Annotated in this window: 47 protein-coding genes and 3 pseudogenes (2 of these 50 running past the window's edge); 34 read left to right on the forward strand and 16 right to left on the reverse strand. The window is 66.9% G+C overall.

The window, feature by feature from the left end:
• Positions 1-1,318, forward strand: the 3' portion of a protein-coding gene (locus tag V0R62_RS02410; RefSeq protein WP_330102571.1) for a methyl-accepting chemotaxis protein. Its footprint begins 290 nt before the window's first position; 1,318 of the gene's 1,608 nt are visible here — the last part of the coding sequence; its start codon lies beyond the left edge, outside the window; the stop codon is at positions 1,316-1,318.
• Positions 1,319-1,357: 39 nt separating this feature from the next.
• On the opposite strand, the gene V0R62_RS02415 is transcribed toward V0R62_RS02410, so the two are convergent.
• On the reverse strand, positions 1,358-2,689 hold the full coding sequence (locus V0R62_RS02415; protein ID WP_330102572.1) for a serine hydrolase domain-containing protein: 1,332 nt from the start codon (positions 2,687-2,689) through the stop codon (positions 1,358-1,360).
• 121 nt (positions 2,690-2,810) lie between these two features.
• Between V0R62_RS02415 and V0R62_RS02420 the strand changes: the two genes are divergently transcribed.
• The gene (locus V0R62_RS02420; protein WP_330102573.1) at positions 2,811-3,707 is read left to right on the forward strand and encodes a LysR substrate-binding domain-containing protein; all 897 of its coding nucleotides are present in this window, start codon (positions 2,811-2,813) and stop codon (positions 3,705-3,707) included.
• Between the two features lie 92 nt (positions 3,708-3,799).
• Here V0R62_RS02420 and V0R62_RS02425 read toward each other — a convergent pair.
• The 9 genes and pseudogenes from V0R62_RS02425 to V0R62_RS02465 form a co-directional block, all read right to left on the reverse strand.
• Positions 3,800-3,940 (reverse strand): annotated as a pseudogene (locus V0R62_RS02425) (CopG family transcriptional regulator); the annotation flags it as partial.
• Positions 3,941-4,196: 256 nt separating this feature from the next.
• On the reverse strand, positions 4,197-6,434 hold the full coding sequence (locus V0R62_RS02430; protein ID WP_330102575.1) for a TonB-dependent receptor: 2,238 nt from the start codon (positions 6,432-6,434) through the stop codon (positions 4,197-4,199).
• Between the two features lie 251 nt (positions 6,435-6,685).
• On the reverse strand, positions 6,686-7,648 hold the full coding sequence (locus tag V0R62_RS02435; RefSeq protein WP_330102576.1) for a siderophore ABC transporter substrate-binding protein: 963 nt from the start codon (positions 7,646-7,648) through the stop codon (positions 6,686-6,688).
• Positions 7,645-8,427 carry an iron ABC transporter ATP-binding protein gene (locus V0R62_RS02440; RefSeq protein WP_330102577.1) on the reverse strand — a complete coding sequence of 261 codons (783 nt, stop codon included), beginning with the start codon at positions 8,425-8,427 and terminating at the stop codon, positions 7,645-7,647. Before V0R62_RS02440 ends, V0R62_RS02435 begins: the two co-directional genes overlap by 4 nt.
• The gene (locus V0R62_RS02445; RefSeq protein WP_330102619.1) at positions 8,424-9,359 is read right to left on the reverse strand and encodes an iron chelate uptake ABC transporter family permease subunit; all 936 of its coding nucleotides are present in this window, start codon (positions 9,357-9,359) and stop codon (positions 8,424-8,426) included. Before V0R62_RS02445 ends, V0R62_RS02440 begins: the two co-directional genes overlap by 4 nt.
• Entirely contained in the window at positions 9,359-10,303 is a 945-nt protein-coding gene (locus V0R62_RS02450; protein WP_408005617.1) for an ABC transporter permease, read from the reverse strand. Before V0R62_RS02450 ends, V0R62_RS02445 begins: the two co-directional genes overlap by 1 nt.
• Positions 10,300-12,069 carry an ABC transporter ATP-binding protein gene (locus V0R62_RS02455; RefSeq protein WP_330102578.1) on the reverse strand — a complete coding sequence of 590 codons (1,770 nt, stop codon included), beginning with the start codon at positions 12,067-12,069 and terminating at the stop codon, positions 10,300-10,302. Before V0R62_RS02455 ends, V0R62_RS02450 begins: the two co-directional genes overlap by 4 nt.
• 2 nt (positions 12,070-12,071) lie before the next feature.
• On the reverse strand, positions 12,072-13,856 hold the full coding sequence (locus V0R62_RS02460; RefSeq protein WP_330102579.1) for an ABC transporter ATP-binding protein: 1,785 nt from the start codon (positions 13,854-13,856) through the stop codon (positions 12,072-12,074).
• Between the two features lie 120 nt (positions 13,857-13,976).
• Positions 13,977-14,492 carry a sigma-70 family RNA polymerase sigma factor gene (locus V0R62_RS02465; protein WP_330102580.1) on the reverse strand — a complete coding sequence of 172 codons (516 nt, stop codon included), beginning with the start codon at positions 14,490-14,492 and terminating at the stop codon, positions 13,977-13,979.
• 218 nt (positions 14,493-14,710) lie between these two features.
• Here V0R62_RS02465 and V0R62_RS02470 point away from each other — a divergent pair, with 218 nt between their 5' ends.
• The gene (locus V0R62_RS02470; protein WP_330102581.1) at positions 14,711-16,810 is read left to right on the forward strand and encodes a condensation domain-containing protein; all 2,100 of its coding nucleotides are present in this window, start codon (positions 14,711-14,713) and stop codon (positions 16,808-16,810) included.
• A gap of 117 nt (positions 16,811-16,927) precedes the next feature.
• On the opposite strand, the gene basC is transcribed toward V0R62_RS02470, so the two are convergent.
• A complete protein-coding gene (gene basC / locus V0R62_RS02475; RefSeq protein WP_330102582.1) occupies positions 16,928-18,247 on the reverse strand; it encodes a putative histamine N-monooxygenase in 1,320 nt (439 codons plus the stop codon).
• Positions 18,248-18,308: 61 nt separating this feature from the next.
• On the reverse strand, positions 18,309-22,595 hold the full coding sequence (locus V0R62_RS02480; RefSeq protein ID WP_330102583.1) for an amino acid adenylation domain-containing protein: 4,287 nt from the start codon (positions 22,593-22,595) through the stop codon (positions 18,309-18,311).
• A gap of 129 nt (positions 22,596-22,724) precedes the next feature.
• Here V0R62_RS02480 and V0R62_RS02485 point away from each other — a divergent pair, with 129 nt between their 5' ends.
• The 9 genes from V0R62_RS02485 (at position 22,725) to V0R62_RS02525 (ending at position 33,723) form a co-directional block, all read left to right on the forward strand.
• A complete protein-coding gene (locus V0R62_RS02485; RefSeq protein WP_330102584.1) occupies positions 22,725-23,897 on the forward strand; it encodes an isochorismate synthase in 1,173 nt (390 codons plus the stop codon).
• A gap of 26 nt (positions 23,898-23,923) precedes the next feature.
• Positions 23,924-25,525, forward strand: coding sequence for a (2,3-dihydroxybenzoyl)adenylate synthase (locus V0R62_RS02490; RefSeq protein WP_330102585.1), 1,602 nt, complete (start codon positions 23,924-23,926; stop codon positions 25,523-25,525).
• Between the two features lie 17 nt (positions 25,526-25,542).
• Entirely contained in the window at positions 25,543-26,409 is an 867-nt protein-coding gene (locus tag V0R62_RS02495; protein WP_330102586.1) for an isochorismatase family protein, read from the forward strand.
• Positions 26,409-27,158 (forward strand): 2,3-dihydro-2,3-dihydroxybenzoate dehydrogenase, encoded by a 750-nt coding sequence (dhbA, locus tag V0R62_RS02500; protein WP_330102587.1) that lies wholly within the window; start codon positions 26,409-26,411, stop codon positions 27,156-27,158. Before V0R62_RS02495 ends, dhbA begins: the two co-directional genes overlap by 1 nt.
• Before the next feature lie 80 nt (positions 27,159-27,238).
• Complete coding sequence (locus V0R62_RS02505) at positions 27,239-28,534, forward strand: histidine decarboxylase (RefSeq protein ID WP_330102588.1); 1,296 nt, start codon at positions 27,239-27,241, stop codon at positions 28,532-28,534.
• A 421-nt stretch (positions 28,535-28,955) separates the two neighbouring features.
• The gene (locus tag V0R62_RS02510; RefSeq protein ID WP_330102589.1) at positions 28,956-30,023 is read left to right on the forward strand and encodes a GNAT family N-acetyltransferase; all 1,068 of its coding nucleotides are present in this window, start codon (positions 28,956-28,958) and stop codon (positions 30,021-30,023) included.
• Between the two features lie 19 nt (positions 30,024-30,042).
• A complete protein-coding gene (locus V0R62_RS02515; RefSeq protein WP_330102590.1) occupies positions 30,043-31,026 on the forward strand; it encodes a fatty acid desaturase family protein in 984 nt (327 codons plus the stop codon).
• Positions 31,027-31,540: 514 nt separating this feature from the next.
• Positions 31,541-32,143, forward strand: coding sequence for a cysteine dioxygenase family protein (locus V0R62_RS02520; protein ID WP_330102591.1), 603 nt, complete (start codon positions 31,541-31,543; stop codon positions 32,141-32,143).
• Positions 32,140-33,723 carry a rhodanese-related sulfurtransferase gene (locus V0R62_RS02525; RefSeq protein WP_330102592.1) on the forward strand — a complete coding sequence of 528 codons (1,584 nt, stop codon included), beginning with the start codon at positions 32,140-32,142 and terminating at the stop codon, positions 33,721-33,723. The genes V0R62_RS02520 and V0R62_RS02525 overlap by 4 nt, the downstream gene beginning before the upstream one ends.
• A 174-nt stretch (positions 33,724-33,897) precedes the next feature.
• On the opposite strand, the gene paaX is transcribed toward V0R62_RS02525, so the two are convergent.
• Both paaX and paaY read right to left on the reverse strand, forming a co-directional pair.
• Entirely contained in the window at positions 33,898-34,821 is a 924-nt protein-coding gene (gene paaX, locus V0R62_RS02530) for a phenylacetic acid degradation operon negative regulatory protein PaaX (protein ID WP_330102593.1), read from the reverse strand.
• A 59-nt stretch (positions 34,822-34,880) separates the two neighbouring features.
• Positions 34,881-35,480: a phenylacetic acid degradation protein PaaY gene (paaY, locus tag V0R62_RS02535; RefSeq protein WP_330102594.1), complete on the reverse strand. Its 600-nt coding sequence runs from the start codon at positions 35,478-35,480 to the stop codon at positions 34,881-34,883.
• Between the two features lie 341 nt (positions 35,481-35,821).
• On the opposite strand from paaY, the gene paaF reads away from it, so the two are divergent.
• The 15 genes and pseudogenes from paaF to paaZ all read left to right on the forward strand — a co-directional run bounded on the left by paaF (position 35,822) and on the right by paaZ (position 51,313).
• On the forward strand, positions 35,822-36,595 hold the full coding sequence (paaF, locus tag V0R62_RS02540) for a 2,3-dehydroadipyl-CoA hydratase PaaF (RefSeq protein WP_330102595.1): 774 nt from the start codon (positions 35,822-35,824) through the stop codon (positions 36,593-36,595).
• A 31-nt stretch (positions 36,596-36,626) separates the two neighbouring features.
• Positions 36,627-37,421, forward strand: coding sequence for a 2-(1,2-epoxy-1,2-dihydrophenyl)acetyl-CoA isomerase PaaG (gene paaG / locus V0R62_RS02545; RefSeq protein WP_330102596.1), 795 nt, complete (start codon positions 36,627-36,629; stop codon positions 37,419-37,421).
• 2 nt (positions 37,422-37,423) lie between these two features.
• A complete protein-coding gene (paaH, locus tag V0R62_RS02550; protein ID WP_330102597.1) occupies positions 37,424-38,941 on the forward strand; it encodes a 3-hydroxyacyl-CoA dehydrogenase PaaH in 1,518 nt (505 codons plus the stop codon).
• Positions 38,934-39,383 (forward strand): hydroxyphenylacetyl-CoA thioesterase PaaI, encoded by a 450-nt coding sequence (gene paaI / locus V0R62_RS02555; RefSeq protein WP_203646647.1) that lies wholly within the window; start codon positions 38,934-38,936, stop codon positions 39,381-39,383. The genes paaH and paaI overlap by 8 nt, the downstream gene beginning before the upstream one ends.
• The gene (gene pcaF, locus V0R62_RS02560; protein WP_330102598.1) at positions 39,376-40,596 is read left to right on the forward strand and encodes a 3-oxoadipyl-CoA thiolase; all 1,221 of its coding nucleotides are present in this window, start codon (positions 39,376-39,378) and stop codon (positions 40,594-40,596) included. Before paaI ends, pcaF begins: the two co-directional genes overlap by 8 nt.
• A 94-nt stretch (positions 40,597-40,690) precedes the next feature.
• Positions 40,691-42,010 (forward strand): phenylacetate--CoA ligase PaaK, encoded by a 1,320-nt coding sequence (gene paaK, locus V0R62_RS02565; protein WP_330102599.1) that lies wholly within the window; start codon positions 40,691-40,693, stop codon positions 42,008-42,010.
• 253 nt (positions 42,011-42,263) lie between these two features.
• Positions 42,264-43,253, forward strand: a complete 990-nt coding sequence (paaA, locus tag V0R62_RS02570; protein ID WP_232856184.1) for a 1,2-phenylacetyl-CoA epoxidase subunit PaaA — start codon at positions 42,264-42,266, stop codon at positions 43,251-43,253.
• Between the two features lie 27 nt (positions 43,254-43,280).
• Positions 43,281-43,562, forward strand: a complete 282-nt coding sequence (paaB, locus tag V0R62_RS02575) for a 1,2-phenylacetyl-CoA epoxidase subunit PaaB (RefSeq protein WP_011533969.1) — start codon at positions 43,281-43,283, stop codon at positions 43,560-43,562.
• Positions 43,563-43,570: 8 nt separating this feature from the next.
• On the forward strand, positions 43,571-44,329 hold the full coding sequence (paaC, locus tag V0R62_RS02580) for a 1,2-phenylacetyl-CoA epoxidase subunit PaaC (protein WP_330102600.1): 759 nt from the start codon (positions 43,571-43,573) through the stop codon (positions 44,327-44,329).
• Positions 44,316-44,840, forward strand: coding sequence for a 1,2-phenylacetyl-CoA epoxidase subunit PaaD (gene paaD / locus V0R62_RS02585; protein WP_330102601.1), 525 nt, complete (start codon positions 44,316-44,318; stop codon positions 44,838-44,840). Before paaC ends, paaD begins: the two co-directional genes overlap by 14 nt.
• A 15-nt stretch (positions 44,841-44,855) precedes the next feature.
• Positions 44,856-45,932, forward strand: coding sequence for a 1,2-phenylacetyl-CoA epoxidase subunit PaaE (gene paaE / locus V0R62_RS02590; protein ID WP_050705729.1), 1,077 nt, complete (start codon positions 44,856-44,858; stop codon positions 45,930-45,932).
• A gap of 171 nt (positions 45,933-46,103) precedes the next feature.
• A complete protein-coding gene (locus V0R62_RS02595; RefSeq protein ID WP_084942259.1) occupies positions 46,104-46,412 on the forward strand; it encodes a DUF485 domain-containing protein in 309 nt (102 codons plus the stop codon).
• Positions 46,403-47,971: pseudogene (locus V0R62_RS02600) on the forward strand (cation acetate symporter); the annotation flags it as partial. The gene V0R62_RS02595 and the pseudogene V0R62_RS02600, both read left to right, overlap by 10 nt.
• Positions 47,972-48,006: 35 nt before the next feature.
• Complete coding sequence (locus V0R62_RS02605) at positions 48,007-49,239, forward strand: OprD family porin (protein ID WP_330102603.1); 1,233 nt, start codon at positions 48,007-48,009, stop codon at positions 49,237-49,239.
• A 25-nt stretch (positions 49,240-49,264) separates the two neighbouring features.
• Positions 49,265-51,313 carry a phenylacetic acid degradation bifunctional protein PaaZ gene (paaZ, locus tag V0R62_RS02610; protein WP_330102604.1) on the forward strand — a complete coding sequence of 683 codons (2,049 nt, stop codon included), beginning with the start codon at positions 49,265-49,267 and terminating at the stop codon, positions 51,311-51,313.
• A 60-nt stretch (positions 51,314-51,373) separates the two neighbouring features.
• On the opposite strand, the gene V0R62_RS02615 is transcribed toward paaZ, so the two are convergent.
• Positions 51,374-51,790 carry a DUF1294 domain-containing protein gene (locus V0R62_RS02615; RefSeq protein ID WP_330102605.1) on the reverse strand — a complete coding sequence of 139 codons (417 nt, stop codon included), beginning with the start codon at positions 51,788-51,790 and terminating at the stop codon, positions 51,374-51,376.
• 1 nt (position 51,791) lies between these two features.
• Positions 51,792-52,622 carry an undecaprenyl-diphosphate phosphatase gene (locus V0R62_RS02620; RefSeq protein ID WP_330102606.1) on the reverse strand — a complete coding sequence of 277 codons (831 nt, stop codon included), beginning with the start codon at positions 52,620-52,622 and terminating at the stop codon, positions 51,792-51,794.
• Between the two features lie 390 nt (positions 52,623-53,012).
• Here V0R62_RS02620 and V0R62_RS26710 point away from each other — a divergent pair.
• The 7 genes and pseudogenes from V0R62_RS26710 to V0R62_RS02650 form a co-directional block, all read left to right on the forward strand.
• Positions 53,013-53,684: pseudogene (locus tag V0R62_RS26710) on the forward strand (cache domain-containing protein); the annotation flags it as partial.
• Positions 53,685-53,822: 138 nt separating this feature from the next.
• Positions 53,823-54,557 (forward strand): methyl-accepting chemotaxis protein, encoded by a 735-nt coding sequence (locus V0R62_RS26715; RefSeq protein ID WP_371877800.1) that lies wholly within the window; start codon positions 53,823-53,825, stop codon positions 54,555-54,557.
• 98 nt (positions 54,558-54,655) lie between these two features.
• Complete coding sequence (pnuC, locus tag V0R62_RS02630) at positions 54,656-55,222, forward strand: nicotinamide riboside transporter PnuC (RefSeq protein ID WP_028691553.1); 567 nt, start codon at positions 54,656-54,658, stop codon at positions 55,220-55,222.
• Positions 55,219-55,770, forward strand: a complete 552-nt coding sequence (locus V0R62_RS02635) for an AAA family ATPase (protein WP_330102608.1) — start codon at positions 55,219-55,221, stop codon at positions 55,768-55,770. Before pnuC ends, V0R62_RS02635 begins: the two co-directional genes overlap by 4 nt.
• A 298-nt stretch (positions 55,771-56,068) precedes the next feature.
• Positions 56,069-56,512 carry a hypothetical protein gene (locus V0R62_RS02640; RefSeq protein WP_330102609.1) on the forward strand — a complete coding sequence of 148 codons (444 nt, stop codon included), beginning with the start codon at positions 56,069-56,071 and terminating at the stop codon, positions 56,510-56,512.
• A gap of 1 nt (position 56,513) precedes the next feature.
• Entirely contained in the window at positions 56,514-57,086 is a 573-nt protein-coding gene (locus V0R62_RS02645) for an adhesin (protein WP_330102610.1), read from the forward strand.
• 52 nt (positions 57,087-57,138) lie between these two features.
• On the forward strand, positions 57,139-57,671 hold the start of the coding sequence (locus V0R62_RS02650; protein WP_330102611.1) for a heme utilization protein. It continues 781 nt past the right edge of the window; the window shows 533 of its 1,314 coding nt (coding positions 1-533); the start codon lies at positions 57,139-57,141; its stop codon lies off the right edge, out of view.

Raw genomic sequence — 57,671 nt, forward strand, 5'->3', positions numbered from 1 at the left:
CAACCTCGAACTGCCTCTTGATAGCGACCTGCACCAGGCTATCAGCGAGCTGGGCCCCCTCCTCGACCACTACATCGCCAGCGCCACCTCGATCATCCAGCTGGCATTGAAATCCCCCGAGCAGGCCCAGACGCAGTTGCCGGCCTTCGTCGCGGCGTTCAAGGAGCTGGAGCAGCGCAACAGCACCCTCAGCGACCTGATCGCCGGCAACGCCGACAAGAGCCGCGAGCAGAGCACCGCCACCCTGCACCAAGGCATCGCCGTGCTGGTGGGCGGGATGATCCTGGCCACCCTGGTCCTGGCGCTGTGCACTTTCCTGTTGCTGCGCTCGATCCTGCGTCCCCTGAGCCAGACCATGGCGGTGGCCGAACGCATCGCCCAGGGAGACCTGACTACTCAGATCCAGGTCCATGACCGCGACGAGACCGGGCACCTGCTGCGCTCGCTGGCCGACATGCGCGACAGCCTGGGCAACATGATCAAGGCGATCCACGAAGAGAACCTGCTGCTGCGCGAGGTGGCCGACGAACTGGGCCAGGCCTCCAGCAGCCTGGTGGAACGTACCAGCCAGCAGTCCGACAGCGCCGTGAGCATGGCTTCGGCCACCGAGCAGATGATCGCCAACCTGGCGCAGATCGCCGAGCACGCCCGGGATGCGCAATCCATCTCCGGTCAGTCCGAGCGCCTGGCCAGCGACGGCGGCGAGGTCATCCTCAGCGTGGTCGGCGGCATGCAGGGGATCGACGAGGCGGTCAACCGCTCCTCCGAGACCATCACCGTGCTGGGGCAAAGCTCCGAGGAGATCTATTCGATCATCCAGGTGATCAACACCATCGCCGAGCAGACCAACCTGCTGGCCCTCAACGCGGCCATCGAGGCGGCCCGCGCCGGCGACGCCGGGCGCGGCTTCGCGGTGGTGGCCGACGAGGTGCGCGGCCTGGCCGGGCGCACGGCGCAGTCGACCCGGGAAATCGCCGACATGATCGAACGCATCCGCCACAGCACCGGCAATGCCGTGGACAGCATGCAGACTGGCGTCACCCGGGTACGCGCCGGGGTGGAGCTGGCTACCCAGGCCGGCGCGTCAATCCAGCAGATTCGTGAAGGGGCGCGGCGCGCCGCCTCGGTGGTCGAGGAGATCTCGCAGACCATCGGCGAGCAGACCCGGGCCAGCCAGGATGTCGCGCAGCAGGTCGAGCTGATCGCCCGCATGTCCAGGGACAGTACCGACACCACGCGGCAGCTGGCCTCGGCGGCGCAGCGCCTGGGCGAAATCGCCCAGGGCATGCAGGCGAGCGTGTCGCGGTTTCGCGTGTGACTGGGCAGGCGCTTGCCGGCGCCCTGCCCTCGCCCGGTGCTACTGGCTCAGCGCCTTGGCCACTGCGTTGACGAACACCGCCTGCTCGTCATACAGCGAGCCGGGGCTCTCGGCGTTCTTCCAGGTCGACCACTGCACCACCACCAGATGCTCCGCCGGGTTGATGGCGATGCTCTGGCCGAAGATACCCAGCGCCCAAAAGGTCTTGTCGCTGTTGGCGGTGCGCTTGGGCTCGGCATCGCTGTCCGCGGCCGGGGCGTTGTACCACCACTGGTAGCCGTACTGGCCGTTGGGCGCTGCGGCCGTCACCGATCCCTTGGCTTGGGTCCAGTGGGTCGAACGTGCGATCCAGTCGTCCGGGAGCAGCTTTTCGCCATTCGGCAGCTGGCCGCCGCTCTGCACAAACTGGCCGAAGCGCCCCCAGTCGCGCAGCGTGGCATTGAAACCGTGGCCGCCCATGTCCACCTTGCCCGGCACCAGGGCGTGCCAGACGCCGGCCTGTTGCATGCCATAGCGGCTCCACACCCGACTTTGCAGATACTCGGCGATGGTCATGCCGGTGGCATTCTCCAGCACCCGACCGACCAGCCAGGCGCCACCGGTGTTGTACGACCAGACTTCACCCGGCTTGACCCCGGGCTTGCGCTTGACCGACCTTACCAGTTCGAGCACGCAGTGATAGGGATCAGCGGTGGCCTCACACTGGGTCATGTGCGAAAAGTCCGAATCCTTGGAGGCGTAGTTCTCGTCCCAGATTACGCCTGAGGTGTGTTGCAACAGCTGGTGCAAGGTCACGTCCTGCCATTCGGAACCCTCCAGTTCCGGAACGTAGTGGCTGATTCTGTCGTCTAGCGACTGGATCTTGCCCTCCTTGACGGCGATGCCGACCAGCACGCTGACCACCGACTTGGCCACCGAGCGGGACGTCCACAAGGTCTGTGGCGTGTTGCCCTTGCCGTAGTATTCGTAGGCGATCTTGCCGTCCTTGAGCACCAGCAGGCCGGTCACGCTCTGGTTGGCCAGGTACTGCGCCAGGTTGTGCGTCTTGCCGCCCAACTGATACTGCACGTCGGTCAGCACGTGGCTGGCCTGCGACAAGGGAAATGGTGTGGCGCCGTTCGGGGCGAAGACATCGCCGCCGTAGAGGCGGTAAGTGTTGCGAAAACCCACGACCCGGGTGGCCTGGTCCCAGGTGAGCATATCCCTGGCAGCCGGCAGTACCTTGTCGAAGGGCTGCGGGCAGGGTTCAAGCCCTGGCACGCCGCAGGCCCCCTTGTTGTCGGCCGCCTGCGCCGCACCAGCCAGGGCGGCGAGCGCCAGGGCCAGGATGGAAAGACCGTTGAACGACTTCTTTATTGTTGTTGGCCGCATCGGAGGGCTCCTCGTAAAGCGCGGAAATACGCCGCCCCGAGTGTCGGTAACTTGAACGGGCGGGAAAAGCACAATAAATTTGCCTTCACTATTAAAAAAACTAACAGCCAGGAGCGTGCCCATGGCCGAAGACCGCCTGCCTCCGCTCAACGCCGTGCGTGCTTTCGAGGCCGCCGCCCGCCTGGGTAGCTATGTCGCGGCCTCCCAGGCGTTGCACGTGACCCAGCCGGCGATCGGTCGGCATGTAAAGAACCTCGAGGCCTGGTTGGGCGTGCGCCTGCTCGAACGCTCCCCCCGCGGCGTGAGCCTCACCCTGCCCGGCGCCCATTACTACAAGGCCGCAGCCGAAGCACTGCAGATCCTCGCCGATGCCGGTGCGCGCCTGGCACAACGGGGAGACGAGCGCTGGCTGCGGATCCTCTGCGTGCCGGCGTTCGCCTCGCGCTGGCTGACACCGCGCATCGACGCCCTGCGCAGCCTGCGCCCGGACCTGAGGATCGCCATCGAGCCTAACGCCACCTTTACCAGCGTGGATGCGCGCCAGGCGGACCTGGGCATCGCCTTCGGTCTGCCGGGTGAGCTGAGCGGGGTACGTGAGGTGTTGATCCGTCCGAAGGTGTTCGCCGTCTGCGCGCCGAGCTATCTCGCGCAGTTGCCTGTGGGGCTGAGCGCTGCGGACTTGCCCGCCTGCAGGCTGATCCATGTCGATGACGGCACCTGGTGGAACAGCTGGTTCGCCGCCAATGGCCTGAGGGTGCGGGTCAAGGCCGACACTTCGCATATCAGCAACGATATCGTGCTGAACCTGGCCCAGCGCGGTCACGGCATTGCCCTGGCCACCGAGGTACTGGTGGGGCGTGAGCTGAGCGAAGGCAGCCTGGTGCGCTGCGTGGAACAAGCCGTGGCGCTGGAAAGCTACCAGTTGCTGACGCCAGCGCAGCCGCCGAGTGCCGATGCGTTGTGGTTCATGGGTTGGTTGGGGGAAAGCCTGCGTGAGGCATATCCGGACGCGGTGTGAATCTGGCACCGGCTGTGCCGGTGATCGCGGGCCAAGCCCGCTCCCACGCTGATACTGATAACGCTTGGCAGCTTCATACCCTGCATGAGCGGTTACGCGAAAGCATACGGCGCTGGTAATGGTGCATCCGTGCCGAGGCTATCGACCCAGGCCTCAACGGCCTGATGGTCAATCACACAGTCAGTGTCAACATCCGCCAGCGCTTCCAATGTCAACCGTATTTGTTCTTTCTGATGAGCCAAGATAGAGCAGGCTTTGACAATAGTTGCCATGCTCGGATCTCCTCAGTAGTCGGGCTGAAACTGACGGCTCGCTCATGAGTACCTTCACCGGTGCTCTGTTTTGCTAGACCGTTGAGCAGTTTGATGCAAAAACAGCGAATGGTCATCCTGCGTCCAGGGCTTGGATAACTTGGCACCGGCTACGCGGTGATCGCGGGGCAACTCGCATCGGCGCACCGTCCCTCCCACGCAGCCAGCGCTGGTTTGGCTAGAAGTCCACCGAGGTAGAGAACAACAACGACCGCGGCGTGCCCAGCCCGCCGGACAGGCCACTACCATCGCCGCCGTTCCACGAACCGATCCAGTAGGCCTTGTTGGCCACGTTCTGCACGGTGGCGCGGAAGGTCACCGGCTTGTCCGAGATCTTCAGGCTGTAGCGGGCGCCCAGGTCGAAGATCGTGTAGGACGGCAGCGACAGGTTATTGGCATCGGTGGCGTAGCGCCGGCCGGCATAGTTGGCGTTGCCGGTCAGGGTCAGGCCGGGAAGCTCACGCAGGTCGTACTCGACGCCGAGCTTGGCCAGCACCTTGGGCACGCCGGTGGCCTGGTTGCCTTCGTTCTCCTTGCGGATCGATTTCGTCAGCTCGGCCTTGGTGTAGGACGCACCGCCCAGCAGGCGCAGGCCCGGCTCGAGCTCACCGAAGAACGACCATTCCAGGCCACGGTTGCGCTGTTCGCCGTACACGCCGTAGACCCGCGTGACCGGGTCGGTGTAGGCGCTGGGTTTCTTCACCTGGTAGACACTGACCGTGTGCGCGAATGTGCCCAGGTCGAGCTTGGCGCCCAGTTCGTACTGCTTGGTCTGGTACGGCGCCATGATCGCGCCCGCGTTGAGCGCGTTGTCCGGGGCGATGCCGCCCTGGCTCAGGCCTTCGATGTAGTTGCCGTACAGCGACAGCTCGTCGGTGACCTTGACCAGCAAGGCGGTGGCCGGCGATACCCGGCTTTCATCGTAGGGCTTGGAGGTGCGCTGGTGGTTGCCGTTGTAGTTCGACGCGCGCACGTTCTGGTGGCGTGCACCCACGGTCCATTGCACCTTGTCATCGAGGAACGACAGGGTGTCGAGCAAGGCTTCGCTGCTCAGCCGGGCGCGCATGCGCGAGGTAACGTTGCCGTACTCGCCGATCTCCGGGCGCGGGCCGTAGTCCAGGTTGTAGTAGTTGGTGCGGATGGTCGACGACAGGCGCTTGTCCTTGAAGCTGTTCTCGGAGTCGTAGCGGGTGGCCGCCAGCGACCAGGCGTGATCCACGGGCCCGGTGGCGAAACGCCCGCGCAGGCCGACTTCGCCGGACTTCTGCTCGCCGTCGCGGGCCGAGCGGATCGGTGTGGCGTCGATGTCGCCGGCATCATTGAGCAATACGCCGCTGGTCATCAGCGCGTTGTAGCCCCCTTCCCGATGGCCCCAGCCGGCGAATGCGGTGAGCGAGTCGTTGAGGTCGTACTCGCCGCGCAGCACCACGGTGTCTGTGTCGTTGACGGTGTAGCCCCACTCCGGAGCCAGCGAGTGATCGCCCTTCTTGGCCTTGGGCAGGTGGGTCACTCCGGGGCTGATCGAAGAGATGCCGAAATAGTTGACCCCGTCCATGCGCTCGCGCTGGTGGTAGTAGTCCAGCGACGCCCTCGCCCGCTCGCCGCGCCAGTCCAGAGCCAGCGACGACAGCTGCATGCGGTGCTGCTGGTCGTCCACCGGCGTGTCGCCGTCGCGGTAGACGCCGTTGAAGCGCACGCCGAACTGCTTCTGGTCGCCAAAGCGGCGGCCGATATCGGCATGCATGCCGGCCAGGCCATCGGACTCATAGGAGGCGGTCAGCCGGGCCAGGGGCTCGTCGCCGGCACGCTTGGGCACGATGTTGATGCTGCCGCCGACGCTGCCGTCAGGCGGCATGCCGTTGAGCAGCGCCGACGGGCCCTTGAGCACTTCGATGCGCTCGGCAAGCTCGGTGGAGCCGCGCATGTTCGGCGCCATGCTCGGCAAGCCGTTGAAGGTGATGTCGTTGCCTGTGCTGTAGAGGCCACGGATGAAGAAGGTCTCGAAGATGCCGCGCTTGCTCGGCACATAGACCGAAGGATCGGTGGCGCCGATCACCGAGCCGATGTCCTGGGCCTGGCGGTTCTCGATGTATTCCTTGGTGTAGCTGATGGCGTTGAACGGCGTTTCGTTGAAGTCCTTGTTACCCATCAGTCCGAGCCGGCTGCCCGAGCCGACCTGGCCACCGGCATATTCCGGCGGCGGAGCGCCCAGGGAGTCGCGGGTATCCTGTACCAGGGTTTCCGGCAGGGTCAGGCCCTCTTCCTTCACATCGGGGGTCTGTTGCTGCGCCGAGGAAGTCGGGCGTGGCGGTTGCGCGAAGGCGTTGCCGGCGATGGCGGCCATGCCCAGCAGCACGGCCATGCGCAAGACCCTGCGGGGCAGGTTCGGGGCCAAGGGATGTTGCAGTGGAGACATGAGGGATTCCTTTCGGGACGCAATGGTAATGTTTCTCATTAGTCATTCCGTACGAGTCGGCGAATCCCTCAACAGAAATTACAGTCATTTGGCCACTATCGGTGTAGGAGCGGCCTTGCCGAGGCGTCGGACCGGCCGGAAAGGGCTGCGTAGCAGCCCCAGGATTTCAGCGTTGCCGCAAAGATCGTCGGGGCCGCTTTGCGGCCCTTTCGCGGCACAAGGCCGCTCCTACAGGGGGGCAAATAGCAGGCTCAGCCCTGATACCCCTTCACCACCTCGTCCGCCACCCGCTCCAGGCAGGTCACGCTGGCCGTGCACAGGTACCAGGTCTGCGGGTCGACGAACACCACATGGCCGTTCTTCCACGCCTTGGTCTGGCGCAGCAGCGGGTTGTCCAGGGTCTCGCGGTCCAGCGCGGCCCGGCGCTCCATCACCGCAGTGCGGTCGATCACGTAGAGGATGTCCGGGTCGGCTTGGTGAATGAACTCGTTGGAGATCGGCTGCCCGTGCAGGCCGGCCTGCATGTCGTCACTAGCCGGCTTGACCCCGAGGGTGTCGAAGATGAAACCGTAGCGCGAGCGCACGCCATAGGCGGTGAACGCGCCGTTGTTGTGCAGCACCACCAGCGCCTTCTCCGGGCGCCCGTCGGTCACCTGGCGCACCTGGGCCACCTTGGCGTCGATGCGCGCGGCGGCTTCCCGGGCCTGGTCTTCCTTGCCGAGGATCCGTCCGACGGTCAGCAGGTGCTGCTTGGCGGTGTCGATGACGTTGCCCTGGCGGTTGTCCATGTCGATGTCGTAGTGCACCGTCGGGGCGATCTGGCTCAGCTCCTGGTAGCTCTGCGCCTGTAGCGGCGAGATCAGGATCAGGTCGGGCTTGAGCGCATGCAGGCGCTCGAGGTTGGGCTGGATGGTGGTGCCAACATCGGCCACCTTGGGGTCGTCACGGTACTTGGCCAGGAAGCCCGCCACATAGTCCTTGGCGATGCCGACCACCGGCGCGCCGAGCTGGTCGAGGGTGTCCAGCTCGCTCATGTCGAAGGCCACCACGCGCTGCGGCTGCTGTTCGACCAGCGTGGTGCCCAGGGCGTGCTCGACCTTCACCGGGGCGTAGTCGGCGCTGGCAGCGCGTGCCTGTGCCGGCGGGGCCTGGTCGCAGCCGGGCAACGCGGCCGCCACGGCGGCGGCCAGCAGTATCTTGCAGATTCCGTTCATACCAGCTCTCTCGATAGTGATGGGTTGAAGTAGTTGCAGACGAAACCGTGCGCGCTGGGCAGGATCTCGAAGGCCAGGCCGAACAGCGCACGCAGGTTGGACTGGGTGACCACCTCGGCGACCGGCCCGTGGCTGTGCACGGCGCCGCCCTTCATGGCGACGATGTGGTCGGAATAGTTGGCGGCGAAGTTGATGTCGTGCACCACCAGGATCACCGTGCGCCCCTGCTCGTCGCAGAGCCTGCGGATCGCCTGCATGATCTGCACCGCGTGCTTCATGTCGAGGTTGTTCAGCGGCTCGTCGAGCAGCAGCAGGTCGGTGCGCTGGGCGATGGTCATGGCCAGGAAGGCCATTTGCCGCTGGCCGCCGCTGAGCTCGTCGAGGTAAGCCCCGCGCAGAGGCTGCAGCCCCAGGAAATCCAGCGACTCGTCGATCACCTGCTGGTCGTCGGCGGTCAGCAGGCCGCGGCTGTAGGGGAAGCGGCCGAAGGCGACCAGTTCCTCGACGGTCAGGCGCAGGTTGAAGTCCAGCACCTGGCGCAGGGTAGCCACGCGGCGGGCGTAGTCGGCGATGGCGATGCGGCCGATGTCCTGGCCGTCGAGCAGGATCCGCCCGCGATTGGCTGGCAGCAGCCGGGCGATGCACATCAGCAGCGTGCTCTTGCCGGCGCCGTTGGGGCCGATCAGCGAGGTGACCTGGCCTGCGGGAAACGCCAGGCTCACGTCGTCGAGCACTGTCTTCTCGCCGTAGGCCTTGTGCAGGTGTTCGAGGGTGATCATGGGGTGCCTCGGGTTCGGACCATCAGCGCGAGGAAGTACGCGCCGCACACCAGGTTGACGAGGATGCTGACGCTGGTCCGGTAGTTGAACAGGTGCTCGACCAGCAACTGGGCGAGCAGGAACATGCCGATGGCCACGGCGCAGGCCAGTGGCAGGGTGACCTGGTGCCGGGCGCTGCGCGCCAGGGCGTAGGCGATGTTGGCGACGAACACACCCATGAACGCGGTCGGCCCCACCAGGCTGGTGGACACCGCCACCAGCACGGCGATCAGCGCCATCTGCAGGCGCAGGCAGCGGCCATGGTCCAGGCCCAGGGCGATGGCCTGGTCGCGCCCCAGCGCCAGCACGTCGAGCACCCGCGTGCCGCGCGCCACCAGCACTGCCACCGCCGCGACCAGCAGGCCCGAGTACAGCACCTGGGTCGGCTGGGCGCGGTTGAAACTGGTGTAGCCCAGGCTCTGCAGGATGGAGAACTCCCCCGGGCTGGTCTTGAGCTGGATGAACTGGGTGAAGGTGCCCAGCACCATGGTCAGTACCAGGCCCAGCAGTAGCAGGCGGTAGACATCACCCCGCCCCTCGCGCAGCAGCCAGCGCTGCAGCAGCCATGAGTAGCCGAGCATCAGCGCGATCGACAGCAGCGCGTTGCCCTGGGCGCCCAGCAGCGCCACGCTGGCGGTGCCCAGCCACAGCACCAGCAGTGCCTGGAACAGCAGGTAGATGCCTTCGTAACCCATGATCGCCGGGGTCAGCACGCGGTTGCCGGCCAGGGTCTGGAAGATCACCGAGGACAAGGCGATGCACACCCCGGCCACGACGATCGCGCCCAGGCGCACCAGGCGCTTGGGGATCACGTAGCTGAAGTCCAGGCCCGAGCCCAGCAACAGGAACGCCAGCGCCAGGGCCGGCAGCAACAACCAGGCGGCGCGGCGCATCATTTGCACTTCCACAGGATCAGCAACAGGAACAGCACGCCGCCGACACTGCCGGCGGTCAGGCCAATGGGCACCTCATAGGGATGGATCAGCAGCCGGCCGAGGATGTCGCAGGCCAGCAGCAGCGCCGCACCGCACATGGCGACGATCGGCAGCGTACGCTTGAGGTTCTCGCCGTAGCGCAGCGCCACCAGGTTCGGCACCACCAGGCCGACGAAGGGGATCGCGCCCACGGTGATCACCGTGGCCGACACGGTCACCGCCACCAGCACCAGGCCGAGGATGGCGGTGGCCGCGTAGTTGAGCCCGAGGCTGGTGGCCATGCCCTCGCCCATGCCAAGCACGGTGAAGCGCTGGGCGTACAGGTAGGTGAGCACGACGATCGGCAGGATCAGGTAGATGATCTCGTAGTTGCCCTCGATCACCCGCGAGAAGTCGCCCAGCAGCCAGCCCTGCATGCTCTGCAGGATGTTGTGGCGGTAGGCGTAGAATTCGGCGATGGCGCTGAGCAGGCTGCCGTACATCAGGCCGATCACCGGCACCAGCACCAGGTTGGTAAAGCGGATGCGGCGGATGATCGCCACATACACCAGGCTTGCCAGCAGGCAGAACACCAGGGCGAACAGCATGCGTCCGCTGGCCCCGGCTCCGGGCAGCACGGTCAGGGCCACCAGGATGCCCAGCTTGGCCGCGTCGAGTCCGCCGCAGGTGGCCGGCTCGACGAAGCGGTTGCGCACGATCTGCTGCAGGATCACCCCGCAGATCGACAGGCCGACACCGGTCAGCACCAGCGCCGCCAGGCGTGGCAGGCGGCTGGCGGTGAGGGTCAGCCAGGCATCGTCGCTGGCCGACCACAAGGCCGACCAGGATATCTGGCTGGCCCCGACCATCAATGAAACGCCACACAGCAGTAACAACAGCGTTGGCAGCAGCACCCGACTCAAGCGGTCACTCCATCACCTGCCGACTCGCCGATACGCCAGCCCTTGGCGGCCCGGCGCTGCTCGAGGAAGTGCGCGTACAGCCCACCTTCGGCAGCCAACTGGGCATGGGCACCCTGCTCGCGGATGCGCCCTTGGTCGAGCACCACGATCTGGTCGGCCATGGCCACCGTCGACAGCTGGTGGGCGATGACGATCAGCGTGCGCTTGCCGCGCAGCCGTGCCAGCGCCTCGGCGATGGCCGCCTGGTTCTCGGCGTCCAGCGCTGCGGTGGCCTCGTCGATCAGCAGGATCGGCGCGTCCTTGATCAGCGCCCGGGCAATCGAGATACGCTGGCGTTCGCCGCCGGACAGCCGCGCACCGCCCTCGCCCACCGGCGTGTGCAAGCCTTCGGGCAGGCGTTCGAGGATCTCCTGCACCCCGGCCAGCCGCGCCGCCTCGAGCAGCTCGGCCTCGCTGGCATCGGGTTTGCCGAGGCGGATATTGTCGGCGATGCTGCCCTGGAACAGGTAGGCGTCCTGGAAGATCTGGCTGATCTGCCCGGCCAGCTGCTCGGCGGACATCTGCCGCACATCCACCCCGCCGACCTTGACCCGGCCCTGGGTGACATCGAAGAACCGGGCGATCAGGCGCACCAGGGTGGTCTTGCCCGACCCCGACGCACCGACCAGCGCGGTCATGCTGCCGGGCGCGATATCCAGGCTGATCTCGCGCAGCACTTCAGGTTGATCATCGCCGTAGCGGAAACCGACCTGCTCCAGCTGCACCGACCCGTCGACCGGTGCCTGCGGTGCTGCGGGCTCGGGCAGCGGCTCGACGGCCAGCAGTTCGGCCAGCGCCTGCAACTGGCCACGGGTGCCGCGCAGCACCTCGCTGTAGCCGGCCACATCCAGCAACGGGTCGATGAAGCGGGTCGCCAGTACCAGCGCGACCAGGGTGGCGATCACCGTCGCGCTGTCGAAGGCGGCACCGGCCTGCTCGCCGAGCCACAGCGTGGCGGTCACCAGCAAGGCGGCGAAGCTGGCCTGCACCGCCCAGACATTGAGCACCGATGACAGCGCCGAAAGCTGGATCAGTTTGCGTGCCGCCTGCTGTTGCTGGGCCACGGCCCGCTCCAGGAAGCGCGTGCCGCCCTGCTCGCCATTGAAGGCGCGCAGCACCGACTGCGCCTGGGCGAACTCGACCATGCGCTGGCTGGTCTGCGCGGTGTCGCGCTGGTAGCGCTGGTCGGCACGCTGGCCCAAACGCATGGTCGCCAGCATCACCAGGGCCAGCAGCGGCAGGCTGACCAGGGCCACCAGGCCCAGGCGCAGGTCGACCAGCAACAGCGCGACGAGGATCACCAGCGGCGTCACCACCCCGGTGAACAGCGGCGTGAACACATGGGCCGGCAACTGGGCGATTTCCATCATGCCCTGGGTGGTGACGTGGCTCAGGCGCGCGGTGTTGGCGGCGCTGAACCAGCCCACCGGCAGCGTGCCGACATGCTCGCCCAGGCGCTGGCGGCCACCGCGCAGCACCGCGATGCCGACGGCGATACCGGCCTTCTCCACCCGCCGGCGCAGGTACCAGCACACCACCACGCCCAGGGCCAACAGCGCCAGCCACTGTCCGGCGGCTTCCAGCTGGTTGCCCAGCAGGTGGCGCAGGATCGGCACCAGGGTGACGATGGTCAGCCCGCAGAGCACGCCATACACCAGTGCCAGGCGCAGGTAACGGCGCAGGAACACGGCGTCGGCGCCGAGCAGTCGAACGAAAATCCCCAGCATGATCAGTGTTCCTCCACCTGCGCGGTCACCCGCGACTTCGCATAACCCCCGGCAGCCCACAAGCGGGCGTACAGGCCGCGCCGGGCCAGCAGTTCGTCGTGATTGCCGCGCTCGGCGACCGTGCCCTGGTCCAGCACCAGGATCTGGTCGGCGTGCATCACCGTGTCCAGGCGGTGGGCGATCACCAGCAGCGTGCGGCCCTGGGCGAAGCGCGACAGCGCCTGTTGCAGCTTGACTTCGTTCTCGGCGTCGGCCGCCGCGGTGGCTTCGTCGAGCACCAGCACCGGCGGGTCGAGCAGCACGGCGCGGGCGATGCTCAGCCGTTGCAGTTCGCCGCCGGAGAACTGCACGTCCTCGCCGATCACCGCGTCGTAGCCACGTGGCTGGGCAAGGATGCGCTCGTGGATATTGGCGATCCGCGCCGCCGCCTCGATCTGCTCCTGGCTCGCCGAAGGCCGGCCCAGGGCAATGTTCTCGCGCACGCTGGCATGGATCAGGCGCACGTCCTGCAGGACGAAGCCGATGCGTCGGTACAGCTGGGCGCTGTCGATCTGGCGCAGGTCGACGCCGCCCAGGGTGATGCGCCCGGCGCTGGGGTCGAAGAAGCGCAGCAGCAGGCGCGCCAGGGTCGACTTGCCGGCGCCCGAGGCGCCCACCACTGCGGTCACCGTGCCGGGCTCGAGGGTGAACGACACCTCGCTCAGTACCGGATTGCGCGGATCATAGTGATAGCCCAGGCCCTGCACTTCGATCCGCGCATCGGCCGGCAGCTTGCCGGCGCCCTGGCCGTCGGTCTCCAGCACCGGCGTGCGCAGCAGCGTCTGCACGCGCTGGGCGGCGCCGGTGGCGTTGTTCAGGTCGTGGGTGATGTAGGCCAGCAACAGCAGCGGCGCGCAGATGCCCGGCGCCACCAGGGCGAACGGCAGCACCTGCACCGGGGTGATCCAGCCCAGGCCGACGAACAGCGTGCCGAACGCCAGCACCACGCCGAGCACCGACACCGGGGCGATCATTGCGTTGGCGTTGGCCATCGCGCTGACCAGCGGCCGGGTGAAATCGGTGAAGGCCGCGGCGAAGGCATCCACTGCCTCGCGGTAACTGCCATGGGCCTTGCGCTGGCCACCAAAGGCCTTGACCACCGGGATGCCGTTGACGAACTCGACCACCGCCTGGTTGATCCGCCCCATGCCGGCGCCGAAGGCCTGCATGTTACGGGCGCTGGCCTGGTGGGCACGGGCGAAGAACAGAAAGAACAGCGGGAACGGCAGCATCGACACGATCGCCATGCGCCAGTCCATGGCGAACAGGTAGACGATCGAGGCCAGCACCGCCCCGGCGCTGCGCCCGAGGGTGGTATAGAAGTGCGCTGTGAGGCTGTGCAGAATGCCGATGTCGTCCTGCATGGCCTGCTTGACCTCGCCCGAGGCGCGGCTGGTGAACCAGCCCAGCGGCACCCGCGCCAGGCGGCGGATGATCGCCAGGCGCAGCGTACCGGTGATGTGATTGTCGGCCAGGTGCGCCACCAGGTCGCCCAGCGAGATCAGCGCCATGCCGGCGAACAGGCAACCCAGCCCCACGGCGATGACCGGCCAGGCCTGGTCGAGGCCCTGCCCGCCGGCCAGGGCCAGCCGGGCAACCTCGGCGATGGCCGCCAGTGGCGCCAGGGTCAGCATGGCGCCCAGGGCGGCGAGCAGCCCGGCGACGATCAATCGGCCGCGTATCGGCGCAAGCACCGCGGCGACCGGTCCACGGGCGGACGGGTCCGCCACCCCTTGTTCAACACTCATGAATGCTCCTTTTCAGCACGAGGCGCGGGCCGGGCCGTCCCAGGGGCGCCCTGCCCGCATGTCCTTCTCAACCTGTATTCCGCACGAGGCGGGCAAACCCGCAAGAAAATCTGCGCACCCTCAGACGCCGCCCAGCCGGTAGCGCCTGCAAGTGCGCAGGCCGGCGGCGATGTACTTTTCCACCGAGGACACCGAGACCCGCAGCTCGTCGGCGATGGCGCGGTGGGCCATGCCGTCGAGTCGGCACAGCAACAGGGCCTGACGCGCCTTGGGCGAGTGCCGCTGCAGGGCGCTGTCGATCGCAGCCAACGCTTCGACCACCAGCGCCCGCGCCTCCTCCGACGGCACCCGTGGCTCGGGCAGAAGGCCATGGTCTTCGAGGTAGCGGGTTTCGCGCTGACGGCGGCGGTACAGGTCGATGACCTTGCCGTTGGCGATCTGCGTGAGGTGGCAGCGCGATTGCTCGGCCGTGGGCACCTGGCCCTTGTTCATCAGGTGCAGGTAGATGTCGTGGGCCAGGTCCGCCGCATCCACCGAGTTGCCGAGCTTGCGCCGCAGCAGGTCGCACAACCAGCCGTGATGATCCTGGTACAGCTGGTGCAGCTGCTGACGAAGCGCGAACGTTCCGTTGTCCACGGTACCTCTCCCTGAGCGTGGTGCATTCCAGACGGCTTGCTTTGACGTGCGCCAATCTAGATGATAATTATTTGCATCTTTCACACCATAACGAATCCCCGGGATTCACGCAATGCACCCCGGTGGTGCAACCCCTCTGCGCGGCCACTCACCGCGATCCATGGATGGCAGTGAAGGCCGACGCGGGCCTTGAACGATCGAACAGCAGGAAGCTAGCTATGTTGGAACGCAACACCACCCCACCCTCGCCCCAGGCCCTGGACGAACATGAGGAACTCGCCTGGTTCGCCCAGCAGCAGCAACCCGAGCAGTTGCACCGGCAACTGGGTGCCTGGCGCCTTGGCCCCCAGGCCAACCTGTCGTTGCTGGCCCTGGCCGTACAGGTGGTGGTCCAGACCACGCCGGGCCTGAACAGCCGCTACCACTTCAGCGACGACGGCGACCTGTACAAGACCCAGGAGCCCGGCTGGTACCCGTGCCTGCGCATCGAGCGGAGCGCGGCCGAGGGCATGGATGCCCTGCTGCGGGCGCGTCAGGCGGCGCCCTGGGATTCCACCACGCAACCGCCGTTCGAGACCCTGCTGCTGGCCGGCGAACAGCAGGCCGCGCTCGGCCTGCTCTGCCATGCGGTGCTGCGCCAGTCGCCCCAAGTCCTGCTCGAACGCATCCGCGCCGAATATGACGCCCTGGCCGGCGACCTGCCACTGCAGCTCGAGCCGCTGTCCCAGGCGCCCTCGACTGACATCGCGCAATGCATTCTTGATGCGTTCCGCCAGGCACTGGCGGAGCCTGGCATGACCCTGGACGACGATTTCTTCGACATGGGCGGCCACTCGCTGCTGGCCACCCGGATCATCGGTCGCCTGCAGGGCGAGCACGGTATCGAACTGCGTTTCAGCGATTTCTTCGCCTCGCCCAGCGCGTCGGCGCTGGCCACCCGAGCCAAGCTGAGTCAAGGGCAAGCCAGCCAGGCCAGCGACCAGGCCGGGGATATTCAGCAGGCACCGATGGCCCTGGCCCAGGCGTCGTTGTGGCGCGCCTGCGCGGCCTTCGACTACGGCACCATTTTCAACCTGCCCTTTGCCCTGGACTTCCACGATCCGGTGGACGAAGCGCTGCTGCAGCAAGCTTTCAGCGACCTGCTGGAGCGCCATGCCAGCCTGCGCACCACCTACCATGGCGAAGGCGACAGCGCCTGCCAGCGCATCGTGCCGGTGGCCGAACTGGGCCGCTACAAGTGGTTCTGGAACAGCGCCGAGAGCACCGGCGCGAGCCTTGCCAGCGAGGCTAAGCACCGCTTCGACCTGGCCCGCGAACTGCCGCTGAGGCTGCGCCTGCTGCGTGACCCGCACAGCGGCCACCAGGTGCTGTCGTTCCTGGTCCACCACATGGCCATCGACGAGTGGTCGCTGAACGTGATCATGGCTGAACTGGCCGAGGCCTATCTGGCCCGAGCCCAGGATCGAGCGCCGCAATGGCCGGCGGCGGCGCGGACCTTCCACGAATTCGCCCTCGCCCAAAGTGCCCAGGGCCCGAACCCGCGCCACCTGGCGTACTGGACCGAACTGCTGCGCAACGCCACCCGCGGCCTTGCCCTGCCCGCTGACGCCACGCTGCTGCCCGCCGACCAGGCGACCACCCGTGCGCGCTGGCTGGAGCTGCGCCCCGAACCCGGCGTGCTGGAGCAACTCGGCGCCAGTGCCCGGCAGCATCAATCGTCGCTGTTCAGCGTGATCTACACCGCCATCGCCCTGTCGCTGCACAAGCTCGGCAACCTGTCGGACCTGGTGGTCGGCACCTCCGCCTCGGGGCGTACGGATCCGGCGTTCTTCGACACCGTCGGCTACTTCACCACCATGGTCGCCCACCGTGTGCAGTTCGCCCCGGAACAGTCGCTGGGCGAGCTGCTGGGCGATGTGACGCGGATGATCAACGACTCGATGGCCTATGCCGACGTGCCCATGGAGACCATCCAGCAGGCGCTGGGCATGACGCCCGCCGAGGGTCTGATGTTCGATGTGTACGTGCAGATCCACGCCAACAATGCCCTCAATGGCGCCCTGCGCACGCCCGAGGGCCAGGCGATCCGCTACAAGCAGATCGACCCGGACAAGAGCGAGTCGATGTTCGGCCTGCAGTTCGAGATCATGGAGGATGTGTTCGACGGGCAGCGCTCGCTGCGGCTGGTAGTCACCTATCGTAGCGATCGCTACAGCGCCGCCCAGGTCGAGCGCCTGTGCGCGATGATTTCGGCGGCGTTTGGGGTATTTGCCGAGGTGGATGCCGGCCGGCGGGCGCTGGGCGACGTGGAGTTGTAGCACCCCGGGGGCGCTTTGCGCCCCTTTCGCGGCGCAAGGCCGCTCCTACAGAGAGGTACGCGTTCCCCTGTAGGAGCGGCCTTGTGCCGCGAAAGGGCTGCAACGCAGCCCCATGGCTCAGTCCTGCGGCAACCCATAGCGCTGGAACGAAGACCGCTGCGGCACCCGATACTGTGCCCGGCCCAGCAACTGGTTGAGGATTACCGCATTGCGCACCGGCCCCAGCCCCAGGTCCGGCGAGCCGACGCCATGCTGGAATATCTCCGCGTTCTGCACGAACACCCGGCCACTGCCGCCATCGCAGCGCTGCGCGGTGAAATCCTCGCCGACGATGCAGTCGCCGTGCGCGTCGGTGGCCAGCACCGTGCCCTTGAGCTGCTCGAACCACTGCGGCCAGGCATGGGCATAGCCGGTCGCCGCGACGATCGCATCGGTTTCCAGGGTCGCACGCTGGTCCAGCTGGCGGTGACGGAAGGTCATGCGCAAACCCGCCGAGGCCAGGTCCTCGACCGACTCCACGTCGCAGCTGGACAGCAACGTCAGCCCCGGTTCGCGCCCGCCAATGGAGCGCTCGTAGATCAGGTCGTAGATCGCGCCGATGGTGGAGAAGCTGATGCCCTTGTACAACAGGCCCTGCTCGGCCACGATCTCGCGGCGCTTGTCGCGGTCCAGGGTGTGGAAGTAGTTCATGTAGGCCGGGGTGAAGCACTCCTGGCCAAGCTTGGAGTACTCCATGGGATGGAAGCCCCCTGAACGGGTGATCCAGTGGATCGAAGCCCCCGCCTCCACCTGCTCCGGCGTCAGGGCATTGAACAGGGCCAGCACGCACTCCGCCGCGCTCTGCCCGGAGCCGACCACCACCACGCGCCGGCACTGCTCCAGTTCGCCCTGGCGCTTGCCGAACTCCGCCGAGTGCAGCACCGGCGCCTGGCTGCGGGTGCGCGCCCAGGCCGGCAACCAGGGCCGGGTGCCGACGCCGATGACTAGGTCACGGCTGCTGTAGCGCCGCTCCAGGCCCGACACCGATACGCTGTCGATGACAAAGCGCTCGCTGCCGCCATCGTAACGCACCCCGGTGACCTCCTCGCCGAAGTGGCAGGCCGGCAGCTGGCGCGCGGCCCAGCGGCAATAGTGATCGTATTCGCGGCGGGGCACCTGGAAGTGGTCGTAGTAGTAGAACTGGAACAGCCGGTCGTGCTGGTGCAGGTAGTTGAGGTAGCTCAACGGGTGGCACGGGTCGGCCAGGGTCACCAGATCGGCGAGGAACGGCACCTGCAAGGTGGTGCCCGGCAGCAGCAGGCCCTCGTGCCAACGGAATTCCGCCTTGCGCTCAAGGAACGCGCAGCGCAGGTCCGGGTGACGCGACAGCAGCGCGGCCAGGCCCAGGTTGAACGGTCCGACGCCAATGCCGGCGATGTCTACGGTTGCTATGTCCATATGCTCGATGATTTCCCAAAAACTACGGATGGCGCCCTGGGTGCGGCCCAGGGCGGTTGATTCAGGCAGGCGTGGCGGCGAGCAGGCGCTCGACGTCTTCGACCGTGCGGCACGGCAGCAGCTGTGCGGGCGACAAGCGCACCGCGAAGGCCTCGCCCAGGCGTGCGGCCAGGGGCTTGAGGTGCTGCGGGCGCAGGCCCATGGCGAGGAAATCCCGGGCCGGCTGCGTGGCACCGAGCACCTGCTGATAAATCGCCAGCACCTGGGCGCAACGCTGCGGGTCACTGGGCGTCGCTGCCGGCGCCTGCTCGATTTCGCCTTCCAGCAACGTGCGGGCGCGGCGGCGGTCCGGCTTGCCGTTGGCCGTCAACGGCAACTCGGCCACCTCGACGAAGCGCGTGGGCACGTGGGACTGCGCCAGCAACGCCCGGGCATGCTCGCGTAGCGCCACGACGCCGGGTGGCGCGCCATTACGCCGCACATAGAGCGCGCCGATGCAGGCCTCGCCCTGTTGCGTGTCGCCATAGTCCACCACCAGCACCTGCTGCACCGCCGGATGGCGGATCAGCTCGATCTCGATGTCCGGCAGCGACACGCGCACGCCGCGCACCTTCACATAGCCATTGACCCGGCTGTCGAACAGCAGCACGCCGTCCTCGCGGTAGCGGCCACGGTCGCCGGTGCGGAAAGCCCGCACTGGCGCACCGTGCTCGTCGAGCACGCTGACGAAGTCGTTCTGCACCAGCTCACCCTCTTGCAGGTAGCCCAGGGCCAGGCCCACGCCACTGGTGTGGATACGCCCGGCGACGCCCTGCGGGCAATGCTCGCCGTGCTCGTCCAGCAGCCAGTAGCGGTTGCCCGGCAGAGGGCGGCCATAGGGCACCCTGGCACGGTCCTGGTCGCCGATCTCGTGCCAGATGCTCCAGATGGTGGTCTCGGTCGGCCCGCCCAGGGACACCAGCCGCGCCGCCGGCAACTGCTCGCGCAGCTCGGCGATCACCGCCGGCTTGATGTAGTCGCCGCCCTGGGCCAGCAGGCGCAGGCTGCGCAAGCCATCGCCCTGGCGGCAGGCCAGGAGCATTTCGAGAATGGCCGGCACCGAGCACCACAGACTCACGCCGTGCTGCCTGACCAGCTGGTTCCAGCGCAGCGCGTCCTTTTCCTCGCCGGGCTCGGGCAGCACCAGCGCCGCCCCGGCGCAGAGGCTGCCGAACACGTCGAACACCGACATGTCGTGGTGCAGCGGGGTCACCGAGATAAACACATCGTCGCGGCTGACCTGCCACTGCGCCAGGGTGCTGCCGATGACATTGGCCGTGGCGCGGTTGTTCAGCACCACGCACTTGGGCTTGCCGGTGGTGCCGGAGGTATAGAGGTAGTAGGCCGGCGCGGTGCTGGCCGACAACGCCGCCAGGCCCGTCAGGTCCAGGGCGGCCGGCGGGCTGGCCAGCAGTGGCGCGGCGCTGTCGACCACCAGCGCCGGCTGGCAGTTGTCCAGCAGGTAGCGCAGGCGCTCTTCGGGCGCCGCCGCGTCGATCGGCACCCAGGCCAGCCCGCTCAGGGCGCAGGCCAGGGTCGTCATGCTGTGCTCGGGGCCGCGCGGCAGGCAGATCGCGACCACCTGGCCAGGGCGCAGGCCCCGGGCCTTGAAAGCCTGGGCGATGCGGGCGACGCCTTCGCCCAGTTCGGCATAGTTGATCCGCCGCTCGCCGTGCAGCAAGGCGATGCGTTCATTGTCCGGGCCGAACAGGTTGTGGGCGATACGCCCGAGGAAGTCGACAGGTTCGGCCTGCGCCTCGCTGCTGTTCAGGCGGTAGTGGCCAAGGTCGATGAACTGCCGTGCCTGGACTTCGAACATGCCCTGCCCGGCCAGTTGCGCCACCGCCTGGCCAAAGGCTGCGAGCAACTGCCCGACCCATCGGCCATCGACTGCTTCGCGGGCATAGTCGATCTCGAACGCCAGGCCTCCCTCGGCGGTGTTGCAGAAGCGGATGTCCATGGCCACCTGGGGTGTCTGGGTCAGGCCCGCGCTCAAGGTCATCGGACCATCGACCGCGCCTACCGGCCAGGACAGGCCATTGGTCAGCACCACCGGCAGTGCCGGGCCCGGGCCGTTGCTGTCGTACAGCAGGCGGGCCAGGTTCACGCCGGAAAACGCCAGGTGCTGTAGCCCCTCCAGTACATCGGCCTGCAGGCGCTTGGCGCGCTCGGCGAGCGTGGGCAGGCGGTGTTGCCAGTCGAGGGCGATGAAGCTGGAACGGTTGGCGAACGCGCCGTCCTGTGGCGGTGCCACCGGCACCGCCACGCACAGGCTGCCCTCGTCGAGCCAGTGGCCGAGCACTTCCAGTACCACGGCCATGATCGTCGAGTTCTTGAACAGCCCCTCGCGCGCACCGGCGCGGCTCAACGCCTTGAACACCGGGGCCGGGATCACCTGGCGCTGGCGTGCGTATCGGGCCACGCCGACCTTGTCCAGGGCGCAGCGCCACGGCAGCCGTGGCGCGCCATCGACCTCGGCCAGCTTTGACTTCCAATACTCGGCATCGGCCTTGCGCACCTCGCTCAGGTCGACGACGGCCGCCGTCGGCTCGCTGGTGGTCAGCGGCTGGCAATGCCCGTCGAACAGCTCGATCATCAAGGTGGCGATGGAGCGTCCATCGAGGATCAGCGCATCGAAGCGCACGAACACCACCAACTCACCCTGCGGCAACTGGAAGGCGGTGACATTCCAGGGCGGCCCGGCCAGGTCGAACAGCGCGTGGGCATAGGTCTCGCGACGGACCTCGAGCTGCGCCTGGGCCTGCTCGGCCGTCAAGGTGTGCAGGTCGATCACCTCCAGGTTGACCTGCACCTGGTCGCTCAACGACTGGGTCAGTGCCTGGGCGTCGATGCGGGTGCGCAGGCCGTCGTGACGGCGCACCATGTCCGAGAGGCGGCTGCGCAGCAGTGCCAGGTCCATGCGCCCGCGGTACTCACGGAACTCCTGCATGGCCACGCCGCCCAGCGGCAGGTGTTCGCCACGCCCCAGCAGGTAGGCCTGCTGCAGGGCATTCAAGGGGCGATCCCGGCTGGCCGCGATCGTCAAAGGCTGGTGCAGCGCGTCCGTGTCGGCAGCCACCGCGACGGCCAGGACAATGAAGCGCTCGAACAGTGCCTGGACCCAATCCGCCGGCAGTGCGTCCAGGCGCACATCCCAGTTGAGCAGCAGGCCGCCATCGACCCGGGCCACTTGCGCGTCCAGCGCCACCTGCGGCCCCTGGGAGATCACCCAGTCCATCGGCCCGAACACCCGGCCCACGCGCTCGGAGAACAGCTCGCCACCGGGCAGATCCAGCCCTGCGGTGAACACCACCGGCGCCAGTTGCGGCGTGCCGTGATGGCGCGACAAGTCGCGCATCAGGTCCACGCCTGGATAGGCGCTGTGCGCCAGGCGCTCGACCAATTGCCGGTGCAGGTCCTGGCACAGCGCGGCAAGGCTGGCGACGCCGGTGAAGTCGACATCGACCAGCACCAGGTTGGCGAACTCGCCGACGATCCGTTGCACCGGCTCCAGCACCGGCTCGCGCCAGAACACCGGGACGTTCAGGCGCAGGCGACGGTCCTCGGTGTGCTCGCCCAGGGCGGTGGCGAACAGCCCGAGCAGCAATGCCGACGAGGTGATCCGCTGCGCCCGCGCCGCTTGCTGCAAGGCGCGGTACTGCTCAGGTTCGAGCCGGGCGGAAAAGCGTTCGCTGCGCGCGGGGCCTGGGGCAAGCAAGGGCAACGTGGGCGCCGGGGCGATCTGCGCAAGGCGTGCCCGCCACCAGGCCCGGTCGCGGCTGCGAGCGTCGCGCAGGCCGGCATCGGCACGCACCAGGTCCAGCCAGTCGAAGTAGCTCGGCGTGGTCGGCAGTATGGTTTCAAGGGTGTCGTACAGCCGGGCCAGGTCTTCCATCAGCACCCGGAAGCTCGACGGGTCCACCGCGATCATGTCGGTGTCCACGTGCAGCCGGCTGGCATTGCCCGGCAACAGGCTCAGGCCGAAGCGCGCACCCTGGCCAGCGCCCAGGTCCAGGCGCTGGTGGCTCCACTGGTGACGTTTATCCAGCAGGCGCCGCGCCACGGCGGGCCCGTCCAGATCGCTGAAATCCTCCAGCTCCAGATGGGCGCGCAGCGTCTCGTCGATGCTCTGCCGCCCCTGCCCGTCGATGCGCAACCTGAGCATCGGATGCGCCCGGTACAGCCCCTCAAGTGCGCCCTCAAGGCGCGTCACATCGATGGCCTGGCCATCGAACTCGGCATACAGGTGAGCGCTGACGCCACCCAGTGCCGCATGTGCATCCCGCCCGATCCAACAGGCGGCCTGCATCGAAGTTAACTCTCTCATCGCTTACCCGCGTGGTTGACAAATCCATGTGTTTCGCGTCCTCATATTTACGAACGAGAATGATTATATTTCAAGCTTTTCTTTCTCACCCATCGGCCAAGGAGGCTACCCATGAAGACAGGCACCCTGCGTTTGCAAGACAGGGACACCGTGCCGCTCAGCCAAGAGGACTCGAGCTTTTCATTCACATCCGGCGACCGCGAGCTGAGCGTCAGCGGCCTGCGCGAGCGGATCGACACCCCGGCCAACGGCAGCCACCTGGCCGGCGGCGCACTGCGGCGCAGCATCGACCAGGCCTTCGAACGCGCCCGCCAGGCCGGGCAGGAAAACCCGATCGTGGTCGGCGCCATCCCCTTCGACACCACCCAGGCTTGCAGCCTGTACGTTCCCCAGGCCTATACCTGGCAGCAACGCACCGCGGCGCCCGCCCAGGCCGGCGCGCTGCCGGCGTTGCTCAGCCAGGCCAACATCCCCGACGAACACGGCTTCAAGCGCGCCGTGCGCCATGCCATCGTCAACTTCCAGCACAGCGATGTGCGCAAAGCCGTGCTCTCGGTGCAGCGTGAACTGCACTTCGCCGCGCCCGTGGACCCGGCACAGGTGCAGGCCAACCTCAAGGCGCTGAACCGCGAGGGCTACCACTTCCGCGTGCCCCTGGCCGATGGCGCCACCCTGCTGGGGGTAAGCCCCGAGCTGCTGGTGCACAAGCAAGGCACGGCGTTCGTCAGCAATCCGCTGGCGGGCTCGGTGCGGCGCATGGCCGACCCCGAGGCAGACCGCGCCAATGCGCAATGGCTGGCAGCGTCGGAGAAGGACCACTACGAGCACCGCCTGGTCACCGAGGACATCGCCCAGCGCGTCGGCGAACTGTGCAGCCGCCTGCAGGTCCCCGAGCGGCCGTCGCTGATCAGCACCGCCGCGCTGTGGCACCTGTCCACCCGCATCGAGGGCGAACTGGCCACGGCCGATATCGACGCCCTGCAACTGGCCTGCCGCCTGCACCCGACTCCCGCCGTGTGCGGCTACCCCACCGAGCGGGCACGCCAGCTGATCCGCTTCGTCGAACCCTTCGAGCGCGGCCTGTTCACCGGCATGGTTGGTTGGTGCGACGCCCAGGGCAATGGTGAGTGGGTGGTGACCATCCGCTGCGGCACCTTCAGCGGCCAGCGCGTGCGCCTGTTCGCCGGCGCCGGCATCGTCGAGGCCTCCAGCCCCGACACCGAATGGAACGAAGTGCAGACCAAGCTCGGCACCATGCTGCGCGCCTGCGGCCTGGACCATTGACCTTAAACCCGCTTTCCGAGATGCCCATGACCATCGAATTCACTCCCTGGCCCGCAGACCGGGCGCAGCGCTATCGCGCCGCCGGCTACTGGAACGACCAGCCGCTCAGCCAACTGTTGATCGAGCGCGCCGCCGCGCAGCCACAGGCCCCGGCGATCCTCTGCGGCGAACGCTGCATCAGCTACGGCGAACTGGACCGGCGCGCTTCCAACCTGGCCTCGCGTCTGGCCGCCCACGGCCTGGGCCAGGGCGACACGGCACTGGTGCAGTTGCCCAACGTCGCCGAGTTCTACATCGTGCTGTTTGCCCTGTTCAAGGCCGGCATCGCCCCGGTCAACGCGCTCTACAGCCACCGCCAGCACGAGCTGGGCGCCTTCGCCCGGCAGATCCACCCCGCCCTGCTGATCGCCTCGGCCGAGCATGAGGTGTTCCGCAACGACGCGTTCCTCGAGGATTTGGCCAAGGAAGGCCTGCGTCCGAAGCTGACACTGATGCTCGATGCCCTCGACGAATGGAGCGCCAGCGCCGATGTGCGCGGCACCCACTACGCGCCCAGCCCCGCCGGTGAGGTGGCGCTGTTCCAGCTGTCCGGCGGCAGCACCGGCACCCCCAAGCTGATCCCGCGTACCCACAACGACTACGCCTACAGCGTGCGGGCCAGCGCGCAGATCTGCGCCCTGGACAGCGCCACGCGCTTTCTCTGCGCCCTGCCCGCCGCGCACAACTACACCCTCAGCTCCCCCGGTGGACTGGGCGTGCTGCATGCCGGTGGCTGCATCGTCATGGCGGCCAATCCGGAGCCGCTCAACTGCTTCGCCCTGATCGAGCGCCATGCCGTGACCATGGTCGCCCTGGTGCCCAGCGCCGTGGCCCTGTGGCTGCAGGCCGCGCCCGGGCACGCGGCCAAGCTGCGCAGCCTGCGCCTGCTGCAGGTCGGCGGCGCCAGCTTCGCCGAGGCCCTGGCCCGCCAGGTCCCCGAGGTATTGGGCTGCCGCCTGCAACAGGTGTTCGGCATGGCCGAGGGCCTGGTCAACTACACCCGCCTGGACGACAGCGACGAGCAGGTGTTCACCACCCAGGGCCGGCCGATCAGCGAGCTGGACGAAGTGCGCATCCTTGATGAGCAGGGCCAGCCAGTCGCCGACGGCGAGCCAGGCATGCTCGCCACCCGTGGCCCCTACACCTTCTGCGGCTACTACAACAGTCCCGAGCACAACGCCCAAGTGTTCGACCTGGACGGCTTCTACCACTCCGGCGACATCGTCCAGCGCAGCGCCGACGGCAACCTGCGGGTGGTCGGGCGGGTCAAGGACCAGATCAACCGCGGCGGCGAGAAGGTCGCCTCGGAAGAGATCGAGAACCTGATCGTCATGCACCCGGACGTGACCCACGCCGCCCTCGTGGCGCTGCCCGACGACCTGCTCGGCGAAAAGAGCTGCGCCTTCATCGTCTCGCGCAACCCGCAGCTCAAGCCGATCGCCCTGCGCCGCCACCTGATGGGCCTGGGCATCGCCGAATACAAGCTCCCGGACCGGATCCGGCTGATCGACGCCATGCCGCTGACCGCGGTGGGCAAGATCGACAAGAAGCAACTGCGCGCGCTGCTCGCCGTCGCCCCGAGCGCCTGACCGTCCAAGGACCCAACATGACCATTCCAACCATCCACGACTATGCCATGCCACAGCGGGCCAGCTACCCGGCCAACAAGACCCAGTGGCAGCCCGACCCGGCCCGCGCCGTGCTGCTGATCCACGACATGCAGCGCTACTTCCTGCGCTTCTACCAGCCCGACGGCGCCCTGCTCACTGCCCTGGTGGACAACCTGTCGCGGTTGATCCAGTGGGCCCGCGAGCAGGACATCCCGGTGGTCTACACCGCCCAGCCCCATGAACAGCCGCCCGAGGACCGCGCTCTGCTCAACGCCATGTGGGGCCCGGGCCTGCCGGCGGCCAGCCCCGAACAGCAACCGATCATCGATGCCCTGGCGCCGCAGCCGGGCGACACGGTGCTGACCAAGTGGCGCTACAGCGCCTTCCAGCGCTCCGACCTGCTCGAGCGCATGCGCGGCTGGCAGCGCGACCAGTTGCTGATCGGCGGCGTGTACGCCCATATCGGCTGCATGATCACCGCCGCCGACGCCTTCATGAACGATATCCAGGCGTTCCTGGTGGGTGACGCGGTGGCCGACTTCTCCGAGGAGGAGCACCGCCTGGCCCTGAAGTACGTGGCCACCCGCTGCGGCCATGTCACCGACACCGCCGCCCTGCTGACCCAACCCGCGGGCGAGACCACCCGCGACTGGCTGCATGGCCGAGTGCGCCAGATGATCGAGGACGACAGCGACCTCGACCCACAGGAAAGCCTGATCTTCTACGGGCTGGACTCGCTGCAGGTGATGAAGCTGGCCGCCGAACTCAAGCAGCGTGGCATCGCCGTCAGCTTCGAGGAGCTGGCCAACGCGCCGACCCTGGACGGCTGGTGGTCGCTGGTGCAAGCGCGGGGGGCCGCCTGATGGCCATGGCCCGTTTCACCGGTCGGCGCGTGCTGGTCACAGGCGCAGCCAGCGGCATCGGCCGCTGCGTGGCACAGCAGTTTCTCGAGGAGGGCGCCGAGGTCATCGGCCTGGACTGCGAGGAGGCCGACGTGCCCTTCCCGCTGCTGCATGTCGACCTGACCGACCCGGCCGACGTACAGCGGGTCTGCGACCGCCTCAAGGAGCAGGCGCAGTACCTCGACGTGCTGGTCAATGTCGCCGGCGTGCTGCGCCTGGGGCGCAGCGACGAAGTGTCCTGCGAGGACTGGCAGCGCTGCCTGGATGTCAACGTGAGCGCGCCGTTCTACCTGATGCGCCAGTGGACCCCGGTGTTCCGCCGCCAGCGCCGCGGCGCCATCGTCAACGTCGCCTCCAACGCCGCCCACGTGCCGCGCCTGAACATGGCCGCCTACTGCGCCTCCAAGGCCGCGCTGGTCAGCCTCAGCCATTGCGTGGGCCTGGAGCTGGCGCCCTATGGCGTACGCTGCAACGTGGTGTCGCCGGGCTCGACGCGCACACCGATGCTCGCCGGCATGCTCGGCGACCCGGCGGGCGAACGCCAGCTGGTCGACGGCCTGCCTGAACAGTTCAAGCTCGGCGTGCCACTGGGCAAGATCGCAACGCCCGACGACATCGCCCAGGTGGTGCTGTTCCTGGCCTCCGAGCAGGCCGGGCACGTGACCCTGCAGGATATCGTGGTCGACGGCGGCGCCACCCTGGCCGCCTGAACCTGATGCGGCACTGACAAGGACTTTCACCCGCACCGCGCTCGGCCCTGGCCGGCCGAGCGCGCACCATGGAGCTGGACATGACATTCTCACCCGCCAACCACAAGCGTCTCGAGGCCTTCTGGCAGTACTGCCTCACCCACCAGTACTTCAACGTCGGCTACCCCGAGTCGGCCGACTTCGACTACAGCCTGCTGCACCGCTTCATGCGCTTTTCCATCAACAACTGCGGCGACTGGAACGAGCCCAGCAACTACCTGCTCAACTCCTTCGACTTCGAGCGCGAGGTGATGTGCTTCTTCGCCGAGCTGTTCCACATCCCGTTCGAGGACAGCTGGGGCTACGTCACCAACGGCGGCACCGAAGGCAACATGTTCGGCTGCTACCTGGCCCGCGAGCTGTTTCCCGACGCCACCCTCTACTACTCCAAGGACACCCACTACTCGGTGGCCAAGATCGTCCGCCTGCTGCGCATCAAGGCCCAGGTGGTGGAATCCCAGGCCAACGGCGAGATGGACTACGACGACCTGGTCGCGCGGATCGCGGCCGACGGCGAACGCCACCCGATCATCTTCGCCAATATCGGCACCACCCTGCGCGGCGCCACCGACAACATCGCCACCATTCAGCAGCGCCTCGCCCAGGCCGGCATCCGCCGCGAGGACTACTACCTGCATGCCGATGCGGCCCTGAGCGGCATGATCCTGCCCTTCGTCGACGCCCCCGAGCCCTACTCGTTTGCCGACGGCATCGACTCGATCTGCGTCTCCGGGCACAAGATGATCGGCTCGCCGATGCCCTGCGGCATCGTCGTGGCCCGGCGCGGCAACGTCGAGCGCATCTCGGTGGAAATCGACTACATCAGCGCCCGCGACCAGACCATCAGCGGCTCGCGCAACGGCCACACGCCACTGATGATGTGGGCCGCCCTGTGCAGCCGGTCGCTGGAGGATTGGCGCGCACGCATCCAGCGCTGCCTGGACCTGGCCCAGCATGCGGTGGACCGGCTGCGGGCGGCCGGCATCGAGGCCTGGCGCAACCCCAACTCAATCACCGTGGTGTTCCCCTGCCCCTCGGCCAGCGTGTGGAAACGCCATTGCCTGGCCACCTCGGGCGACACCGCGCATTTGATCACCACCGCCCACCACCAGGACAGCACGCAGATCGACGCGCTGCTCGACGAGGTGATCGCCGACCTCAAGGTCCGTGACAAACCCGTCACCCGAAACCCGCTGCAGGCGCCCCTGGTGGAGGGTCTGGGCAGTCGTACCCGGGTCTACAGCACGGCAGGGCAACCCCGGCCTGAGCCGCTGCCGGGCCATGCCAGACCCGCACGCGACAGCGGCCTTGCCCGCCTCAAGGACAGCGATATCTGAACGCCTGGTCGTCATTACAACCATTTACATGTAAGCCTTTTCCTACAGCGCACTGCTCCAGGACCTGGCGTGCCGAAAAACAGGGGGCGGGCCTGCCCGCCGCCTCGGCACCTTGCCTACGCAGCGCGTTGCCGCTTCCTGCCGATGCCCGTTTGACGGCCCCCTGCGTGGCTCTATAGTCCGTTTCCTGCCAGCGCCAAGGATTTGCGCTGGCCTTGGACAAGAACCCGCCATGTACAGGAGTCGTATGATGGCCATGCTCACGGATGACGCACGCTCGCCTCACCCTTCACACCCTTCACCCCGCCGCGCCGACCTGCGACGACATCCCCGTCACTGACCCCAGCCCCGCCACGTGCCCGTGACCTGCCCTGGGCGGTCACTGCCTTCGTTCGCCTTCAATAAAGACAAAAGGTGCGTCATGACTGCGACCCGTTCGCCGCAAACGGCCGTTGCGCCGTTGCCGGAAACCGAATCACTGCGTTATCGCCCAGCAAAACCCGACGATATCGAAGCCCTCGCCGCGCTGTTCCAGCAGGTCTATGGGCAGACCACCCACCCTTGCCAGAGCCCGGACTATATCCGCCACTCGATGGGCAGCGGGCAACAGCAGTGGTTCGTCGCCGAGGCCCAGGGCCAACTGCTCGGATGCTGCTGCATCGCCCGGCGCCCCTGGAACCGCTCGTGGGAAGTCTGCCACGGGGTGATCCACCCCGATGCGCGCAGGACCGGCGCCATCTCCAGCCTGGTGCGCCTGGGCTTTGAGACTCACCGGCCCGAGCCCTTGGAGCTGGGCTTCTACATCACCCGCAACATTGCCAGCCATGGCGTGATGAAGAAGATCCGTCCCGCAGTGCTCGTGGGGCACGACGGCGGCCCGGACAAGGTCGACGGCCTGCGCGAGTATCACCTGACCGCCATCCACCCGGTGCCCCAGGCCGGCTTTGTGCATATCGCGCCCTGGTACGTGACCACCCGCGCCGCCGAGTTCGTTCGCCGCCTGCTCTACCCTGCCCTGCAGCTCGCCGTCACCCCCGGCAACTACCCGGACACCTTCCTCAGCGGCCCCACCGGCGCCGAACGTCATGGCCAGCTCAGCTACACCCACGATCCCCAGGCCGGCGCGCTGATGCTGTCGGGCCAGTGCGGCCGTTACCCGTCGACCCAGGCCGTGCTGGCGGAGCTGGGCGCGCTGCTGCGCCAGCATGCACAGGCCGAGTACGTCAGCCTGCTGATCCTGGCCGACAAGCTGGAGCTGCTGGCCAGCCTGCGTCGCCTGGGCTTTGCCATCACCGCCTACCTGCCGGCCTGGCACCTGGAGAACGGCAGCCGCTACGACTGCCTCCAGCTGGTGTTCCAGGACTTCGCCGTGGCCCCGCGCAGCCATGGCTTCGACGACGACATCGCCCGTTTCGACCTGGCCTACGCGCACCTGGCCAACAACCTCTGCAGCATTCCCGCAGCCCCGGCTTCCCGGGCCGCCAGCTAACCGATCGGAGTTTTTGCAAGTGACCAAGGACCAATGGCTTAGTGTAAGAAAACAGATCCCCGACGGCGCCCGGGAACCCTGGACCGTGATGCTCTGGGTCGCCGACCTGCTGTTGTTGGCGGTGGCCTGGAACCTGTGGCTCGCCGACTCCACCGCCTTGCAGTTGCTGGGGCTGGCGCTGGCCGGCCTGGCTACCGTGCAGCTCTACCTGATCATGCACGAGGCGACCCACGGCGCCGCCTCGGCCAACCGCCGGCTCAACGACTTCATCGGCCACTGCGACGGCTGGCTGATCGCCTTGCCGTTCCTGGTCCGTCGGCGCTTCCACATGGCCCACCACACCTGGACCGCGCACCCGGTGAACGACCCGGAGAACCGCGGCATGATCGAGCGCTTCTCGGTGATGACGAAAAAACAGGAGCGCACCCTGGAGTTCGTCTGGAAGCACTGGATCCCGATGATCGCCGCCAACCATTTCCTGCTCAACTGGCGCGCGCCGTTCATTGCCCGGGCCAAGGGCGACAGTTCGCCGAGGATTCTCAAGGAGATCCGCTTCGCCCGCCTGTACCTGGCCTGTTACCTGGCGGCGGCCGTGCTGGCCTGGAGCCTTGGGCACCTGCTGGACCTGGTGCTGTTCTACGGGATCACCTGGGTATTCCTGTTCTTCATGGTCGAGCTGCTCAACCTGCCCCACCATGCCGAGGCGCCGTTGCTGCCGAGGGACGCCGACCGCCTGCAGTTCTGGGAGCAGGACGGGGTATCCCACGACTGCAAGGACCTGCCGCTGTGGTCGCGCTATGTGATCCTCAATTTCAACCTGCACATCGTCCACCACGCCTTCCCCTCGGTGCCGTGGTACCGGTTGGCCCAGGTGCAGAAGCTGCTGAGCGAACATGAGGTCGGCCATGCACCGTCGCAGACCCATGAGTGGGAGTTCGCGGTGAAGAACCGGCGGCGGCCGTTGTTGCAGCTGATGGGGCATTTCTTCGATCAGCGGGGTTGAAACCCGGGGGCTGCTGTGCAGCCCTTTCCGACCGGTCCGACGCCTCGGCAAGGCCACTCCTACACAGGCACGCGATCGCCTGTAGGAGCGGCCTTGTGCCGCGAAAGGGGCGCAATGCGCCCCAGCAATCCTCAGCCATGAACATGCAGGTTCGGCGCCTACCTCAACCCCAGATTCGCCCGCAAAGTAACCCCCTCATACTCACACCGGAATATCCCCACCCGCTGCAACCCCAGCACCACCTGCCCGCCCCATTCATCCAGCCCACCCGACAGGTTGAGACCATCTGAGTCTCTCCTCCAATCCGCACTGATGGTCATTGCGCCCAAGCCACAAAGTGAGCGTTCGCCGACTGCTTGCCCGTTGACGACGGTCACGCGTGCATCAACATCATCTATATTCATTCTTAATTCGCATAATAAATATCTGGATAAATACACAAGAAGAATAATACCTTTCCCCTTGCCACGGCAGTGCGAGGCGCTGCCTCACTTGACGGACATCGAGGAACGACATGTCTCAATCACTCAACCTCGGACGGCTACGCGGTTTCATCGGCGAGCTGGCCGCCCTCCTTGCCCAGGCGCCGGACGAGCCACACCTGCTCGATCACGGTGCTCGGCTGCTGCGCGACCTGGTGAGTGTCGACGACTGGCTGCCGGACGATTACGCCCGGCCCAGCCCGGAGCGCTACCAGCAGTACCTGCTGCACGCCGACTCCAGTCAGCGGTTTTCCATCGTCAGTTTCGTCTGGGGGCCGGGCCAGGAAACGCCCGTGCATGATCATCGCACCTGGGGCCTGATCGGCATGCTGCGCGGCAGCGAGATCAGCCAGGGCTATGCCCTGTCAGGCGGCGCCCTGCAACTGGAGGGACCGGCCGAACGGCTGGAACCCGGTCAGGTGATCGCGGTGTCGCCGCGCATCGGCGACCTGCACCAGGTGCGCAACGCCCATGCCGACTGCACCTCCATCAGCATCCATGTCTATGGCGCCAATATCGGCGCGGTGCGCCGTGCGGTGTACAGCGCCGAGGGCGCAGAGAGGCCCTTCATTTCCGGCTATTCCAACAACCACCTGCCCAACCTCTGGGATCTGTCGAAAGAGAACCGCGCATGAGCCAGGCCACCCGTCGCACCTATCCCGCCATCCGCACCGCCCTCCTTGCCGGCCAGGAACTGGCCTTGCTCGATGTCCGCGAGGAAGACCCTTTCGCCCAGGCCCATCCGCTGTTCGCCGCCAATGTGCCGCTGTCGCGCCTGGAGATGGAGATCTACGCCCGAGTGCCACACCGTGACACGCCCATCACCGTCTACGACGACGGCGAAGGCCTGGCGTCGACCGCCGCGCAGCGCCTGCTCGCCCTCGGCTACACCGACGTGGCGCTGCTCGAAGGCGGCCTGGCCGGTTGGCGCGAAGCGGGTGGCGAGTTATTCCGCGATGTCAACGTGCCGAGCAAGGCCTTCGGCGAACTGGTCGAGGCCGAGCGCCATACGCCCTCGTTGGCTGCCGAAGAGGTCAAGGCGCTGCTTGACGCCAACGCCGATGTGGTAGTGCTGGATGCCCGCCGCTTCGACGAATACCAGACCATGAGCATCCCCGGCGGCATCAGCGTGCCCGGCGCCGAACTGGTGCTGCGCGTGGCGGAGCTGGCCCCCGATCCGGCCACCCGGGTGATCGTCAACTGCGCCGGGCGCACCCGCAGCATCATCGGCACCCAGTCGCTGGTCAATGCCGGCGTCCCCAACCCAGTGGCGGCCCTGCGCAACGGCACCATCGGCTGGACCCTCGCCGGGCAGACGCTGGAGCAAGGCCAGTCGCGCCGTTTCCGCGCCGTGACCGCCGCCACCCGCGACAGCGCCGCGCAACGCGCCCGCCAGGTGGCCAACCGCGCCGGTGTGGCACGCATCGATCTGGCAGGCCTGCGCCAATGGCAAGCCGAAGCGCGGCGCACCACCTACCTGTTCGATGTGCGCACGCCCGAGGAGTTTGCCCTGGGTCACCTGCCCGGCGCCCGCTCCTCGCCCGGTGGCCAGCTGGTGCAGGAGACCGACCATGTCGCCAGTGTGCGCGGCGCGCGTCTGGTGCTGGTGGACGACGACGGCGTGCGCGCCAACATGAGCGCGTCGTGGCTGGCCCAGATGGGCTGGGAGGTGGCGGTACTCGATGGGTTGTCCTCGGACGACTTCACGCAAACCGGTGCCTGGGTCGCGCCCGTGCCGGCGCCGCCCCAGGCCGAGACCATCAGCCCCGCCCGCCTCGCCGACTGGCTATCGGAGCCCGGTACCCAGGTGCTGGACTTCACCACCAGCGCCAACCATGTCAGCCAGCATATTCCTGGCGCGGTGTGGGCGCTTCGCAGCCAGCTGAAGGAGGTGCTGGCGTCACTGTCCGGAGCTCGACGCTTAGTCCTGACTTGTGGCTCGAGCCAACTGGCGCGCTATGCCGCACCGGAGGTGGCGGCCCTGAGCGGCAAGCCGGTGTTCGTGCTTGAAGGCGGCAACAGCGCCTGGAATGCCGAAGGGCTGGCGACCGAGCAAGGCGAGCAGCGCCTGGGCGCGCCACGTATCGATCGCTATCGTCGCCCCTACGAGGGCACCGACAATCCACGGGAGGCGATGCAGGGGTATCTGGATTGGGAGTTCGGGTTGGTGGACCAGTTGGGGCGGGATGGGACCCACGGGTTCTTTGTGATCTGAAGAAAAACACCCGACTATTGGCCCTGCGCTGTCGCGCAGAGAGCCATGATTGCGCGGCTGGCGCGCACCCTGTAGGAGCGGCTTTAGCCGCGAAGCAAGCGACGCGGTGGGTGGCACCGGCTTTGCCGGTGTTCGCGGCTAAAGCCGCTCCTACAGGTCTCTGCTATACCAATCTCAGCCAAGCCCGCCAAACCGCCGATAGTAACTCTCGTTGGCATCCGGCAACGGCCCATCCGCCGTCTCCAGCGCACTGGCCAGGTACTCCTCCGCCCTGCCCTGCACCAGCCGGTACAGGTTGCGGCACAGCTGGCGCGCCGCGCGCCCTTCCCAATCCCCCGGCAACAACTCGTCCGGCAGTTGCGGATCACGCAACAACAGGCGGCGGTATTCGTGAATCAGCAACGTGCGCGCCAGGAAGCAGTCCTGCGGGCTCGGCGCTTCGAGGTCCTTCATGGACTGCCACAGCGGGCGGAACAGGCGGATGAACTCGCTGTAGTGCTGGCCCAGTTCTTCGATATTCCAGCTTTCCCGCACCTGGGCGCGCAGGGCCTTGGAGGCCAACACTTCCTGGGCGTGAGTCTCGAAGACGATGCAGTCGTCCTCGGCGTCCTGCTCGCGCAGGGTCGCGGCGAGGTCGGCGCGGTCGGTGCGCGGGCAGCCCAGCAGGTTCGCGCCCATGGCGCCGAAGCCCTGCCATTCCAGCTCTTCGCGCACGGCCTTGCGCTTGCCAGCGTCGAGCTGCGCCAGCAGCACCAGGGTCCAGGCGCCATTCCAGGCCGGCAGGCTGGCGCTGTAGACGCGCTTGAAGGCTTTCTCGAAACGCCGCCGACCGGTGCCGGTCAGGCTGTAGTAGCTGCGTCGGCCGACCTTCTCGGCGGTCAGCCAGCCTTCCTTGGTCAGGCGGAAGATCGAGGTGCGGATCAGCCGTTCATTGATGCCCATCGGCTCCAGCAGGTTGATCAGGCTGCCCAGCCAGACCGTGCCGCCATGGGGTTCGATGGCATCGCCATAGAGGGTGATGATCAGGGAGCTGGCGCGGATCGGCGTCTGCTCCTGGAAACGGGTGATCAGGTGACTCAGGGGGGCAAGGCTGCTCATGGGGGGACGAGGCGCGGCTAAAGCCTCGACTATACCTGCCTGCCGCGACCGCGCAAGGCTCATGCGCCGCCCTCGGCCTTGGGCCTGAAGCCGGAGTCGCCCATTCGTGGGCGGTCCGCTTCGGGTGTGGTCAGCGGCGGGCACTCCACCAGCGCGGTCATGCAGCGCCGGGCCAGGCTGTGGTATTCGGCGGTGCCGCGCTGCTTCCAGGCCAGCTCCTGGTCGCTGAGCGGGCGCTTGACCTCGGCCGGCGCGCCAACCACCAGGCGCTGCTCCGGGCAGGTGAACCCCGCCTTGACGAAGGCCGTGGCGGCGACGATGCAGCGTGGGGCGATATGCGCGCCGTCCATGACCACCGCGTTCATGCCGACCAGGGCGTCCTCGCCTATCCGACAGCCGTGCAGCACCGCGCCATGGCCGATATGGCCGTTGCGCTCGACCACTGTGTCAGCGCCGGGGAAACCGTGCATCACGCAGGTGTCCTGCAGGTTCGCGCCCTCTTCCAGGATGATTCGCCCGAAATCGCCGCGCAGCGAGGCCAGGGGGCCGATGTAGCAGTTGGGGCCGACCAGGACGTCGCCGATCAGTACGGCGCTGGGGTGTACATAGGCGCTGGGATGAACCACTGGGGTCAGGCCGTCGAGGCGATAGCAGGGCATGGGCTGGGTGCTCGATATGATTCAGAAGACCAAACGATCCTGTATCAGATCAAATCACTTAGTCAATGCCTACCTGATGTATCGCTTTCTTCACAAAGCTTCAGGACAGTGATGACCTAATCGCCGGGCAAGCTAGCTCCAACAAATGGCTAAAACAGCGAGGCAGCGTGGGAGCGGGCTTGCCCCGCGATAGCGTCACTCGCCTCAAATAAAGATACTAAATTACAATCTAGATGTTGATTTTACGTATCGCTTTGTACGTATACTTGCCCCAGCACCACGAACAATTCCAAGAAAAGCCGGCCCCATCCGGCGCCGAACGTGCAGCCTGAGGTACCCCCATGCCAAGCAACCTCATCGTGCAGGCCCCGGCGGACGGCGTCCGCCTGATCACCCTGCACCGCCCGCAAGCCCTCAACGCCCTGAACACGGCGCTACTGGAAGAGCTGGCCGCAGAACTGGACGCCGCCGACCAGGATCCAGAGACCCGCGCCGTGGTCATCACCGGCAGCCGCAAGGCCTTCGCCGCCGGCGCCGACATCAATGAAATGGCCCAGCGCGACCTGGTCGGCATCCTCAACGATCCACGCGTGGCCCACTGGCAGCGCATCGCCGCCTTTGGCAAGCCGCTGATCGCCGCCGTCAACGGCTTCGCCCTCGGCGGCGGCTGCGAACTGGTGATGTGCGCCGACATCGTCATCGCCGGCAGCGACGCCCGTTTCGGCCAGCCGGAAATCAACCTCGGCATCATCCCCGGCGCCGGCGGCACCCAACGCCTGCTGCGCGCCGTGGGCAAGCCGCTGGCCATGCAGATGGTCCTCGGCGGCGAAGCCATCGATGCCCGTCATGCCCTGCAGGCAGGCCTGGTCGGCGAAGTCACCCAGCCCGAGCTCACCGTCGAGCGCGCCCTGCAGGTGGCCAGCGCCATCGCCGCCAAGGCGCCGCTGGCGGTACGCCTGGCCAAGGAGGCGTTGCTCAAGGCCCAGGACATGGACCTGGCGAGCGGCCTGCGCTTCGAGCGCCACGCCTTCACCCTGCTGGCCGGCACCGCCGACCGCAAAGAAGGCATCCAAGCCTTCCAGGAAAAACGCCCGGTCCGATTCCAAGGGCTGTAAGCCTTCCACCGACAGACGGAGCGAGCCAGTCATGTCCTTCCAGCACATCCTGTTTTCCATTGGCGACGACGGCGTCGCCCTGCTTTCGCTGAACCGGCCCGAGCAGCTCAACAGCTTCAACAGCGCCATGCATCTGGAAGTGCGCGAGGCGCTGAAGCTGGTGCGCCAGAGCGAAACCGCCCGGGTGCTGCTGCTGACCGGCGAAGGCCGTGGCTTCTGCGCCGGCCAGGACCTGGCCGACCGCAACGTCGCGCCCGGCGCCGAGCTGCCTGACCTTGGTCAGTCCATCGAACAGTTCTACAACCCGCTGGTGCGCAGCCTGCGCGACCTGCCGCTGCCGGTGATCTGCGCGGTCAACGGCGTGGCCGCCGGCGCCGGCGCCAACCTGCCGCTGGCCTGCGACCTGGTGCTGGCGGCGCGCTCGGCAAGCTTCATCCAGGCGTTCTGCAAGATCGGCCTGGTGCCGGACTCCGGCGGCACCTGGCTGCTGCCGCGCCTGGTCGGCATGGCCCGGGCCAAGGCACTGGCCCTGCTGGGCGAGCGCCTGAGCGCCGAGCAGGCCGAGCAATGGGGGCTGATCCACCGGGTGGTGGACGATGCCGCGCTGCGCGACGAAGCGCTCAAGCTCGCCCGCCACCTGGCGACCCAGCCCACCTATGGCCTGGCCCTGATCAAGCGCGCCCTCAACCAGAGCTTCGACAACCGCTTCGACGAACAACTGGAACTGGAGCGCGACCTGCAACGCCTGGCCGGGCGCAGCGAGGACTACCGCGAGGGCGTCGGTGCCTTCATGAACAAACGCACACCTCTGTTCAAGGGGCGCTGACCATGGCCGCACTCGACAACGACGCCCTGGTGGCGGTGATCGGCGCCGGTGCCATGGGGGCCGGCATCGCCCAGGTGGCGGCCCAGGCCGGGCACCCGGTATGCCTGTATGACAACCGCCCCGGCGCCGCCGCGCAGGCCATCGAGGGTATCGACCGGCAACTCGGCCGACTGGTCGAGAAAGGCAGGCTCACCCCTGACAACCACAGCGCCATCCGCGCTCGCCTGCAACCGATCGACAGCCTCGACGGTCTTGCCGATGCCCGCCTGGTGATCGAGGCCATCGTCGAGAGCCTGCCGATCAAGCAAGAACTGCTACGCCAGCTTGAAGCCCGCTGCGCCGACGACTGCATCCTGGCCAGCAACACCTCTTCGCTGTCGATCACCAGCCTTGCCGCCGGGCTCCGGCACCCTGAACGGGTGATCGGCATGCACTTCTTCAACCCGGCACCGCTGATGGCACTGGTGGAGGTCGTGTCCGGGCTGGCCACGGCGCCGACACTGGCGACCACCCTGTACGACACCGCCCGTAACTGGGGCAAGCAACCGGTGCATGCCCGTTCGACGCCGGGCTTTATCGTCAACCGCGTGGCTCGACCCTTCTACGCTGAAAGCCTGCGCCTGCTGCAGGAGGGGGCCGCCGACTGCGCCACCCTCGATGCCCTGCTGCGCGACGCCGGAGGCTTTCGCATGGGCGCCTTCGAGTTGACTGACTTGATCGGTCACGACGTCAACTACGCGGTGACCTGCTCGGTGTTCGAGGCGTTCTATGGCGATTTCCGCTTCCAGCCATCGCTGGTGCAAAAAGAGCTGGTCGACGCCGGGCGCCTCGGGCGCAAGTCTGGCCAGGGCTTCTACAGCTACGCCGAAGGTGCCGAGCGACCAGAGCCTGCGGCACTCACCAGCCAGGCGCCTGTCGAGCGCTGCACGGTGGAAGGTGACCTCGGTGTCCTGCGGCCCCTGGTCGAGCGCCTGCGCGCCAAGGGTATCGGCATCACCGAACGCGCTGGCAGCGGCCTGCTGCGGGTGGGGGACGCCACCCTGGCGCTGTCCGATGGCCGCCTGGCCAGCCAGCGCGCCCGCGAGGACGGCTTGCGCAACCTGGTGCTGCTGGACCTGGCCCTGGACTACGCCAACGCCACGCGCCTGGCCATCAGCCACGGCGCCGAGTGCAGTGCCGAGGCCCTGGACCAGGCCGTCGCCCTGCTCGCCCGGGCCGGGCTGAGCGTCTGTCCGGTGGCCGACCTGCCCGGCCTGGTAGTGCTGCGCACCGTGGCCATGCTCGCCAACGAGGCCGCCGACGCGGTATTGCAGGGCGTCGGGACGCCTGGCGACATCGACCTGGCGATGCGCGCCGGGGTCAATTACCCACGCGGCCCGCTGGCCTGGGCCGACGGCCTGGGGGTCAGCTTCACCCTGAACGTACTCGACAACCTGCAACGCAGCTACGGTGAGGAGCGTTACCGCCCGTCCCTGCTGCTACGCCGTACCCACGCCGAAGGAGGCCGCCTGCATGGCTGAACAATCCGCACACACCCTGGCCCGCGCTTGCGCCCAGGCCATGTTCGCCCGCGACGCCGCCAGCCAGGGCCTGGGCATCGAACTGCTCGACGCCGGCCCCGGCAGCGCCCGGCTGGGCATGCGCGTGCGCGCCGACATGCTTCAGGGCCACGGCACCTGCCACGGCGGCTACCTGTTCGCCCTGGCCGACTCGGCCTTCGCCTTTGCCTGCAACAGCTACGATGAAGCCGCCGTGGCCCTGGGTTGCAGCATCGACTATGTGGCGCCGGCACGCCTGGGCGATCAGTTGCTGGCCACCGCCAGCGAACAGAGCCGCAAGGGCCGCACCGGCAACTACGACGTGCGCATCGAGAACCAGCAGGGCGAGTTGATCGCCCTGTTCCACGGCAAATCCTACAAAGTGCGCGGCACCGTGTTGTCGCCGGAGACCTCCCATGACTGATGCCACCCTGCCCCACGCGCTGATCATCGATGCCGTGCGCACGCCCATCGGCCGCTATGGCGGCGCCCTGGCGAGCGTGCGCCCCGACGACCTCGCCGCAGTGCCGATCAAGGCACTGATGGCGCGCCACCCCGAGCTGGACTGGGCGGCCGTGGACGATGTGATCCTCGGCTGCGCCAACCAGGCCGGAGAAGACAACCGCAACGTCGCGCGCATGGCCGGCCTGCTGGCCGGACTACCGATCGAGGTACCCGGCACCACCCTCAACCGCCTGTGCGGCTCGGGCCTGGACGCCATCGGCAACGCCGCCCGCGCCCTGCGCTGCGGCGAGGCCGGGCTGATGCTGGCCGGCGGCGTCGAGTCGATGTCGCGGGCGCCCTTCGTCATGGGCAAGTTGGAACAGGCCTTCGGCCGCAGCGCGCAGCTGTTCGACACCACCATCGGCTGGCGCTTCGTCAACCCGTTGATGCAGGCGCAATACGGCATCGACTCGATGCCCGAGACCGCCGAGAACGTCGCCGAGCGCTTCGCCATCTCCCGCGAGGACCAGGACGCCTTCGCCCTGCGCAGCCAGCTCAAGGCCGCCGCCGCCCAGGCCAATGGCCGCCTGGCCCGGGAGATCGTCGCAGTGGAGATCCCTCAGCGCAAAGGCCCGGCCAAGCGCGTCGAGCACGACGAACATCCACGGGGAGACACCACCCTTGAGCAACTGGCGCGCCTGGGCACGCCGTTCCGCGAGGGCGGCAGCGTCACCGCCGGCAATGCCTCGGGCGTCAACGACGGCGCCTGCGCCCTGCTCCTGGCCAGCCCCGCGGCAGCCCGGCGACATGGCCTCAAGGCTCGCGGCCGGGTCCTTGGCCTCGCGGTGGCGGGCGTCGAGCCGCGACTGATGGGCATCGGCCCGGTGCCGGCCACCCGCAAGGTGCTGGAACTGACCGGCCTGTCCCTGGCCGACATGGACGTGATCGAACTCAACGAAGCCTTCGCCGCCCAGGGCCTGGCCGTGCTGCGCGAGCTGGGCCTGGCCGATGACGATCCCCGGGTCAACCCCAACGGCGGCGCCATCGCCCTGGGCCACCCGCTGGGCATGAGCGGCGCACGGCTGGTCACCACCGCCCTGCACCAGCTGGAGCAGACCGGCGGGCGCTACGCCCTGTGCACCATGTGCATCGGCGTCGGCCAGGGCATCGCCCTGGTGCTCGAACGCCTCTGATCAGCCGCCCGAGACGCCACGCGACGCGGGCAGTATGCTGCCTGCCATGACACTCAGGGCTTCGGCCCACGACAAGAACAACTCGAGTGAAACCATGAATCTCTACCACGATGCCGACCGCGCCCTGCTCGACCCGATGGAAACCGCCAGCCTCGACGCGCTGCGCCAGCACCAGCTGGAGCGCCTGCGCTGGAGCCTGAACCACGCCTACGCCAACGTGCCGCTGTATCGCCAGCGTTTCGACGCCTGCGGCGCCCACCCCGATGACCTGAAGTCGCTGGACGACCTGGCGAAGTTCCCCTTCACCGGCAAGAACGACCTGCGCGACAACTACCCCTATGGCATGTTCGCCGTGCCCCAGGACCAGGTGGTGCGCCTGCACGCCTCCAGCGGCACCACCGGCAAGCCGACGGTGGTCGGCTACACCCAGAACGACATCGACACCTGGGCCAACGTGGTGGCGCGCTCGATCCGCGCCGCCGGCGGGCGTCGCGGCGACAAGGTACATGTGTCCTACGGTTACGGCCTGTTCACTGGCGGCCTGGGCGCGCATTACGGCGCCGAGCGCCTGGGCTGCACGGTGATCCCCATGTCCGGCGGCCAGACCGAGAAGCAGGTGCAGCTGATCCGCGACTTCCAGCCAGACATCATCATGGTCACGCCCTCGTACATGCTCAACCTGGCCGACGAGATCGAGCGCCAGGGCATCGACCCGCACGACCTCAAGCTGCGCCTGGGCATCTTCGGCGCCGAACCCTGGACCGACGAACTGCGCCGCTCCATCGAGCAGCGCCTGGGCATCGATGCGCTGGACATCTACGGGCTGTCGGAAATCATGGGCCCGGGCGTGGCCATGGAATGCCTCGAGACCAAGGACGGCCCGACCATCTGGGAGGACCACTTCTACCCTGAGATCATCGACCCGGTCAGCGGCGCCGTGCTGCCGGACGGCCAGCTCGGCGAGCTGGTGTTCACCTCGCTGAGCAAGGAGGCATTGCCGATGGTGCGCTACCGCACCCGCGACCTGACCCGCCTGCTGCCCGGCACGGCGCGGCCGATGCGGCGCATCGGCAAGATCACCGGGCGCAGTGACGACATGCTGATCATCCGCGGGGTCAATGTGTTCCCGACGCAGATCGAGGAGCAGGTGCTTAAGATTAAACAACTTTCAGAGCTATATGAGATTCATCTGTATCGCAATGGAAACCTCGACAGCGTCGAGGTGCATGTGGAACTGCGCAACGACAGCCAGTACCTCGACGAGGGCCAGCGCAAGCAGGTGGTGGGCGAGCTGGCGCGGCAGATCAAGACCTATATCGGTATCAGCACGCAGGTTCAGTTGCAGCCTTGTGGCACGCTGAAGCGTTCGGAGGGCAAGGCTTGTCATGTGTATGACAAGCGACTTGCTGGCTGACGGCAAGCACTGAGAATGGAGCCCCGGCATGGTCCGGGGCTTTTTTTTGCCTCGAGAAAGCCGGGGGCGCGTTGCCCTGTAGGAACGGCCTTGCCGAGGCGTCGGACCGGTCGGATAGGGCTACGCAGCAGCCCCAGCAACCCCAATGCGATACACAAATCTTATTTGATACATCAAATACTGTTTGATGTTGTGTTTTGTATCGCTTATAAATGACCCACGCCCCAAGCAGCCCACAACCGGGAGCCCGAACATGTACGCACAGCTCGTAGAAACCGGCGTCAAGCGCCTCAAGTCCCTGGAGGAGATGTCGCCCGAAGAGCGCGCCTTCCAGGAGAAGATCGACGCCGAGATCAAGATCGAAGCCAAGAACTGGATGCCGGAGGCCTACCGCCAGACCCTCATCCGCCAGATCTCCCAGCACGCCCACTCGGAAATCGTCGGCATGCTCCCGGAAGGCAACTGGGTCACCCGCGCCCCGTCGCTCAAGCGCAAGCTGCAGCTGATGGCCAAGATCCAGGACGAAGCCGGCCACGGCCTGTACCTGTACAGCGCCATGGAAACCCTCGGCGCCGACCGCGACGAAGAGATCGCCAGGCTGCACAGTGGCAAGGCCAAGTACTCGAGCATCTTCAACTACCCGACCCTGAGCTGGGCCGACATGGGCGCGGTGGGCTGGCTGGTGGATGGCGCGGCGATCGTCAACCAGGTGGTGCTGCAACGCACCTCCTACGGTCCCTACTCCCGCGCCATGATCCGCATCTGCAAGGAAGAGAGCTTCCACCAGCGCCAGGGCTACGAACTGCTGCTGACCATGATGCGTCACGGCACCCAGGCGCAGAAGGACATGGTCCAGGACGCCATCGACCGCCTGTGGTGGCCGGCGCTGATGATGTTCGGCCCCAGCGACGAGCATTCCCCCAACAGCGCCCAGTCCATGGCCTGGAAGATCAAGCGCCAGACCAACGACGAACTGCGCCAGCGTTTCATCGACCAGACCGTGCCCCAGCTCGAACTGCTCGGCTGCACCGCGCCGGATCCGGCCCTGAAGTGGAACGAGGCCCGCGGCCACTACGACTTCGGCGAGATCCAGTGGGACGAGTTCTACGAAGTGATCAAAGGCAACGGCCCGTGCAACCAGGAACGCCTGGCCACCCGGCGCAACGCCATCGAAAGCGGTGCCTGGGTGCGCGAGGCCGCCGTGGCCTATGCCCGCAAGCAACAGAACAAGAACGCCGCCTGAAGCGGCGAATGATGCGGAGATACCCCAATGTCTGTCTGGACTCTGTTCGAAGTCTTCGTGCGCAGCAAGCACGGCCTGAACCACAAGCACGTCGGCAGCGTGCACGCCGCCGACGCCGCCATGGCCATCGAGAATGCCCGCGAGCTGTACACCCGCCGCAGCGAGGGGGTGAGCCTGTGGGTGGTGCCCTCGGCGCTGATCACCGCCTCCTCCCCCGACGAGAAGGACCCGCTGTTCGCCCCGGCGGATGACAAGGTCTATCGCCACGCCAGCTTCTACGAGCTGCCGGCCGAAGTCGGACACATGTGAGGCGCGCCATGCACAAGCAAGCACTGATTCAATACCTGCTGCTGCTCGGCGACAGCGCCCTGGTCCAGGGCCAGCGCCTGTGCGAGTGGTGCGGCAAGGCCCCGGCGCTGGAGGAAGAACTGGCGCTGATGAACGTCGGCCTCGACCTGGTCGGCCAGGCCCGCAACTGGCTGGACTATGCCGCCGAACTGCAGGACGACGGCCATGACGCCGACGCCCTGGCCTTCCGTCGCGACGAGCGTGCCTATCGCAACCTGCTGCTGGTCGAGCAGCCCAACGGCGACTACGCCGTGACGATGCTCAAACAGTTCCTCTACGACGCCTGGCACCACGCCATGCTCGATGGCTTGAGTGCCTCGGGCGATGAGCGTATCGCCGGCATCGCCGCCAAGGCCCTGAAGGAGGTGACCTACCACCTGCGCCGCTCCGGCGAATGGGTGCAGCGCCTCGGCGGCGGCACCGAGGAAAGCCGCCGGCGCATGCTCGACGCCATCCCCGTGCTGTGGCGCTTCACCGTCGAGCTGACGGTCACCGGCGACAGCGAAGTGCAACTGGCCCAGGCCGGCATCGCCGCCGACCCGACGCAAGTCGCCCAGCGCTGGCACGCCACGGTGGAAGCGATCTTCGCCTCGGTCGAGCTGCCGCTGCCCAAAGCCGCCAGCCACTTCTACCTGGACGGGCGCAAGGGCCTGCACACCGAACACCTGGGCCTGCTGCTGGCCGAGATGCAGTTCTTGCCGCGAGCCTACCCCGATGCGACCTGGTGAGCTGATCGCGGGTGACCGCGGCGCCCGCGCCCTGCGCGACAGCGACCTGGCCCAGGCCTGGGCGGTGCTGGCCGAGGTGATGGACCCGGAGGTGCCGGTGGTCAGCGTGATCGACCTAGGGATAGTCCGCGATCTCGACTGGCGCGCCGGCCACCTGCACCTGGTGGTCACCCCGACCTACTCCGGCTGTCCGGCCACCGAGGTAATCGAGGGCGATATCCGCCAGGCCCTGGAACAGGCCGGGTTCGCCGAGCCCGCGCTGGAGCGCAGGCTTACCCCGGCCTGGAGCACCGACTGGATCAGCGACCAGGGCCGCGAGCGCCTGCGCGCCTACGGCATCGCACCACCCGCCGGCAGTGCCAGCCTGCGCGGGGCCTCGCCCACGGTGTGCTGCCCGCAATGCGCAAGCAGCGATACCGAACTGCTCAGCCAGTTCGGCTCCACCGCCTGCAAGGCCCTGTACCGCTGCCGTGCGTGCCTGGAACCGTTCGACTATTTCAAATGCCTTTGAGCCGTGGAGAACGCCATGAGCCAGTTTCACAGCCTGACCGTCCGGCAAGTGCGCCAGGAGACCCGCGACGCGGTGTCCATCGCCTTCGACGTGCCCGCGCACCTGCGCGATGAGTTCCGTTTCACCCAGGGCCAGTACCTGGTCATGCGCACCCGACTGGATGACGAAGAGGTGCGCCGCTCCTACTCGATCTGCAGCGCGGTGCAGGACGGCGAATTGCGCGTGGCGGTCAAACGCGTGCCGGGCGGTCGTTTCTCGGCCTTCGCCAACGAAGTGCTCAAGGCCGGCCAGCAGTTGGAGGTGATGCCGCCGTCGGGCAGCTTCTTCGTGCCGCTGGACCCGGCGCGCCGGGGTCACTACCTGGGCGTGGCCGCCGGCAGCGGCATCACCCCGATCCTGTCGCTGGTCGCCACCACATTGGCCTGCGAACCCCACAGCCGCTTCACCTTGCTGTACGGCAACCGCGCCAGCAACAGCGCGCTGTTCCGTGATCGCCTGGAAGACCTGAAGAACCAGTACCTCGACCGCCTCAACCTGATCTTCGTGTTCAGCCGCGAGCAGCAGGACGTCGACCTGTACAACGGCCGCATCGACGCCGACAAGTGCGGCCAGCTGTTCGCCCGCTGGCTCGACGTGCAGTCACTCGACGCGGCGTTCATCTGCGGCCCGCAGGCGATGACCGAGACCGTGCGCGACAGCCTGCAGGCCAACGGCCTGGCCAGGGAACGCATCCACTTCGAACTATTCGCCGCCGCCGGTGGCGAGGCCCGTCGTGAAGCCCGCGAGGCGGCGCGCCAGGTGGATTCGGCGGTCAGCCACGTCACCGTGATCAGCGACGGCCGCGCCCTGGCCTTCGACCTGCCGCGCAACACCCGCAGCGTGCTCGAGGCCGGCAACGCCATCGGCGCCGAGCTGCCCTGGTCGTGCAAGGCCGGGGTGTGCTCGACCTGCAAGTGCAAGGTGATCGAGGGCGAGGTGGAAATGGACAGCAACCATGCCCTGGAGGACTACGAAGTGGCGGCCGGGTATGTGCTGTCGTGCCAGACCTACCCGCTGAGCGACAAGGTGGTGCTCGATTTCGATCAGCTCTAGCACCGCGTCGCCTGCTTCGCGGGTAAACCCGCTCCCACAGGTAAGTCGGTGCCCTCAAGATCCGCGCCATCCCTGTGGGAGCGGGTTTACCCGCGAAGAAGCCAACACCGATACCAGCAACACCCGCGTGACCTGAAAAAACAATTACAACAGCCAGAGAGAACGCTCCCCATGACACCCGAACACCTCGAATCCATCAGCAAGCACCCCGCCTTCGTGCAACTGATCCAGCGCAAGCGCCGCCTAAACGGCACACTGACCCTGACCATGCTCGTCGCCTACTACGGCTTCGTCCTGCTGGTGGCCTTCGCCCCCGGCGTGCTCGGCCAGTCACTCAGCGGCGGCGTGACCAGCGTCGGCATGCTGGTGGGCGTGCTGATGGTGCTGCTGTCCTTCGCCCTCACCGGCGTCTACATGCACCGCGCCAACCGCGTCATCGACCCGCTCAACGAAGTGGTCAAGCAGGAGTGCGCACGATGAACTGGACCGCCATCTCGATGTTCCTGGTGTTCGTCGGTTTCACCCTGCTGGTGACCCGCTGGGCCGCCCTGCGCACCCGCTCGGCCAGCGACTTCTACACCGCCGGCGGCGGCCTGACCGGCATGCAGAACGGCCTGGCGATCGCCGGCGACATGATCAGCGCCGCGTCCTTCCTCGGCATCTCGGCAATGATGTTCATGAACGGCTACGACGGCCTGCTCTATGCCCTGGGCGTGCTGGCCGGCTGGCCGATCATCCTGTTCCTGATCGCCGAGCGTCTGCGCAACCTGGGCAAGTACACCTTCGCCGACGTGGTTTCCTACCGCCTGGCCCAGGCCCCGGTGCGCCTGACCTCGGCGTTCGGCACCCTGGCCGTGGCGCTGATGTACCTGGTGGCGCAGATGGTCGGCGCCGGCAAGCTGATCGAGCTGCTGTTCGGCATCAGCTACCTGTACGCGGTGATGCTGGTGGGCGTGCTGATGGTGCTGTACGTCACCTTCGGCGGCATGCTCGCCACCACCTGGGTGCAGATCATCAAGGCGGTGATGCTGCTGTCGGGCACCACCTTCATGGCCTTCATGGTGCTCAGGCACTTCGGCTTCAGCACCGAGGCGATGTTCGCCAGCGCCGTGGCCGTGCACGCCAAGGGCCAGGCGATCATGGCGCCGGGGGCGCTGCTGTCCAACCCGGTGGACGCCATCTCCCTGGGCCTGGGCATGATGTTCGGCACGGCCGGCCTGCCGCATATCCTCATGCGTTTCTTCACCGTCAGCGACGCCAAGGAAGCGCGCAAGAGCGTGTTCTACGCCACCGGCTTCATCGGCTACTTCTACCTGCTGCTGATCGTCATCGGCTTCGGCGCCATCGTCATGGTCGGCACCGAGCCGTCCTACCGCGACGCCAGCGGTGCGATCATCGGCGGCGGCAACATGGTCGCGGTGCACCTGGCCCAGGCCGTGGGCGGCAACCTGTTCCTCGGCTTCATCTCGGCGGTGGCCTTCGCCACCATCCTCGCCGTTGTGGCGGGCCTGGCGCTGTCCGGCGCCTCGGCGGTGTCCCACGACCTGTACGCCTGCGTGGTGCGCAAGGGCCAGGCCAGCGAGCAGCAAGAGATCCGCGTCTCGCGCCTCGCCACCCTGGGGATCGGCCTGTTCGCGGTGCTGCTGGGGTTGCTGTTCGAGTCGCAGAACATCGCCTTCCTCTCCGGCCTGGTGCTGGCGGTGGCCGCCTCGGTCAACTTCCCGGTGCTGCTGCTCTCGATGTTCTGGAAAGGTCTGACCACCCGCGGCGCGGTGTGCGGCAGCCTGGCCGGGCTGGTCTCGGCCATCGTCCTGGTGGTGCTGGGCCCGGCGGTATGGGTCAACGTGCTGCACAACGAGCGGGCGCTGTTCCCCTACAGCAACCCGGCGCTGTTCTCCATGTCGCTGGCCTTCCTAGCGGCCTGGGCCTTCTCGGTAACCGACGGCTCGCAGCGGGCGCGCGAAGAACGTGGGCGCTATCTGGCCCAGTTCATCCGCTCGATGACCGGTATCGGCGCGGCCGGCGCCAGCAAGCACTGACTTCAAGAACAATAACAATGTCGGGTACAACAACAATGAACCGCACGCACCTCAAGTCAGCCGCCTGGCTGGCCACCCTCGCCCTGCCCTTGCCGGCCATGGCGGACTTTGTCGCTGACAGCCACGCACGCCTCGAACTGCGCAACCACTACATCAACCGCGACTTCCGCCAGAGCAACGCGCCGCAGAGCAAGGCCGAGGAATGGGGCCAGGGCTTCACCGCCCGCTTCGAATCGGGTTTCACCGAGGGGCCGGTCGGTGTCGGGGTGGACGCCATGGGCCAATTGGGCATCAAGCTCGACTCCAGCCGCGACCGGCGCAACACCGGCCTGCTGCCCTACGGACCGCGCAGCCTGGAGCCGGTGGACGACTACAGCGAGCTGGGCCTGACCGGCAAGCTGCGGGTCTCCAAGAGCACCCTGCGCCTGGGGACCTTGCAGCCGATCCTGCCGGTGGTGGTGTACAACGACACCCGCCTGCTGGCCTCGACCTTCCAGGGCGGCCTGCTGACCAGCCAGGAGCTGGACGGCCTGACCTTCAACGGCGGCCGCCTGACCAAGGCCAACCTGCGCGACTCCTCCGGGCGCGACGACATCGGCTACGGCGCCGCCAGCAGCGACCACTTCGACTTCGGCGGCGGCAGCTACGCCATCACCCCGCAGACCAGCGTCAGCTACTACTACGCCAAGCTCGAGGACATCTACCGCCAGCAGTATGTGGGCTTGCTGCACACCCAGCCCCTGGCCGAAGGCGTCAGCCTGCGCGGCGACCTGCGCTATTTCGACAGCCGCGGCGACGGCGCCGAGCGTGCCGGGCGCATCGACAACCGCAACTTCAACGCCATGTTCACCCTGGGCGTGAAGGCCCACAAGTTCACCGCCACCTGGCAGCAGATGTCCGGCGACAGCGCCTTCCCGTTCCTCAATGGCGGCGATCCGTACACCGTCAACCTGGTCACCTACAACACCTTCACCCGCGCCGGGCTCGACTCCTGGCAACTGCGCTACGACTACGACTTCGTCGCCCTGGGCATCCCCGGGCTGAGCTTCATGACCCGCTACACCGACGGCCGTCACGCCGAAACCGCCACGCTCAGCAATGGCCGCGAGCGCGAGCGCGACACCGACATCACCTACGTCATCCAGAGCGGCCCGTTCAAGGACGTCAGCCTGCGCTGGCGCAACGTCACCTTCCGTTCCGGCAACGGCCTGACCAACGCCGTGGACGAGAACCGCCTGATCATCGGCTACACCGTGGCGCTCTGGTAACCGCGCCCCTTCAAAGGAGAACAGCATGTCCGCCGCCCCTACCCTGCAAAGCTTCATCGCCGGCCGCTGGATCGGCCAGCACGGCGCCCAGGCCCTGCGCAGCGCCCTCGACGGCCACGTCCTGGCCTACAGCCACGAAGAGCGCCCGGACTTCGCCGAGGCCGTGGATTTCGCCCGGGCCCAGGGCCTCAAGCAGCTGCTGGCCATGGATTTCCAGCAGCGCGCCGCCCGGCTCAAGGCCCTGGCGCTGTACCTGGCCGAGCGCAAGGAGCAGCTCTACGCCCTGTCCCACCATTCCGGCGCCACCCGTGCCGACAGCTGGATCGACATCGAGGGCGGCAACGCCACGCTGTTCGCCTACTCCAGCATGGGCCGGCGCGAGCTGCCGTCGGGCAACCTGGTGCATGAAGGACCAGCGATCCCGTTGGGCAAGCAAGGCCATTTCGCCGGCAGCCATATCCTGGTGCCGCGCACCGGGGTGGCCGTGCATATCAACGCCTTCAACTTCCCGATCTGGGGCATGCTGGAGAAGTTCGCCCCGACCTTCCTCGCCGGCATGCCGTGCATCGTCAAGCCCGCCACCTCGACCAGCTACCTGACCGAAGCCGTGGTGCGCCTGATGAATGAATCGGGTCTGCTGCCGGCCGGCAGCCTGCAACTGGTGATCGGCAGCACGGGCGATCTGCTCGACCGTCTGCAGGGCCAGGACGTGGTGACTTTCACCGGTTCCGCCGACACAGCGGCCAAGCTGCGCGTGACCCCGAACCTGATCCGCCATTCGGTGCCCTTCACCGCCGAGGCCGACTCGCTGAACTGCGCCATCCTTGGCCCGGACGTCAGCCCCGACAGCGAGGAGTTCGAGCTGTACATCAAGGAAGTGGCGCGGGAGATGACCACCAAGGCCGGGCAGAAATGCACGGCGATCCGCCGCGCCATCGTCCCGGCCAGGCACCTCGACGCGGTGGCCACCCGCCTGCGCGAGCGCCTGCGCAAGGTGGTGGTGGGCGATCCTGCGGTCGAGGGCGTGCGCATGGGCGCGCTGGCCTCTCACGACCAGCAGCGCGATGTCGGCGACCGCGTGCGCCAATTGCTGGACAGCTGCGAGCAGTTGCTGGGGGCCGGTGACGGTTTCACTCCGGTCGGCGACGGCGTGGCCGAGGGCGCGTTCTTCGCCCCGACCCTGCTATTGGCCCGCGACCCACACGCTGAGGGCGGCGCCCATGACATCGAGGCGTTCGGCCCGGTAAGCACGCTGATGGCCTACGACGACCTCGACGAAGCCCTGACCCTGGCCGCCCGCGGCAAGGGCAGCCTGGTGGCATCGCTGGTGACCGCCGACCGCGCCGTGGCGGCCAAGGCCATCCCGGTGGCGGCGGCCTGGCACGGGCGGCTGCTGGTGCTCGACAGCGAGGCGGCCAAGGAATCCACCGGCCATGGCTCGCCATTGCCGCAGCTCAAGCATGGCGGCCCCGGCCGTGCGGGCGGCGGCGAGGAGCTGGGTGGCCTGCGCGCGGTCAAGCACTACCTGCAACGTGCCGCCGTACAGGGCTCGCCAAGCATGCTGATGGCAGTGACCGGCGAATACGTGCGCGGCGCCGAGGTAGTCGAGACCGAGGTGCACCCGTTCCGTCGCCATTTCGACGACCTGCGCATCGGCGAGTCGCTGCTGACCCACCGTCGCACCGTGACCGAGGCCGACCTGGTGAACTTCGGCTGCCTGTCGGGCGATCACTTCTACATGCACTTCGACGAAATCGCGGCGAAGCAGTCGCAGTTCGGCAAGCGCATTGCCCACGGTTACTTCGTGCTGTCAGCGGCCGCCGGGTTGTTCGTCAGCCCGGGCGAAGGGCCAGTGCTGGCCAACTATGGCCTGGACACGCTGCGCTTCATCACCCCGGTGGGGATCGGCGACACCATCCAGGCGCGGTTGACCTGCAAGCGCAAGATCGACCAGGGCAAGACCAGCCCGCAAGGGCAAGCTCAGGGGGTGGTGGCCTGGGATGTTGAGGTGACCAACCAGCTGGGTGAGCTGGTGGCCAGTTATGACATTCTGACCTTGGTGCTCAAGCGCTGAACCGGTCTTCGTTCCGTCATTTACGGCGCCGGAACCTGGAAAACCAGATCAGGCGCCGACTCAGATCACCGCGCGTAAACGTCCTGCCAGGAACAGATAGTCAATCCAGAACACCTGGTGCGCCAGCACAATCCCCCAGAATACCAGCTGGTAGGCCACCTTCCGGGTCTTGTGCCGAAACAGCTGCTGCGCCAGCAACGCCCCCGGCCACCCCCCCAGCAGCTCGCTGGCATGCAGCACCTTTTCTGGCGTACGCCAGGCCTGGGTCCGCGCCTGCTGCTTGTCCTGCCAGTACAACAGCAGGCTGATCAGGCTCACCAGCGGGTACATGGCCAGCGCCAGCCAGGTCTCACCGCTCAGCCCCATTCGCAGGCCACCAACCACCGGCAACAGGCAAAGCACCACCAGTACCAGCCATTTCAGGCGTGCATTGCGCACGCCCTCCTCGCGCCAAGGCGCACGCTGCGCACGGGCCATGTCAACCGTGCGCCGTCGACCAGTCGACCCAACCGAACTCCCAGGTCGCCAGGATCAGCAGGCCAAAGGCAATCCGGTACCAGGCGAACACCGCGTAGCTGTGATTGGCGATGAACTTGAGCAGCCCGCGCACGGCGATCATGGCGAAGATGAACGACACCACGAAACCGAGGGCGAACACCGGCAGGTCGCCCGGCTGGAACAGCTCACGGTACTTGTAGCCCGAGTACACCGCCGCGCCGACCATGGTCGGCATGGCCAGAAAGAACGAGAACTCGGTGGCCGCCTTGCGCGACAGGCCGAACAGCAGACCGCCGATGATGGTCGAGCCGGAACGCGAGGTGCCCGGGATCATCGCCAGGCACTGGACGAAACCGATCTTCAGCGCATGACTCCAGCGCATGTCATCGACATGGTCGACCTCCACCCGGTGCTGGCGACGCTCGGCCCACAACATGATCACCCCACCCACCACCAGCGCGGCAGCGACGGTGACGGGGTTGAACAGGTACTCGTGGATCAGGTCGGCGAACAGCACGCCCAGCACTACCGCCGGGAAGAACGCGATCAGCAGGTTGGCGGTGAAACGCCGTGCCGGTACCTGCGTGGGTAGTCCCAGCACCACGTCGAAGATCTTGCGCCGGAACTCCCACACCACCGCCAGGATGGCACCCAGCTGGATGATGATGTTGAACGCCATGGCGCGTTCGCCGCCAAAGCCGATCAGGTCGGCGACGATGATCTGGTGCCCGGTGCTCGAAATGGGCAGGAACTCCGTCAGCCCCTCGACCACGCCCAAGATGATTGCCTGCAAGGCACTCCAAAAGTCCATCCTTCCCCCAAGTGCGACGCTGCGCGTGGCAGGCCGCTTGTTTTGATTGACTCAATGATGCCGCACGCGGCGCGTGCTTTTTACAGTGACAGTAGCAGCCAAAGCCAGCTGAAAAACCCAGTTGCCTAAAGGTTTCATCTGGCGCGGCCGAAATCCTAGCAGAGCCTGTGTTTCAAGGCTTGCGTTACCTGCTGCAGAGGATGTCAAGAACGACTCATTAGCCGTTGGTCGAGTGGGGGCCAGCGGCAAAGCATGCTTGGATGCCCTGGATAAAAAGAACAAAGACTGGAGTAACGCATCATGAAGACCCTGAGGTCGATGTCGATCAGCCGCCGTCTGTGGCTGATCCTGCTGGTGGCCGTGGCCATGCTGCTGGTGCTGGGCTTGCTGATGCTGCGCCAGCTCCACGGCGACCTGTACCAGGCCAAGGCCGAAAAGACCCGCCACGTGGTGCAGACCGCCGCCGGCATCCTGACGTATTACCAGGGCCTGGAGGCCGCCGGCACGCTCACCCGCGAAGCTGCGCAGCAGCAAGCCCTGCAAGTGGTGCGCGGGCTGCGCTACGACCAGAACGACTATTTCTGGATCAACGACCTGCAACCGAAGATGGTCATGCACCCGGCCAACCCTAAACTCGATGGCCAGGATCTCTCCGCAATCCGCGACCCGGATGGCTTTGCCGTGTTCAACGAGATGGTCGCCCTGGCCCGCAGCCAGGGCGCGGGGCCGGTCGACTATCGCTGGCCCAAGCCCGGTGCCAGCGAACCGGTGGAGAAAACGTCCTATATCCAGCTGTTCAAGCCCTGGGGCTGGATCATTGGTTCGGGCGTGTACGTCGACGACGTACAGGCCGAGTTCGCCCGCCAACTGCGCGATGCCTCGCTGCTGGGCCTGGGCATCGCCCTGCTGATGGCCCTGCTGGTGATGCTGATCGCCCGCAGCATCGCCCGCCCGCTGCAGGAGGCGGTACAGGCCATGGGCACCATCGCCAGTGGCGAAAGCGATCTGACCCGACGCCTGGACACCCATGGCCGTGATGAAATCACCCACCTGGGCGAGCACTTCAACCGCTTCAACGGCAAGCTGCAGGGCGTGATCGGCCAGTTGCAGGGCGCAGCCCATGCCCTGGCCGAATCGGCCGGCCATGTCGGCGACAACGCAGGCGCGGCCCAGGCCCGCAGCACCCAGCAATCGCTGCAGATGGACCAGGTGGCCACCGCCATCAACGAGGTCTCCTACGCCGTGCACGACGTGGCCAAGCACGCCGAACAGGCCTCCAGCGAGATGCGCAACGCCCAGACCCAGGTCGGCCATGGCCAGCAGGCGATCCACGGCAGCCTGCAGCAGATCGACCGGCTCTCGGCGACCATCGAGCAGGCGGTGCAGGTGATCCGCGAGCTGGCCAGCCACAGCACCAAGATCGGCGGCGTGCTCGAGGTGATCCGCTCGATCGCCGAGCAGACCAACCTGCTCGCCCTCAACGCCGCCATCGAAGCCGCCCGCGCCGGTGAACAGGGCCGAGGTTTCGCCGTGGTCGCCGATGAAGTGCGCCTGCTGGCCCAGCGCACCGCCCAGTCGACCGCCGAGATCCAGACCATGATCGAGCACCTGCAGGGCCAGTCCGAGGCCGCGGTACGGGCCATCGACACCAGCAGCGAAGCCTCGCGCCAGACTGTCGAGCAGGCCCGCGAGGCCGGCAGCAGCCTGGATGCCATCAGCCAGGCGCTGGGCAACCTGGGCGCGCTCAACGCCTCGATCGCCAGTGCCACTCTGCAGCAGTCCCATGTGGTCGAGGAGATCAACCGCAACGTCACCGAAACCGCCGACCTGTCGCAGCAGACCGCCGAGGCCGCGCGCCAGTCCAGCGACGCCGGAGTGGCCCTGGCGCGGCTGAGCGAGGAGCTGGAACAACTGCTGCGCCAGTTCAGGGTCTAGCGACGACGAGCCGCGGACGGATCCGATTCCGCCCGCGGCTTGAAGCGTGCCGCTCGAAGCGGTTAGCATCCCGCTCTTTCCCCGCCCAAGGATCGCCGATGTCCGGCCTCGAACTCTTCGCCGCCGCGCTCGGCGTCATCGCCGTCTGGCTCACTGTCAAGCAGAACCCCTGGTGCTGGCCGATTGGCCTGGTGATGGTCGTGCTGTACAGCTGGATCTTCTACGAGGTGAAGCTGTACTCGGACATGCTCCTGCAGCTGGTCTACGCGGTGCTGCAGCTGTACGGCTGGTGGCAATGGACCCGACCTGACCGTATCGAGGACGCCCGCCAGGTGACCCGCCTGGCCCCCGCGCCGATGCTCAAGGGCCTGGCAGCCGGTCTGCTGGCCAGCCTGCTGCTGGGCGCGGGCATGGCTCACTGGACCGATGCCGCCCAACCCTGGCTGGACGCCGCCCTCACCGGGTTTAGCCTGGTGGCGCAACTGTGGATGGCGCAGAAACGCCTGCAGTGCTGGGCATTGTGGGTGGTGGTGGACGTGATCTTCGTCGGCCTGTTCCTGTACAAGGGCCTGTACCTCACCGCCGCGCTCTACGCCCTGTTCACCCTGATCGCCGTGCGCGGCTGGCTGGAGTGGCGCCGCGATCCGGCGCTGGCAGCGGCATGAAGGTCCTGGTGTTGTGTGGCCCGGAGTCCAGCGGCAAGAGCTGGCTGAGCGGCGAAATCCAGACGCATTTCGGCGGCGTGCTGGTCGGTGAATATGTCCGCCACTTCATGGAATGTGAACAGCGCGACACCTGCTATGCCGACATTCCCACCATCGCCCGCGGTCAGCTGGCCTGGGAAGACCAGGGCCGAGAGCAAGCGCCGGAACTGCTGATTCTCGATACTCACCTGCTCAGCAACATCCTCTGGAGCCGGGCGCTGTTTGGCGACTGCCCTGCCTGGATCGAGGAGGCGCTGAAGGCGCGCCACTACGACCTGCACCTGCTGCTACGCCCCGAAGGCGTCGAATGGGTCGGTGATGGCCAACGCTGCCAGCCTCGCCTTGAGGAGCGCCAGGCGTTCTTCGACGATAGCCTGGCCTGGTTGCAACACCATCGGCAGAACGTGCAGGTCATCGACGGCGACTGGCCGCAACGCAGTGTCACGGTACTGGGCGCGGTGCAACGCTTGCTTGACGGAAAAGCCCCGGTTTTCCCCACTGAATGTTAGGCCGCTGATACACATCGAACGGCCATAGCCCCCGGATTTGCGCTTAATCCCACAGTTTCGGGGGCAGTGTCACACCGGTGATACACCTGCGCCGAATTCCCCTCGAAGCCCGGTATTGCAGGGTTTAACCCTTGCCTCACCGGGAATATGTCTCAGCACTGATACAACAATTCTCTGACGCACCAGCGCTTGCCACCCAAGATCCTGATTCTCAAGCAATAACCAAAACCGGCACAGCTTCTGCTCTCCTTCTGGCAACGCGGCCCCAGGCCCACACGCCGAAGAAGGAATTGCCATCGTGGGGAAACCAGAAAAAGGCAAGATCTGTCACCTCCTGCTGCTCGGTTGCGCTTTTGGGTCCAGTTTCAGCCTGCCCGTCCAGGCAGACAACGGCATCGTCGTGATCACCCGCGAAGTGCAGACGCGCAGCGCGATACGCGCTCCGGTAATGCCCGACCCCAATCCGGTCACCGTCAACACCAACCCGTCCGCGCACATCCTCAAGCAGACCAGTGAGCTGAGCGACGGCGACTTCGCCGGCATCACCAGCGGCGCCGGGATCAACTCGCTGATCACCCAGCAGACCAACACCATCGGCGCCAACATCGGCAACCAGACCCAGTTGCCCAACATCGCCGGCGGACGTGGCTCGGGCTCGGGCGGCAACGGCATCGCCAACATGGTCAACTCCAACGTCCAGCAAGGCCTGGGCGCGCTGAAAGTGCTCGGCGGAGGCCAATGACATGAGGCACTCGCTGCTGATCCTGGCCACGCTGTGCAGCGCGTCGGCTTTCGCCCAATCCCCCGTGATCAACAATGCCACCATCGACAGCTCCGGCGCGCAATACCAGGGCAACCTGGGCGTCAACCAGGCGGCCGGCGACCAGCAACAGCAGGTCAATGCCCGGGCCATCGCCATTGGTCACGATGCCAACGCCAGCACGCACATCCGTCAGCGCCTGCGCACCCAGGTCGATCCTTCGATGGACGCGCAGTCCAGCATCCAGGGCACGGCGTTCAGTCACGGCAACGGCATCCTCGGGGTCAACCAGAGCGCCGGCGCCAGCAACCAGCAAGCCAATGCACTGCGCATCAGCGTCAGTGCCCAACCGCAAAGCATCGACGACAGCGTCCTTCTGCAACAGAACGTGGCGCTGGTCAACAGCTCGGATCCAACTGCCCAGACACCCGGCCATCGCCAGGTCAGTACCAGCGACCAGGCATTCACCGGTAGCCGTGGCGTGGTGCAGTTGAATCAGAGTGCCGGGGTGGGAAACCGAACGGCCAACACCCTGAGCATCCGGGTCGCGGATTGACCCAAACAGGCAACAACAACACTTAACCTAAAATAAAGTACGGAGAACCACCATGAAACCCTCGATGGCACTCAAGCCTCTGGTTTTCGCAATCGCTGCGATCATGGCTGTGGCTGTACAAGCTGGGCAGAATGATCCGCGTGGCCATGGACACAACAATGGCCACGGCCACAACAACGGTCATCACACCCCTCCTCCTACCAAGATCCCGGTGTATGCCACCGCCAATGCCTGGGACAAGCAAAGCAGCACCAACAACCGCATCAGCAATGAAGGAACCATCAACGAAGCCGAAATGAGCAGCTCGGCCTCGGGCACCAGCGGCAACGTCGGTGTCAACGTGGCAGCCGGCGCCGGCAACCAGCAGGACAACGCCGCCGCCATCGCCAACGCCGGTGCCGATTCGAGCCTGGACAACAGCTTCGTGTTCGGCTCCGCCTCGGCCACCGCCGATGTGCGTCAGTACAGCAACAACAACAAGGTCAACAACTACGGCACCACCAACTCCGGCATCATGAGCGGCTCGGGCAACAACGGCAGCGGCAACATGGGCATCAACATTGCCGGCGGCGACCTGAACCAGCA

It is taken from the genome of Pseudomonas carassii (genome assembly GCF_036324045.1).
In the GTDB taxonomy this organism is placed as follows: domain Bacteria; phylum Pseudomonadota; class Gammaproteobacteria; order Pseudomonadales; family Pseudomonadaceae; genus Aquipseudomonas; species Aquipseudomonas peradeniyensis.

Excerpts from the sequence above, each read along its gene's own strand:
- dhbA (WP_330102587.1), top strand. The coding sequence starts at position 26,409 with ATGGCCATGGCCCGTTTCACCGGTCGGCGCGTGCTGGTCACAGGCGCA.
- V0R62_RS02415 (WP_330102572.1), bottom strand. The coding sequence starts at position 2,689 with ATGCGGCCAACAACAATAAAGAAGTCGTTCAACGGTCTTTCCATCCTG.
- V0R62_RS02470 (WP_330102581.1), top strand. The coding sequence starts at position 14,711 with ATGTTGGAACGCAACACCACCCCACCCTCGCCCCAGGCCCTGGACGAA.
- V0R62_RS02480 (WP_330102583.1), bottom strand. The coding sequence starts at position 22,595 with ATGCAGGCCGCCTGTTGGATCGGGCGGGATGCACATGCGGCACTGGGT.
- V0R62_RS02485 (WP_330102584.1), top strand. The coding sequence starts at position 22,725 with ATGAAGACAGGCACCCTGCGTTTGCAAGACAGGGACACCGTGCCGCTC.
- V0R62_RS02445 (WP_330102619.1), bottom strand. The coding sequence starts at position 9,359 with ATGCGCCGCGCCGCCTGGTTGTTGCTGCCGGCCCTGGCGCTGGCGTTC.
- V0R62_RS02525 (WP_330102592.1), top strand. The coding sequence starts at position 32,140 with ATGAGCCAGGCCACCCGTCGCACCTATCCCGCCATCCGCACCGCCCTC.
- paaX (WP_330102593.1), bottom strand. The coding sequence starts at position 34,821 with ATGAGCAGCCTTGCCCCCCTGAGTCACCTGATCACCCGTTTCCAGGAG.
- V0R62_RS02635 (WP_330102608.1), top strand. The coding sequence starts at position 55,219 with ATGAAGGTCCTGGTGTTGTGTGGCCCGGAGTCCAGCGGCAAGAGCTGG.
- V0R62_RS02495 (WP_330102586.1), top strand. The coding sequence starts at position 25,543 with ATGACCATTCCAACCATCCACGACTATGCCATGCCACAGCGGGCCAGC.
- V0R62_RS26715 (WP_371877800.1), top strand. The coding sequence starts at position 53,823 with ATGGACCAGGTGGCCACCGCCATCAACGAGGTCTCCTACGCCGTGCAC.
- V0R62_RS02645 (WP_330102610.1), top strand. The coding sequence starts at position 56,514 with ATGAGGCACTCGCTGCTGATCCTGGCCACGCTGTGCAGCGCGTCGGCT.
- V0R62_RS02455 (WP_330102578.1), bottom strand. The coding sequence starts at position 12,069 with ATGCTGGGGATTTTCGTTCGACTGCTCGGCGCCGACGCCGTGTTCCTG.
- paaI (WP_203646647.1), top strand. The coding sequence starts at position 38,934 with ATGGCTGAACAATCCGCACACACCCTGGCCCGCGCTTGCGCCCAGGCC.
- V0R62_RS02510 (WP_330102589.1), top strand. The coding sequence starts at position 28,956 with ATGACTGCGACCCGTTCGCCGCAAACGGCCGTTGCGCCGTTGCCGGAA.
- paaZ (WP_330102604.1), top strand. The coding sequence starts at position 49,265 with ATGTCCGCCGCCCCTACCCTGCAAAGCTTCATCGCCGGCCGCTGGATC.
- pnuC (WP_028691553.1), top strand. The coding sequence starts at position 54,656 with ATGTCCGGCCTCGAACTCTTCGCCGCCGCGCTCGGCGTCATCGCCGTC.
- paaY (WP_330102594.1), bottom strand. The coding sequence starts at position 35,480 with ATGCCCTGCTATCGCCTCGACGGCCTGACCCCAGTGGTTCATCCCAGC.
- V0R62_RS02460 (WP_330102579.1), bottom strand. The coding sequence starts at position 13,856 with ATGAGTGTTGAACAAGGGGTGGCGGACCCGTCCGCCCGTGGACCGGTC.
- V0R62_RS02505 (WP_330102588.1), top strand. The coding sequence starts at position 27,239 with ATGACATTCTCACCCGCCAACCACAAGCGTCTCGAGGCCTTCTGGCAG.
- paaB (WP_011533969.1), top strand. The coding sequence starts at position 43,281 with ATGTCTGTCTGGACTCTGTTCGAAGTCTTCGTGCGCAGCAAGCACGGC.
- paaA (WP_232856184.1), top strand. The coding sequence starts at position 42,264 with ATGTACGCACAGCTCGTAGAAACCGGCGTCAAGCGCCTCAAGTCCCTG.
- paaF (WP_330102595.1), top strand. The coding sequence starts at position 35,822 with ATGCCAAGCAACCTCATCGTGCAGGCCCCGGCGGACGGCGTCCGCCTG.
- pcaF (WP_330102598.1), top strand. The coding sequence starts at position 39,376 with ATGACTGATGCCACCCTGCCCCACGCGCTGATCATCGATGCCGTGCGC.
- paaE (WP_050705729.1), top strand. The coding sequence starts at position 44,856 with ATGAGCCAGTTTCACAGCCTGACCGTCCGGCAAGTGCGCCAGGAGACC.
- V0R62_RS02620 (WP_330102606.1), bottom strand. The coding sequence starts at position 52,622 with ATGGACTTTTGGAGTGCCTTGCAGGCAATCATCTTGGGCGTGGTCGAG.
- V0R62_RS02435 (WP_330102576.1), bottom strand. The coding sequence starts at position 7,648 with ATGAACGGAATCTGCAAGATACTGCTGGCCGCCGCCGTGGCGGCCGCG.
- V0R62_RS02490 (WP_330102585.1), top strand. The coding sequence starts at position 23,924 with ATGACCATCGAATTCACTCCCTGGCCCGCAGACCGGGCGCAGCGCTAT.
- V0R62_RS02615 (WP_330102605.1), bottom strand. The coding sequence starts at position 51,790 with ATGGCCCGTGCGCAGCGTGCGCCTTGGCGCGAGGAGGGCGTGCGCAAT.
- V0R62_RS02520 (WP_330102591.1), top strand. The coding sequence starts at position 31,541 with ATGTCTCAATCACTCAACCTCGGACGGCTACGCGGTTTCATCGGCGAG.
- paaD (WP_330102601.1), top strand. The coding sequence starts at position 44,316 with ATGCGACCTGGTGAGCTGATCGCGGGTGACCGCGGCGCCCGCGCCCTG.
- V0R62_RS02595 (WP_084942259.1), top strand. The coding sequence starts at position 46,104 with ATGACACCCGAACACCTCGAATCCATCAGCAAGCACCCCGCCTTCGTG.
- V0R62_RS02420 (WP_330102573.1), top strand. The coding sequence starts at position 2,811 with ATGGCCGAAGACCGCCTGCCTCCGCTCAACGCCGTGCGTGCTTTCGAG.
- V0R62_RS02605 (WP_330102603.1), top strand. The coding sequence starts at position 48,007 with ATGAACCGCACGCACCTCAAGTCAGCCGCCTGGCTGGCCACCCTCGCC.
- V0R62_RS02430 (WP_330102575.1), bottom strand. The coding sequence starts at position 6,434 with ATGTCTCCACTGCAACATCCCTTGGCCCCGAACCTGCCCCGCAGGGTC.
- basC (WP_330102582.1), bottom strand. The coding sequence starts at position 18,247 with ATGGACATAGCAACCGTAGACATCGCCGGCATTGGCGTCGGACCGTTC.
- paaK (WP_330102599.1), top strand. The coding sequence starts at position 40,691 with ATGAATCTCTACCACGATGCCGACCGCGCCCTGCTCGACCCGATGGAA.
- V0R62_RS02440 (WP_330102577.1), bottom strand. The coding sequence starts at position 8,427 with ATGATCACCCTCGAACACCTGCACAAGGCCTACGGCGAGAAGACAGTG.
- paaC (WP_330102600.1), top strand. The coding sequence starts at position 43,571 with ATGCACAAGCAAGCACTGATTCAATACCTGCTGCTGCTCGGCGACAGC.
- paaH (WP_330102597.1), top strand. The coding sequence starts at position 37,424 with ATGGCCGCACTCGACAACGACGCCCTGGTGGCGGTGATCGGCGCCGGT.
- paaG (WP_330102596.1), top strand. The coding sequence starts at position 36,627 with ATGTCCTTCCAGCACATCCTGTTTTCCATTGGCGACGACGGCGTCGCC.